The 57141-nt window shown below is 70.1% G+C and carries 48 protein-coding genes (1 of these 48 only partly in view); 18 read left to right on the forward strand and 30 right to left on the reverse strand.

Annotation, left to right across the window (positions count from 1 at the left end; translation table 11 throughout):
* Positions 1 to 253 precede the first annotated feature (253 nt).
* From AC3A57_RS01150 to AC3A57_RS01165, 4 genes are all read right to left on the reverse strand, one after another.
* Entirely contained in the window at positions 254 to 853 is a 600-nt protein-coding gene (locus AC3A57_RS01150) for a M15 family metallopeptidase (protein WP_487577699.1), read from the reverse strand.
* Between the two features lie 124 nt (positions 854 to 977).
* On the reverse strand, positions 978 to 2558 hold the full coding sequence (locus tag AC3A57_RS01155; protein WP_487577186.1) for a serine hydrolase: 1581 nt from the start codon (positions 2556 to 2558) through the stop codon (positions 978 to 980).
* Between the two features lie 63 nt (positions 2559 to 2621).
* Positions 2622 to 5588 (reverse strand): TonB-dependent receptor, encoded by a 2967-nt coding sequence (locus AC3A57_RS01160; RefSeq protein WP_487577187.1) that lies wholly within the window; start codon positions 5586 to 5588, stop codon positions 2622 to 2624.
* A 42-nt stretch (positions 5589 to 5630) separates the two neighbouring features.
* Positions 5631 to 7067 (reverse strand): transglutaminase-like domain-containing protein, encoded by a 1437-nt coding sequence (locus AC3A57_RS01165; RefSeq protein WP_487577700.1) that lies wholly within the window; start codon positions 7065 to 7067, stop codon positions 5631 to 5633.
* Positions 7068 to 7417: 350 nt separating this feature from the next.
* Here AC3A57_RS01165 and AC3A57_RS01170 point away from each other — a divergent pair, with 350 nt between their 5' ends.
* The 4 genes from AC3A57_RS01170 (at position 7418) to AC3A57_RS01185 (ending at position 11929) form a co-directional block, all read left to right on the forward strand.
* Positions 7418 to 8851, forward strand: coding sequence for a C40 family peptidase (locus AC3A57_RS01170; RefSeq protein ID WP_487577188.1), 1434 nt, complete (start codon positions 7418 to 7420; stop codon positions 8849 to 8851).
* A 156-nt stretch (positions 8852 to 9007) separates the two neighbouring features.
* A complete protein-coding gene (locus AC3A57_RS01175; RefSeq protein WP_221670154.1) occupies positions 9008 to 10105 on the forward strand; it encodes a dipeptide epimerase in 1098 nt (365 codons plus the stop codon).
* A 76-nt stretch (positions 10106 to 10181) separates the two neighbouring features.
* Positions 10182 to 11030 (forward strand): MurR/RpiR family transcriptional regulator, encoded by an 849-nt coding sequence (locus tag AC3A57_RS01180; RefSeq protein ID WP_221670155.1) that lies wholly within the window; start codon positions 10182 to 10184, stop codon positions 11028 to 11030.
* Between the two features lie 164 nt (positions 11031 to 11194).
* The gene (locus AC3A57_RS01185; protein ID WP_487577189.1) at positions 11195 to 11929 is read left to right on the forward strand and encodes a L,D-transpeptidase family protein; all 735 of its coding nucleotides are present in this window, start codon (positions 11195 to 11197) and stop codon (positions 11927 to 11929) included.
* A 362-nt stretch (positions 11930 to 12291) separates the two neighbouring features.
* Here AC3A57_RS01185 and AC3A57_RS01190 read toward each other — a convergent pair whose 3' ends face one another.
* The 8 genes from AC3A57_RS01190 to AC3A57_RS01225 all read right to left on the reverse strand — a co-directional run bounded on the left by AC3A57_RS01190 (position 12292) and on the right by AC3A57_RS01225 (position 21583).
* Positions 12292 to 14157, reverse strand: coding sequence for a DUF885 domain-containing protein (locus AC3A57_RS01190; RefSeq protein WP_487577190.1), 1866 nt, complete (start codon positions 14155 to 14157; stop codon positions 12292 to 12294).
* 91 nt (positions 14158 to 14248) lie between these two features.
* On the reverse strand, positions 14249 to 15457 hold the full coding sequence (locus tag AC3A57_RS01195; protein ID WP_487577191.1) for a M24 family metallopeptidase: 1209 nt from the start codon (positions 15455 to 15457) through the stop codon (positions 14249 to 14251).
* Positions 15454 to 17040 carry an aldehyde dehydrogenase family protein gene (locus AC3A57_RS01200; RefSeq protein ID WP_487577192.1) on the reverse strand — a complete coding sequence of 529 codons (1587 nt, stop codon included), beginning with the start codon at positions 17038 to 17040 and terminating at the stop codon, positions 15454 to 15456. The genes AC3A57_RS01195 and AC3A57_RS01200 overlap by 4 nt, the downstream gene beginning before the upstream one ends.
* Complete coding sequence (locus AC3A57_RS01205) at positions 17040 to 17945, reverse strand: dihydrodipicolinate synthase family protein (RefSeq protein ID WP_487577193.1); 906 nt, start codon at positions 17943 to 17945, stop codon at positions 17040 to 17042. The genes AC3A57_RS01200 and AC3A57_RS01205 overlap by 1 nt, the downstream gene beginning before the upstream one ends.
* Positions 17942 to 19306, reverse strand: coding sequence for an FAD-dependent oxidoreductase (locus AC3A57_RS01210; protein WP_487577194.1), 1365 nt, complete (start codon positions 19304 to 19306; stop codon positions 17942 to 17944). Before AC3A57_RS01210 ends, AC3A57_RS01205 begins: the two co-directional genes overlap by 4 nt.
* Positions 19299 to 19544, reverse strand: coding sequence for a 2Fe-2S iron-sulfur cluster-binding protein (locus AC3A57_RS01215; RefSeq protein ID WP_221670162.1), 246 nt, complete (start codon positions 19542 to 19544; stop codon positions 19299 to 19301). The genes AC3A57_RS01210 and AC3A57_RS01215 overlap by 8 nt, the downstream gene beginning before the upstream one ends.
* Positions 19541 to 20641 carry an NAD(P)/FAD-dependent oxidoreductase gene (locus AC3A57_RS01220; protein WP_487577195.1) on the reverse strand — a complete coding sequence of 367 codons (1101 nt, stop codon included), beginning with the start codon at positions 20639 to 20641 and terminating at the stop codon, positions 19541 to 19543. The genes AC3A57_RS01215 and AC3A57_RS01220 overlap by 4 nt, the downstream gene beginning before the upstream one ends.
* A 3-nt stretch (positions 20642 to 20644) precedes the next feature.
* A complete protein-coding gene (locus AC3A57_RS01225; RefSeq protein ID WP_487577196.1) occupies positions 20645 to 21583 on the reverse strand; it encodes a proline racemase family protein in 939 nt (312 codons plus the stop codon).
* A 103-nt stretch (positions 21584 to 21686) separates the two neighbouring features.
* Here AC3A57_RS01225 and AC3A57_RS01230 point away from each other — a divergent pair, with 103 nt between their 5' ends.
* Positions 21687 to 22433, forward strand: coding sequence for an AraC family transcriptional regulator (locus tag AC3A57_RS01230; protein WP_487577197.1), 747 nt, complete (start codon positions 21687 to 21689; stop codon positions 22431 to 22433).
* Positions 22434 to 22464: 31 nt separating this feature from the next.
* Here the strand turns inward: AC3A57_RS01230 and AC3A57_RS01235 are convergent, their stop codons facing one another.
* Positions 22465 to 22881, reverse strand: coding sequence for a RidA family protein (locus AC3A57_RS01235; RefSeq protein WP_487577198.1), 417 nt, complete (start codon positions 22879 to 22881; stop codon positions 22465 to 22467).
* Between the two features lie 971 nt (positions 22882 to 23852).
* Between AC3A57_RS01235 and AC3A57_RS01240 the strand changes: the two genes are divergently transcribed.
* The gene (locus AC3A57_RS01240) at positions 23853 to 25274 is read left to right on the forward strand and encodes a carbohydrate-binding protein (protein WP_487577199.1); all 1422 of its coding nucleotides are present in this window, start codon (positions 23853 to 23855) and stop codon (positions 25272 to 25274) included.
* Positions 25275 to 25452: 178 nt separating this feature from the next.
* Here the strand turns inward: AC3A57_RS01240 and AC3A57_RS01245 are convergent, their stop codons facing one another.
* Complete coding sequence (locus AC3A57_RS01245) at positions 25453 to 26805, reverse strand: Gfo/Idh/MocA family protein (RefSeq protein WP_487577200.1); 1353 nt, start codon at positions 26803 to 26805, stop codon at positions 25453 to 25455.
* Positions 26806 to 26940: 135 nt separating this feature from the next.
* Positions 26941 to 27342, reverse strand: a complete 402-nt coding sequence (locus tag AC3A57_RS01250) for a RidA family protein (protein ID WP_487577201.1) — start codon at positions 27340 to 27342, stop codon at positions 26941 to 26943.
* 253 nt (positions 27343 to 27595) lie between these two features.
* On the opposite strand from AC3A57_RS01250, the gene AC3A57_RS01255 reads away from it, so the two are divergent.
* Genes AC3A57_RS01255 through AC3A57_RS01290 form a run of 8 tightly spaced genes read left to right on the forward strand, consistent with a single transcriptional unit; the run spans position 27596 to position 36751 of the window.
* Complete coding sequence (locus AC3A57_RS01255; protein ID WP_487577202.1) at positions 27596 to 28786, forward strand: hypothetical protein; 1191 nt, start codon at positions 27596 to 27598, stop codon at positions 28784 to 28786.
* Between the two features lie 21 nt (positions 28787 to 28807).
* A complete protein-coding gene (locus AC3A57_RS01260; protein ID WP_487577203.1) occupies positions 28808 to 29587 on the forward strand; it encodes an SDR family oxidoreductase in 780 nt (259 codons plus the stop codon).
* Positions 29587 to 30894 carry an amino acid deaminase gene (locus AC3A57_RS01265; RefSeq protein ID WP_487577204.1) on the forward strand — a complete coding sequence of 436 codons (1308 nt, stop codon included), beginning with the start codon at positions 29587 to 29589 and terminating at the stop codon, positions 30892 to 30894. The genes AC3A57_RS01260 and AC3A57_RS01265 overlap by 1 nt, the downstream gene beginning before the upstream one ends.
* A gap of 28 nt (positions 30895 to 30922) precedes the next feature.
* The gene (locus AC3A57_RS01270) at positions 30923 to 31780 is read left to right on the forward strand and encodes a MurR/RpiR family transcriptional regulator (RefSeq protein ID WP_487577205.1); all 858 of its coding nucleotides are present in this window, start codon (positions 30923 to 30925) and stop codon (positions 31778 to 31780) included.
* On the forward strand, positions 31777 to 33240 hold the full coding sequence (locus AC3A57_RS01275; RefSeq protein WP_487577206.1) for an N-acyl-D-amino-acid deacylase family protein: 1464 nt from the start codon (positions 31777 to 31779) through the stop codon (positions 33238 to 33240). Before AC3A57_RS01270 ends, AC3A57_RS01275 begins: the two co-directional genes overlap by 4 nt.
* The gene (locus AC3A57_RS01280; protein ID WP_487577207.1) at positions 33230 to 34159 is read left to right on the forward strand and encodes a 2-dehydro-3-deoxygalactonokinase; all 930 of its coding nucleotides are present in this window, start codon (positions 33230 to 33232) and stop codon (positions 34157 to 34159) included. Before AC3A57_RS01275 ends, AC3A57_RS01280 begins: the two co-directional genes overlap by 11 nt.
* A complete protein-coding gene (locus tag AC3A57_RS01285; RefSeq protein ID WP_487577208.1) occupies positions 34156 to 34830 on the forward strand; it encodes a 2-dehydro-3-deoxy-6-phosphogalactonate aldolase in 675 nt (224 codons plus the stop codon). The genes AC3A57_RS01280 and AC3A57_RS01285 overlap by 4 nt, the downstream gene beginning before the upstream one ends.
* 43 nt (positions 34831 to 34873) lie before the next feature.
* Entirely contained in the window at positions 34874 to 36751 is a 1878-nt protein-coding gene (locus AC3A57_RS01290) for a glycoside hydrolase family 35 protein (protein ID WP_487577209.1), read from the forward strand.
* 144 nt (positions 36752 to 36895) lie between these two features.
* Here AC3A57_RS01290 and AC3A57_RS01295 read toward each other — a convergent pair whose 3' ends face one another.
* From AC3A57_RS01295 to AC3A57_RS01330, 8 genes are all read right to left on the reverse strand, one after another.
* Positions 36896 to 37414 (reverse strand): hypothetical protein, encoded by a 519-nt coding sequence (locus AC3A57_RS01295; RefSeq protein WP_487577210.1) that lies wholly within the window; start codon positions 37412 to 37414, stop codon positions 36896 to 36898.
* 549 nt (positions 37415 to 37963) lie between these two features.
* Positions 37964 to 38497, reverse strand: a complete 534-nt coding sequence (locus AC3A57_RS01300; RefSeq protein WP_487577211.1) for a nuclear transport factor 2 family protein — start codon at positions 38495 to 38497, stop codon at positions 37964 to 37966.
* Between the two features lie 84 nt (positions 38498 to 38581).
* On the reverse strand, positions 38582 to 38854 hold the full coding sequence (locus AC3A57_RS01305; protein ID WP_487577212.1) for a hypothetical protein: 273 nt from the start codon (positions 38852 to 38854) through the stop codon (positions 38582 to 38584).
* A gap of 112 nt (positions 38855 to 38966) precedes the next feature.
* Complete coding sequence (locus tag AC3A57_RS01310) at positions 38967 to 39269, reverse strand: hypothetical protein (RefSeq protein WP_487577213.1); 303 nt, start codon at positions 39267 to 39269, stop codon at positions 38967 to 38969.
* A gap of 160 nt (positions 39270 to 39429) precedes the next feature.
* Positions 39430 to 40359, reverse strand: coding sequence for an ADP-ribosylglycohydrolase family protein (locus tag AC3A57_RS01315; protein ID WP_487577214.1), 930 nt, complete (start codon positions 40357 to 40359; stop codon positions 39430 to 39432).
* Complete coding sequence (locus AC3A57_RS01320; RefSeq protein WP_221670180.1) at positions 40356 to 40736, reverse strand: cupin domain-containing protein; 381 nt, start codon at positions 40734 to 40736, stop codon at positions 40356 to 40358. Before AC3A57_RS01320 ends, AC3A57_RS01315 begins: the two co-directional genes overlap by 4 nt.
* Before the next feature lie 50 nt (positions 40737 to 40786).
* Positions 40787 to 40993 carry a twin transmembrane helix small protein gene (locus AC3A57_RS01325; protein WP_221670181.1) on the reverse strand — a complete coding sequence of 69 codons (207 nt, stop codon included), beginning with the start codon at positions 40991 to 40993 and terminating at the stop codon, positions 40787 to 40789.
* A complete protein-coding gene (locus tag AC3A57_RS01330; protein WP_487577215.1) occupies positions 40990 to 41352 on the reverse strand; it encodes a hypothetical protein in 363 nt (120 codons plus the stop codon). Before AC3A57_RS01330 ends, AC3A57_RS01325 begins: the two co-directional genes overlap by 4 nt.
* A gap of 261 nt (positions 41353 to 41613) precedes the next feature.
* Between AC3A57_RS01330 and AC3A57_RS01335 the strand changes: the two genes are divergently transcribed.
* Positions 41614 to 43032, forward strand: a complete 1419-nt coding sequence (locus tag AC3A57_RS01335; protein WP_487577216.1) for an aminotransferase-like domain-containing protein — start codon at positions 41614 to 41616, stop codon at positions 43030 to 43032.
* Here the strand turns inward: AC3A57_RS01335 and AC3A57_RS01340 are convergent.
* Positions 42950 to 43414, reverse strand: a complete 465-nt coding sequence (locus AC3A57_RS01340) for an MmcQ/YjbR family DNA-binding protein (RefSeq protein WP_487577217.1) — start codon at positions 43412 to 43414, stop codon at positions 42950 to 42952. The two genes, AC3A57_RS01335 and AC3A57_RS01340, sit on opposite strands and share 83 nt — an antisense overlap.
* Positions 43415 to 43478: 64 nt before the next feature.
* Positions 43479 to 43886 carry a GFA family protein gene (locus AC3A57_RS01345; protein WP_487577218.1) on the reverse strand — a complete coding sequence of 136 codons (408 nt, stop codon included), beginning with the start codon at positions 43884 to 43886 and terminating at the stop codon, positions 43479 to 43481.
* Positions 43887 to 44019: 133 nt separating this feature from the next.
* Here AC3A57_RS01345 and AC3A57_RS01350 point away from each other — a divergent pair, with 133 nt between their 5' ends.
* Complete coding sequence (locus AC3A57_RS01350; protein ID WP_487577219.1) at positions 44020 to 44964, forward strand: helix-turn-helix transcriptional regulator; 945 nt, start codon at positions 44020 to 44022, stop codon at positions 44962 to 44964.
* 97 nt (positions 44965 to 45061) lie between these two features.
* Here AC3A57_RS01350 and AC3A57_RS01355 read toward each other — a convergent pair whose 3' ends face one another.
* The 5 genes from AC3A57_RS01355 to AC3A57_RS01375 all read right to left on the reverse strand — a co-directional run bounded on the left by AC3A57_RS01355 (position 45062) and on the right by AC3A57_RS01375 (position 53288).
* Entirely contained in the window at positions 45062 to 47461 is a 2400-nt protein-coding gene (locus AC3A57_RS01355; protein ID WP_487577220.1) for a S8 family serine peptidase, read from the reverse strand.
* Between the two features lie 513 nt (positions 47462 to 47974).
* The gene (locus AC3A57_RS01360; protein ID WP_487577221.1) at positions 47975 to 50026 is read right to left on the reverse strand and encodes a GMC family oxidoreductase; all 2052 of its coding nucleotides are present in this window, start codon (positions 50024 to 50026) and stop codon (positions 47975 to 47977) included.
* On the reverse strand, positions 50023 to 50514 hold the full coding sequence (locus AC3A57_RS01365; RefSeq protein WP_487577222.1) for a hypothetical protein: 492 nt from the start codon (positions 50512 to 50514) through the stop codon (positions 50023 to 50025). Before AC3A57_RS01365 ends, AC3A57_RS01360 begins: the two co-directional genes overlap by 4 nt.
* Positions 50515 to 50524: 10 nt before the next feature.
* Complete coding sequence (locus AC3A57_RS01370) at positions 50525 to 51880, reverse strand: hypothetical protein (RefSeq protein WP_487577223.1); 1356 nt, start codon at positions 51878 to 51880, stop codon at positions 50525 to 50527.
* Positions 51881 to 52343: 463 nt separating this feature from the next.
* Positions 52344 to 53288: an AraC family transcriptional regulator gene (locus tag AC3A57_RS01375; protein ID WP_221670190.1), complete on the reverse strand. Its 945-nt coding sequence runs from the start codon at positions 53286 to 53288 to the stop codon at positions 52344 to 52346.
* A gap of 545 nt (positions 53289 to 53833) precedes the next feature.
* On the opposite strand from AC3A57_RS01375, the gene AC3A57_RS01380 reads away from it, so the two are divergent.
* Both AC3A57_RS01380 and AC3A57_RS01385 read left to right on the forward strand, forming a co-directional pair.
* A complete protein-coding gene (locus AC3A57_RS01380) occupies positions 53834 to 57034 on the forward strand; it encodes an efflux RND transporter permease subunit (protein ID WP_487577224.1) in 3201 nt (1066 codons plus the stop codon).
* Positions 57031 to 57141 carry the beginning of an efflux RND transporter periplasmic adaptor subunit gene (locus AC3A57_RS01385; protein WP_487577225.1) on the forward strand. It continues 1032 nt past the right edge of the window, so only the first 111 of its 1143 coding nucleotides appear in the window; the start codon lies at positions 57031 to 57033; the stop codon falls past the right edge of the window. Before AC3A57_RS01380 ends, AC3A57_RS01385 begins: the two co-directional genes overlap by 4 nt.

Below are 57141 nucleotides of genomic sequence, written 5' to 3' on the forward strand. Positions count from 1 at the left end.
TCGCGGCTCACGCCGCTCCTACACAAAGCCGCTGCCCCTGTAGGAGCGGCGTGAGCCGCGACAGCCGCAGCGAGGCACGCGAGCGGAGCCGCCGCAGCCCTGATCCGCGAGCGATCGGCAACCAGACAACCGCAAAGCCGGGCTTCGGGAACGTACGTGGTATGGCACCGCTTCGGCGGTCGCGGCTTGTGACCATAGGAAATCCCGTGGGACGCCGCTCCTACAAAGAGCCGCCGCCCCTACCGCCGGTCCGCTACCGCACCGGAAAATCGTACGCGGTCTGCGGGGTCGGTTCGGGCCGGTAGGTGTAGTGCCACCACTCCAGCGGGTAGTTCTCGAAGCCCTCGGCGGCCATGGCCTGGCGCAGGCGCTCCCGATTGGCGCGCTGCGCGGGGCTCGCCTGCGGCGAGTCGGTATTCGCCGCCGGATCGAAGAAGTCGAAGCCGGTGCCCATGTCCAGCGGCGCGTAGCGCCCGCCACGCGGCGCGAGCAGAGTCAGGTCCACGGTCGCGCCGCGGCTGTGGCCGGAGGTCGGCGAGATGTAGGCGCCCAGCAGCTCGCTCTTGTCCAGGTGCGGGTAGTACTCGGATTTGCCGCTTTGGTCGTCGGGATCGCCGGCCCAGGCGACGAAATCGCGCACCGCCCGCACCGGCCGGTAGCAGTCGTAGACGCGCAGGCGCAGCCCTTGCGCGCGCAAGCCGCGCTCGACGCGCGCCAGGGCCTGCGCGGCGCGTTGGTGCAGATAGCAGGCCGGCGCCTCGTAACCGGCGACCGGACGGCCGACGAAGTTGTCGCTGCCGGCGTAGCGGATGTCCAGCGACAGGTCGGGCGCCAGGCGACGGATCTCGACCATGCCGGCCTCGGCCGCGCGCTTCGCCGGCGACACCGTCGGCGCCACGGCCGCATCCGCCGTCCGCTGCGCCTGCGGCGAACGTACCGCGGCGACGCAGCCGATCAGCACCAGCAGGGCGCAGGCCTCAACCGCAATCGCCGATACGCGCGAACGCCAGGTCCTCGTAGTCGTAGCTGAAGTCCGCATCCGGATCGACCTTGCTCATGCCGAGGGTGATGCCGCCGTCGGGCGCGCGGGCGAAATCCAGCCAGGCTTCGGCGTCGACCTCGTCCGCGTCCCAGTCGACCAGCCAACGCCCGCCGACCTGCTGGATCTTACCGCTCAGCAGCGGCGACTTGCCTGCGACGAACCGCACCGTATCGCCCTGCGCGCAGACCGAGGCTTCGCCGAACCAGGGGTCGCGGTAGCGGCCCAGCCAGGGCGCCAGGGCGGCGCTGCGCGCAAGCCGGCGCGCCGGGCCGTCCGGCGCGCGCCGCTTGGTCGGCGCTGCGGCGTCGCGGGCGATCGCCTGCGCGTACCACGACCAGTCGCGCGGCTGCGGCGGCGGCGCGAAGCGCTCGCTCAATACCTGGTCGAACACGCTGCGCGCATCGCCGGCATCGCCGTTGATCAGCACCACGAAGCCGCTGCGCCGCTCCGGCAGCATCGTCGTCAACGAATACATGCCCATCAGGGTGCCGGTGTGGGAGACCTTGAACTGCCCGTGCGCGTCGCTGAGCCGCCAGCCGTAGCCATAGGCGGAGAACCGGGTCTGCGACCAGTCGCGCTGCCGCGCGGACACCGGCATCGGCATCTGCGCCGCCCACACCGCCTGGCGTTGATCGGCCGACAGCCAGGGCCGGCCATCGGCGCCGCGGCGGTCGGGATCCAGCCAGGCCTGCAGCCACAGCGCCATGTCGTCGAGGCTGCAGCGCACTCCGCCGGCCGGGTCCATGGTGCTGGCCGGAATGCTGGCGCCGTCGCGGCGCACCACGAGGTAGTCCTGGCCTCGCCGCGCATGCGGCTGGGCCAACTCGTCCCCGGCTCCCGGCGTCCATGCGCCGACCCGGCAGCCGCGCATGCCCAGCGGCGCGAACACCTCGCGCTGCAGCACGGTTTCGTAGGGCGCGCCGGCCGCGGCCGCGGCGACCTCGCCGGCGACGATGTAGAGCAGGTTGTCGTAGGCGTAGCGCGAACGGAAGCTATGCTGCGGGCGCAGATAGCGCAGGCCGTGCAGGATGTCGGCGCGGGTGTAGGCGTTGGGTTCGGGCCACAGCATCAGGTCGCCGGCGCCGGCGCGCAGGCCGCTGTTGTGGATCAGCAGATCGCGCACCTGGAACTCGCGGGTGACCCAGTCCTCGCTCATCCGGAACCGCGGCAGGTAGCGCGTCACCGGATCGTCCCAGCGCAGCTTGCCGGCGTCGACCAGCCGCGCCAGCGCGGCGGCGGTCATGGCCTTGGTGTTGGAAGCGATCTTGAACAAGGTGCGCGGGCCGACCGCGCCGTCCTCGCCGAGCGCGCGCACGCCGGCGGTGCGCCGGTACGTCACCCGTCCGTTTTCGACCACGGCCACCGCCACGCCGGGCAAGTCGTAGTGCGCGCGGATCCCGTCGACGATGCGGTCCAACTCGGCCTGCGGCGCGGCCGGCGTGGCGGTGGCCGCCAGCGGGGCCGCGAGCAGGGAAACAAAAAGCAGGACCGCCCGCGGGAGTCGTAGTCGTCGCATCGGGCAGTCCTGAACGAAAAGAAAGGGCGGCCCGTTCCTGGGCCGCCAAGGGGGTCCGCGGGATCAGAAGTCCAGGGACACCGTCAATTGCGCGTAACGCGGCGATTGGTAGCCGGTGCCGAAACGGTAGAAGTCGTTGCGCACGCCGATGCCGCTTTCGAATTCGTCGTCGACCTCCAGCACCCGCTGCTGGTTGAACAGGTTGTAGACGGCGAACTTGACCCGCAGATCGGCGGCGGCGAAGGAGCGTTGGTAGGTCACGCTGGCGCCGACGTCGAAGGTCCAGGGCAGGTCGCCGCCGGAACCGCGCCGGCGCAGCTGGTAGACGCGCTGGTCGAAGTCGGCCTGGCAGTTGGAAACGCAGACGTAGAAGCTGTGATAGCTGGTGCCGTCGAACGGGTTGCCCTTGCCGAAGGCGTTGATCGGCCGGCCCGACTGGGCGTTGAGGGTGGCGCCGAGCGACCAGTGGTCGTTGATGGCGTAGGCGCCGCGCAGCTTGATCTGGTGCCGGCGGTCGTTGGGCAGCGGGCCGTCGCCGTTCAAGTTCACGAACGGATCGTCGAAGGACTCGGTGCGGCCGGTGTTGTCGAAACCGAAGTCGGAGTTCGACGGGCCTTCGGCGTTGCCCTCGCTCTTGGACCAGGTGTAGGAGGCGTTGAACGCCCACTTGTCGTCCCAGGCGCGGTCGAGCATGAACTCCAGCGCGCGGTAGGTGCGCTTGGGCTTGACCCAGCCGCGGTCGCCGACGTAGTTGCCGTCGGCGTCGTACAGCGCCCAGCCGGCGCGCGAGGTGTCGATGTTGACGTAGCCGTCGTTGACGCCGTCGCAGTTGGTGTCGGTGTAGACCGTCGCGGTCTTGCCCGGGTTGCCCATGATGTAGCCGATGCTGCCGGGCTCGCCGCCGCAGAGGATCCCGTTCGAGGTCAGGTTCATGTCGTCGATGGCGTTGTGCAGGCGGCGGTAGATGCCGCGCACGCCCCACGACCAGGTCTCGTCGAGCATCGACTGGAAGCCCAGGATCAGCTCGTCCTGGTAGACCGGATCGATGTCGGCGTCGACCTCGCTGCGCAGGTCGCCGACCGTGCCGTCGCCCTGGCTGTTGTCGACCGGGCCGATCTGCGCGCCGAGGATCGGCCGCTGGTAGGTGGCGCCGTTGTACTGGAACGCCTCCAGGCCGTTGAACACGTAGAAGGTTCGCTCGTCGAGGAAGGCGCCGGCCTGCTTGACGTTGATCTGGTTGACGATCGGCAGGAAGTAGCGGCCGACGTTGCCGAACAGCTTGGAGCGGCCGTCGCCGCGGAAGTCCCAGGAGAAGCCCAGGCGCGGCGCCAGCATGTCGTCGATCTTGATGTAGGTGTTGCCTTCGCCGTTCTTGTTGTCGAAGGCCTCCATGCGCAGGCCGGCATTGAGCATCAGGTTCGGCGTGACCTGCCAGTTGTCCTCGATGTAGTAGGCGCTGTTGATCGACTCGAAGCTGCCGCTGACCTCCTGCTGGCGCGCGCGCACGTAGGCGCTGACGCCGGCCGGGACGATGCCGCCGTTCTCCAGCCGGGTGCCCGGCAGGGTCGGGTAGATCTGGTAGTAGCGCCGGGTCGGGCCCGGGTAGAAGCTTTCGTTGTCGGAGGTATTGACCTCGCGGTCCAGGCCGAAGCGCAGCAGGTGGTCGCCGAGCTGCCATTCGAAGTCCAGCCGCGCCGCCTCGCGCTGGTCCTCGCCCTTCTCGATCTGGGCCGAGGACACGCAGCCGATCTGCGGCAGCCCGGCGCGGCGGCGGTCCTGGACCGCATCGCACTGCACGTCGTTGACGCTGGTCTGGATGCGGTCGCGCTTGTTCTCGCCGTACAGCGCCTTGACCGACAGGCTTTCGGTCAGATAGCCGGTATAGGTCAGCGCCCAGTTGACCCCGCCACCCTCGCTGAACTGGGTGTTGGTGCGCGCACCGCGCTGGCCGGCGGCGAAGTCGTAGCGGTAATTGTCGGTGGTGGTCTCGTTCTTGTCGGAGAAGGCCAGGAACTCCAGCAGGTGGCTGTCGTTGATCTGCCAGTCCAGCTTGGTGCCCCAGAAACCCTTGTCCGACTTGCCCTTGAAGAAGGTACTGCCGGCGTCGTTGGTGCTCTCCGGCCGGTAGTCGCGAAACTCGTACATCGCGTAGAAGAACAGCTTGTCCTTCACGATCGGGCCGGACGCGTACAGGTTGAGGTTGGTGCGGTCGTACTGGTCGCGGCTGGCGACCCGGTACGGGTTGCCGTCGGCGTCGTAGTGGTTCTTGCCTTCCGACTGCAGCGAAGACGGCTCCCACACCAGTTCGGTGCCGAACTTGAATTCGTTGGTGCCCGACTGGGTCACCGCGTTGATCACCCCGCCGGTGGTGCGGCCGAACTCGACCGAGTAGCCGCCGGTCTTGACCTGGAATTCCTTGAAGAAACCGAACGGCACCGAGGAGAAGCCGACCCGCTTGTAGAAGTCGGTGACGTTGAGGCCGTTGATGTAGACCGCGTTCTCCGACACCGAGGAGCCGCCGAAGGAGGCGCCGCCGTACTGGCCCTGGATAACGCCCGGCGCCAGCAAGGCCACCGACTGCGCGTCGCGGCCGACCGGCACCCGCTCCAGGTCGGCCTTGGTGACGTTGGTCGCCGATTCGGTCGAGCGCACATCGACCGGCGAGATCACCCGCGAGCCGATCACTTGCACCGCGCCGAGGTTGGTCGCGTCGCCGAGGTTGATGTTGGCCTCGTTGCCGAGGCTGACCACCACCTCAACCGCCTCGCCGACCGGCGCGCCGTCCTTGCTGGCCTGCAGCTTGTAGGTGCCGATCGGCAGGAACGGGAAGCGGTAGTGGCCGTCCGCATCGGCGCGCACGGTGCGGGTGAAGCCGGTCTCGGGATTGTTCACCGTGACTTCGGCGCCGGCGTCCACCCGGCCGGCGAGCGAGCCGTCGGTATTGGCCGCCAGCGCCGGCAACGCCATCGAAGCAAGGCAGATCCCCATCGCCATGCTCAAACCGGTTCTGACCAAGGTCTTGCCTTTCATCACCGCACTTCCTCCCCTCAATGGTTGACGCGGGCCGCGGGCTTACTTCGTTGCGGGCAGCACCTGCGCTTGGTAGTCGTAGTCCCACTGGTCGAAGTAGAGATTTCCCCCTTCCCACTCGACCTCGCCCCGTTGCGAATCCACGGTTTCGGAGCGTTCGTGCGTCTTGGCCGGAACGAATTCGCGGCCGTAATCGTCGTTGTAGGCCACCCGGTACGCGTCCAGGCCGCCGAAGTAGAAGTCGGCCAGTTGCGGATCGGCGCTGTCGAAGCGGCCGGTGGTCACGTCCACCGGCACCCATCCGTACGGCGCCAGGTACATCCAGGCCCAGTCGTGCATGTTGGTGTAGCCGTCGTCGCCGTACACCCAGCCCGACTGCCAGCGCGCGGGAATGCCGTTGAGGCGCAGCAGGGCCATCAGCAGCAGGGTCTGCTGGCCGCAGTCGGCGTGGCCGGCGTGCAGGGCGTAGTCGGAGATGTTGGAGATCGTCGAGTACTCGCGCGCGCCGGCCCAGGGAATGCGGTCGACCGCGGCGTAGAGTTTCTTGGCGATGTAGTAGGGCCGGGTCTCGTCGCCGAGCACCTCGCGCGAGAACTTGCGCAGCGCCTGGGTGTGGGCTTCGTGCGGCAGGCGCTCGCCCAGGTACGGCCGGGTCGTCGCGTCGGCCGGCGCGGCGACCACCTTGTCCGGATCGATCGCGCGGTACTGGCCGTAGACGGTGAGCTCGTAGCTGACTTCGAACCGGGTCGGCCGGCCGGCGCGCGCGGTCTGCTCCAGGTAGACCGTGCGCTGCAGCGCCGACTCCGGAGCGATGCGGTGCTGCGCCGGCGCGCTGGCGAGGAAGCGGATGGCCTCCTGCTGATGGGGAATCGCGCGCGGGTACGGCAGCCAGGCGCGCAGGCGCTGCCCGGCCGGCACCGCGTCGGCGGCGACGCTCAGCGACTGGGTGATGCGCACCCGCCGCGGCGCGCCGTAGCCGCGCGCCAGCGCGGCGTCGCGGACTTCGGCGTGATGCGGGTTGAGCCGCTCCATCGGGCCCTGGCTCAGGGGCTTGGCGTCGGGCCGGCGCCGCGCCAAGGCCTCGCCGCTGAGCCGGAACAGGTTCGACGGCGCGCGCTGGAAGTAACGCTTGTCGCCGTCGATGACTTGGTACTCGAGCAGGCCGGCGGCGTCCCAGGCGGCGAACTCTTCGCCGCGCAGGTCGGGAATCTGGTCGCGCACCTTGGCCTGGGCCTGTTCGCGGTCGAGGCTGAAGTCCAGGCGGATCCGGCGCATGCGCTCGCGTTCGAAAGCGATCGCCCGGCGCAGCTTGGGGCTGAGCCCGGGCAGGCTGAGCGAGCGTTCGATGCGCGCGCCGGCGTCGCGGAAGTCGCCGCCGTCGATCAGGGCGCGGATCGAGGCCAAGGTCTGCTCGGCCTGTTGCGAGGCCGAGGCGGCGGCATCGGCGCCGGCCTCGCTTTGCGCCGCCCAGGCCGGCACGATCAGGTCCAGCACCAGCGCCGCCGGCAGGGCGAACGTCAGGCCGAGCCCGAGCGCGGCGGCGCGGCGGCGCGCGGACAAAGCGATGGCCCTCGCGCGGGGAGCGATAAACAGCAGGTCAGTCACGGGATCCATACCTGGTGTCACCCACGCGGGGGCCATCGGTTCATGGCTGTGTAACATGGGCGATGGGCGCGGTCAATAAATTATTCCATATCAATTCACGCCTGGAAGTATGTATTCTCAGATCGGCCCGGTGCGCACGGTTGGCGTTCCGGGTCGGTGCCGGACGACCGGCATCGGGCCGAGCAGGCGTCCGGACCGATCCGGCGCACCCGGAGCATGCAGCGATGCGTAGCGCTTTCCGCCAGCCACCCGCCGGCCGCCCGCCGGGCGCCCGTCGCCAAGCCGCGTTGTGGGGCGGCACCCTCGCCGTCGCCCTGGCGCTGGGCCTGGCCGCACAAGCGCGGCCGCCGGCGACCGGGGTGATCGGCATCGAGGAGGGGCAATTGAACGCCGACTACTGGATCGGCCAACAGGCCACGCCGGATACCGCGATCCTCGACCGCGCCGCGATCGCCGCGCAGAACCGGCGCCTGCGCGAACTCGATCCCTCGGTGCACGACATCGAACGCTTGCCGGCGCAGTTGCCGCTCGAGCAGGTGCGGGCCTGGATCCAGGCCTTGTCGCAGCCGCGCGAGGAAACCCTGTACGACGAACGCGGCGAGGCGGTGCCGGCGGCGACCTTGCAGGCGCTGGCCGGGGCGCTGGCGCTGGAGGCGATCCCGGCCCGGCAGCCGCGCCGCTACGGCATGGTCGTGCGCCGCGCCGACCTGCGCACCTTCCCGACCCGGCTGCGGGTGTTCAGCAGCCGCGGCGACACCGACATCGACCGGTTCCAGGAAAGCGCGCTGTTCCCCGGCACGCCGGTGGCGATCGCGCACGAAAGCGCCGACGGCCGCTACTGGTTCGTGGTCAGCGAGCTGTACGCGGCCTGGGTCGAGAAAGACCGCATCGCCGAGGGCGATGCGAAGGAGATCTTCGCCTATGTGCGCAAGGCGCCGTACCGCATCGTCACCGGCGCCACCGCCCGCACCGTGCACACGCCCGAGCAACCCGGCGTGTCCGACGTGCAACTGGAGATGGGCGTGCGCGTGCCGTGGCTGGCCGACTGGCCGGCCCAGCGCGAGGTCAACGGCCAACACCATTACGCTTCGTATGTGATCGAGCTTCCGTATCGCGACCGCGACGGACGGCTGAAGTTCTCCCCCGCCCTGCTGCCGCGCACCGCCGACACCGCCGCCGACTACCTGCCGCTGACCCAGTCGAACCTGGTCCGGCAGGGCTTCAAGTTCCTCGGCGAACGCTACGGCTGGGGCCATTCCTACAACACCCGCGACTGCAGCGGCTTCGTCTCCGAGATCTACCGCAGCTTCGGCGTGCAGTTGCCGCGCAACACCCGCGACCAGGCGGTCAGCCCGGCGCTGAACCGCATCGACCTGGCCGACGACCTGAGCCACGACGACCGCCTGGCGCTGCTCAAGACCTTGCAGGTAGGCGACCTGATCTACATCCCCGGCCACGTGATGATGGTGGTCGGCCACCAGGACGGCTGGCCCTACGTGATCCACGACACCACCGGCATCACCTTCCGCGACCGCACCGGCGAGCTGGCCCGGGTGCGCCTCAACGGCGTCTCGGTGACGCCGCTGGTGCCGCTGCTGTTCGACCGCCAACACCCCACCGTGGACCGCATCACCAGCATCCAGCGGATCCGCCCATGAGCCTGCGCCCGCGCTCAGGACGAGCCGCCCCGCACGCCCGCCGCGCCGCCCGCCGGCCCGGCTTCACGCCTTCGTGCGCGCCCGGATAGTGAACTTTCCGCCGCCCGCGCGCCTCTCCTCTTTCCGACCGACGAACCAGTCCAGACCATCGACCACATGAAGATCACCGACATCCGATTCGGCATGCTGCGGGTACCGCTGAAGACGCCGTTCAAGACCGCATTGCGCACCGTCGATACGGTCGAGGACATCGTCGTGACCGTCCATACCGATACCGGCCACATCGGCTACGGCGAGGCGCCGGCCACCGCGGTGATCACCGGCGACACCCACGGCTCGATCGTCGAGGCGATCCGCAAGTTCATCTCGCCGCGCCTGATCGGCCAGGAGATCGCCAACCTCAACCGCATCACCGGCCTGATCCAGGGCGCGATCGAGAAGAACTCCAGCGCCAAGGCCGCGGTCGAGATCGCGGTCTACGACCTGTTCGGCCAGCTCTACGGCGCGCCGCTGTACAAGATGCTCGGCGGCGGCGACCCGGTGATCACCACCGACATCACCATCAGCGTCGACTACATCGAGAAGATGGTCGCCGACTCGATCGCCGCCTGCGACCGCGGCTTCGAGTCGCTGAAGATCAAGGTCGGCAAGGACATCGGCGTCGACATCGAGCGGGTCAAGGCGATCTACGCCGCGGTCGAGGGCCGCGCCCTGCTGCGCCTGGACGCCAACCAGGGCTGGACCGCCAAGCAGGCGGTGTACGCGCTGCAGACCCTGGAGGATGCGGGCGTGCGTCTCGAACTGGTCGAGCAACCGGTCAAGGCCCAGGACCTGGACGGGATGAAGTACGTGACCGACCGGGTGCACACCCCGATCATGGCCGACGAGAGCGTGTTCGGCCCGGCCGAGGTCATCGACCTGATCCGGATGCGCGCGGCGGACATCATCAACATCAAGCTGATGAAGACCGGCGGCCTGTCCAAGGCGATCCAGATCGCCGACATCGCGGCCATGTACGGCGTCGACTGCATGATCGGCTGCATGATCGAGACCAGCATCAGCGTCGCCGCCGCGGTCCACCTGGCGGTGGCCAAGGCCAATGTGATCACCAAGGTCGACCTGGACGGTCCCTCGCTGTGCGCATTCAATCCTGTCGACGGCGGGGTTATCTTCAACGAGTCGGAGATCACCGTCACCGACGCGCCCGGGCTGGGCATCCGCGAGATCCGCGGGTTGGAGCCGCTGCCGGCCTGACCCCGCGGGGCTGGCCGCCGGCCCCCGCTTCGCCCGTACCGCCGAACAGGACCGCTGCACAGGACCGGACCCGCCGATGTCGCCCTTGCTCAAGATCCGCTCCGAACGCGACCAGATGTCGGCGATCGAACGCCGGATCGCCGATTACCTGCTGGAGAACGCGCACCTGCTGCGCGACTACTCCTCGCAGCAGCTGGCCAACGCGCTCGGCATCAGCCAGTCCAGCGTGGTCAAGTTCAGCCAGAAGCTCGGCTTCAAGGGCTATCCGGACCTGAAGTACTCGATCGGCGAGGCGGTCGCGCGCGGCGACGCCCAGGACGAGGGCGCGGTCGCCGAGGCCATCGACTGCGACCCGCACGTGGCCCTGGCCGAACGGCTGTGGCACGCCAAGGCGCGCGCCGAGGAAGAGACCCGGCTGATCAATCCGCCCGAGCGCATCGAGGCGATCGCCGAGGCGGTGCAGAACGCGCGCCGCGTGTTCATCATCGGCCTGGGCGAGGACGGCATCCCGGCGCGCGCGCTGGCGCTGAAGCTGGCGATGATCGGCATCCTCGGCGTGCACCACTTCGACCCGGTGCTGATGACCGCCAGCACCGCCAGCGCCAACGCCCAGGACGTGCTGCTGGTGTTCTCCGAATACGGCAAGCAGACCGCGCTGTGCCACCTGGCGCGCGCCTTCGCCGCGACCGGCGGCAAGGTGATCTCGGCGACCCGGCACACCCCCAACCCGCTGCGCGCCCATGCCGACCACGCCCTGCTGGTGTCGGCCCACGACGAGCGCGCGCACATCGAGCCCTTGCTGTACCAGTCGGCGCTGCAGCAGTTGCTGGACCTGATCTTCATCCTGCTGTGCGAGCACGGCCAGGGCCGGCTCAGCCAGCTCGACAGCAGCGCCGAGCGGATCCAGGACATGCTCGATACCTGATGCGCCGGCGCGATGCGCCCGATTCGAACCGCCCGACGCCCGAGCGACGACCGCCCGATGTTCCGCGAGGACCCGCCATGCCCAAGCTGCCGCTCCTTTGCCGTCCTTGGCGGTGCACGCCCCATTCCTGGCGGCGCGCGCTCGTCCTCGCCGCGGCGACGCTGATGACCGTCGCCTGCGCCACTCGCGGCGACCGCGCCGGCCCCGGCCCGGAGCAGGCGCAGCAATTGGTCCTGGTGGTCACCGCCGACTGGGACGCCAGCGGCGGCCGGCTGCAGCGCTACGCACGCGACGGCGCCGGTTGGCGCGCGGTCGGCGAGGCCGCCGCGGTCACCGTCGGCCGCGCCGGTTCGGCCTGGGGCCGCGGCCTGCACCAGGTGCCGGCCGGCGATGCCGGCCCGGTCAAGCGCGAAGGCGACGGCCGCGCACCGGCCGGCCTGTTCCGCATCGGCACCGCCTTCGGCTACGCCGAGCACGCCGCCACCGCCCTGCCCTACAGCGCGATGACCGTGTCCGACTACTGCATCGACGTCGCCGATTCGCCGCTGTACAACCGCATCGTCGATGCGCGCGAGGTCGGCGCCGCCGCGGTCGCCGGCTCGACCGAACCGATGCGCCGCGACCTGCACGCCGACGGCGACCAGCGCTACCGCCAGGGCTTCGTGATCGAACACAACGCCGACGGCGCGCGCGGCGCCGGCAGCTGCATCTTCGCCCACCTGTGGAAGGCCCCGGGCGAAGCCACCGCCGGCTGCACCGCGATGGACCCCGGCCGAATGAGCGAACTGTTGTCCTGGCTGCGGCCCGAAGCGCACCCGGTGTTCGTCCTGCTGCCGCAGGCCCAGTACGACGCGCTGTGGCGCAACTGGGGCCTGCCGGCGCCGGACGACGCGCGCTGAGTCCGCTTGCGGGGGGTAGGAGCGACGCGAGTCGCGACCCCAGGATACGCAGACCAACCAAGGCCTTGATTGCCGATCGAAGCCGGCTACCTGCGCCTGAACTTCGGCTGCGACGCAAAGATCAAAAGCAAATCCCCCCTGCCCCCCTTTTTCAAAGGGGGGAACAACAACAGCACGGCGACGGCGACGGCAGCGACAGCGACAGCGACAGCAACAACGTAGTCGCCAAACGCGCCAACCTCCTTCCCCCCCTTTGAAAAAGGGGGGCCAGGGGGGATTTGCTGTTGCTGTTGCTGTTGCTGTTGCTGTCGCGCTCGCTATCGCTGCCGCTATCGCAACCCCATCAGCGGCCACGCCGTCGATCAGCGCCTGGCCCCGCTCCCCGCCTTGCCGCTGCCGGCGCCGGCCTTGGCCCGCTTCGCCGCCGCCTTCTCGCGGCTTTCGACGATGAACCGGTCGACCCGTTGCTCCAGCACCGGCAATGGCACCGAGCCCAGGGCCAGGATCGCGTCGTGGAAGGCGCGGATGTCGAAGTCCCGGCCCAGCGCCTGTTCGGCTTTGGCCCGCGAGCGCTCGATGCTCATCTGGCCGAGGTAGTACGACAAGGCCTGCCCCGGCCAGCCGATGTAGCGGTCGACCTCGGTCTGGATCTCGTGCTCGCTGAGCGCGGTGTTGTCGCGCAGGAAGGCCTGGGCGCGCTCGCGGCTCCAGCCCAGGTGGTGCACGCCGGTGTCGACCACCAGCCGGCTGGCGCGCCACATCTGGTAGGTCAGGTAGCCGAAGTAGTCGTAGGGCGTGTCGTACAGGTTCATCTCGATGCCGAGCTTCTCCGAGTACAAGGCCCAACCCTCGCCGTAGGCCGAGATGTAGGTATAGCGGCGGAAATCCGGCAGGCCCTCGTGCTCGGCGGCGAGCGAGGTCTGCAGCGAATGGCCCGGCGCGGACTCGTGCAGGGTCAGCGCCGCCAGGTTGAACAAGGGCCGCGACGGCAGGTCGTAGGTGTTGAGCAGGTACACGTCGCGGCCGCCGCGGCCGGCGGTGTAGAACGGCGCCAGATCCGGCGGTACCGGCTTGATCGCGAAGCGCTGGCGCGGCAACAGGCCGATGAACTCGCCGATCTGGCCGTCGACGCGCTTGGCCAGCCAGGACGCGCGCATCAGCAGTTCGTCGCCGCTCTTGGGGTAGAACTTGGGATCGGTGCGCAGATGGTGCAGGAACTGCGCGAAGCTGCCCTTGAAGCCGGTCTTGGCGATGGTCTGGTCCATCTGCGCGCGGATCTTGGCCACCTCGGCCAGGCCGATCTCGTGGATCCGCGCCGGCTCCAGGTCGAGCGTGGTGTATTCGCGGATCTTGGCCCGGTACAGCGCCTCGCCGTCGGGCATGGCCTCGGCGGCGAGCGTGGTGCGCGCGCGGGTCATGTACTCGTCGCGCATGAACGCCAGCAGCTTGCGGTACGCCGGCAGGACCGCTTCGTCGATCGCGCGCGCGGCCTCGGCGCGCAGCCGCGCCTGTTCGGCCGCCGGCAGGTTGCCCGGCATCTGCTTGAACGGGGTGTAGAACAGGTTGTCCTCGAGCTTGGCGTCCAGCACTTCCTTGATCGACACGTCGCGCCCGCCCAGGGTCGCTCGCGGCACGCTGTAGCCGCGATCCAGGCCGGCGCGCATGTTGGCGATCTGTTCGTCGAAGTAGCGCGGGATGTCGCGCAGCTGGCCGAGGTAACGGCGATAGCCTTCGGCGTCGCGTATCGGCCGTCGCGCGGTGAAGCCGAGGTTGGTCCAGAACGCGCTGTCGCTGTTGAACGGCATTTCCCAGCTGCGCAAGCGCTGGTTGGCGAGCAGGCTCTGGATCTGCTGGCGGAACACCGCGTAGTTGACCGGGTCCTCCCCGCGCAGCTGGGCGGGGTCGATCGCGTCCAGTTCCTCCATCACCTGAGCCCAGTAGCGCTCGCGCGCGGCCTGGGTGGCGGGATCGACCTTGGGCAGCTTGTCCGAAGGCTGGCCTTGCGCGTCCTCGTCGTCGCCGCCGGCGAACTGGGCCTGGCGCCATTTCCATTCGCGGGTGTACAGCGCCTTGAAGCGCGCGCCGGCGGCCTCCTCGCTGCGGTTGCCGGCGGCGGCCGCCGGCGCGGGCTCGGCGGCGAGCGCCGGCAGCGCGCCGAGCGCGAGCGACAGGGCGACGGTCAGCGCGGCGCGCGAGGCGCGCAGGCGGGAGGAGCGGCTCGGGGTCATCGCGGCACTCGGTAGCGGGACACGGAAGCGCCGATGATGCGCCATCGGCGCGCCGCCCGGATGTGCCTGAAGTGTCCGCCGCGCCGCCGGCTCAATCCGCGAACGGCCGGCCGATCGCCGGCGCGGGCTCGGTGAACCAGCGCGCGCCGTCCCCGGTGACGTAGAAGTGATCCTCCAGGCGCACGCCGAAGCGGTTCGGCACCACGATCATCGGCTCGTTGGAGCAGCAGTTGCCGCTCTCCAGCCCCTGCGTGTTGCCGCGCACCAGGTACGGCGCCTCGTGCACGCTCATGCCGCAGCCGTGGCCGGTGCGGTGCGGCAGGCCGGGCAGCCGGTAGTCCGGGCCCAGGCCGGCGCGCTCGAGCACCTCGCGCGCGGCGCGGTCGACCGCCTCGCCGCTGACGCCGGGCCGGACCGCGGCGAAGGCCGCCGCCTGCGCTTCGCGCTCCAGTTCCCAGATCCGGGCCTGGTCGGCATCGGCGCGGCCGCAGATGTAAGTGCGGGTGATGTCGGACTGGTAGCCCTGCACCGCGCAGCCGGTGTCGACCAGCACCAGCTCGCCTTCGCGCAGCGTCTGTTCGCCGGGAATGCCGTGCGGATACGCGGTGGCTTCGCCGAACTGGACGATGCAGAAGGTCGAACCGTTGTCGGCGCCGAGCGCGCGGTGGGCTTCGTCGATGAAACGGCGCAGGGTCGTGGTGGTCGTGCCCTCCTCGGCCAAGCCGGCGGCGAGGCGATGCACCTGCAGGGTCATCGCCATGGCCTGGCGCATCAGCGCCAGTTCGGCCGGCGACTTGCGCGCCCGGCAACCGTCGACGATCGCCGCGGCATCGGCGATGTCCAGGTTCGGCGCCGCCGCGCGCAGGCCGGCGTAGATCGCGAACGCCGCGCCGGGGTCGAGCGCCAGCCGGCCCGCGCCGCGCTCGCGCAGGGTCGCCGCGACCAACGCGTAGGGATCCTCGTGTTCCTCCCACAGCCGCGGCTGCGCGGGAATCTTCAGCACATGCGACAGCGAACCGGCCTCGAAACCGGGCGCGATCAGCACCGGGTCGCCGTCCAGAGTCAGCAGCATCGCCACCAGGCGCTCGTTGGCGCCCCAGGGCACGCCGGCGAAGTAGCGCAGCGAGGCGCCCGCGCCGATCAGCAGCGCGTCGCGGCCCTGCGCGCGCATCAGCGCGCGGGCGCGCTCGATGCGCTGCTGGTGCTCGTCCGCGCCGATCGCCGGCGCGCGCTCGCGCCATGGCGCCAGCTGGGCCCGCGCCTGTTCCAGAGTCAAACCGCCGATCTGGCTGCGGCTCATGCTTGCGCTCCTATCGTGTCGGTGGTCCAGCGTCCGTCGATCTTGCGCATCAATCCGTCCGGCCCGCAATCGCGCAGCTCGGCGGGCAATTGCGCCTCGTCGATGTGGTCGTAGCAATGCAGCGCGGCGAAACGCCGGATCGCCGCCGGCAAGCCGACCGCGGTGAAACCGGGGTGGCCGGTGCTCGGGAACGGTCCGCCGTGGTTCATCGCCGGGCTCACCGCGACCCCGGTCGGCATGCGCCCGCCGATCAGACGCCCGACTTTCGGCCGCAGCGCCGCAGCGACCGCATCGCGCGCCTCGCGGTCGTCGGCATCGGCGTACAGCGTGCCGGTCAGCTGGCCGTCGAGCGCGTGCGCGACCGCCACCGCTTGCGCTGCGTCGGCGACCCGCACGATCAGGCTGGCGGGGCCGAAGGCCTCGGCCTGCAGGCCCGGCGCGGCGAGAAAGGCCGGCGCGTCGATCTCGAACAGCGCCGGGCGCACCCGATAGCCCGGGCCCTCGGCGGGTTCGCCGCCGGCCACGGCGCGCGCGCCGAGCGCGCGCCACTGCGCCAGCGCGCCCAGATAGTGCTCGCGCACGCCATGGGAGAACAGCACCCCGCCCGCGGCGGCGCCGATGCGTTCGGCCGCCGCGGCGACGAAGGCGTCGCCGGCCGCGCCTTGCGGCACCGCCAACAGGCCCGGGTTGGTGCAGAACTGGCCGGCGCCGAGCGTGCACGAGGCGACGAACTCCTGCGCCAGGGCCGCGCCGCGCGAACGCAGCGCGGCCTCGAACAGGAACACCGGGTTGACGCTGGACAGCTCCAGATACGCCGGCACCCCGGCCGCGTCGGCCGCCGCCTTCAGCGCCAGCCCGGCACCGCGGCTGCCGGTGAAGGCGATCGCGCCCAGGCGCGCGTCGCCGGCCAGGCGCAGGCCGTCGGCGTTGCCGAGCTGGTACAGCGCCTGCACCGCCGCCGCCGGCAGGCCGGCGTCGAGCAGGGCGCGATGCGCCAGTTGCGCCAAGCGCCGGCCGGTCGCCGGATGCGAGGGATGCAGCTTGGCGATCACCGGATTGCGCGCCGCGATCGCCGAAGCGAAGTCGCTGCCGGAAATCGCGTTGAAGGCGAGCGGGAAGTTGTTCGGCCCGAACACCAGCACCGGCTTGTGCAACGGCGCCAGATGGGTGCGCAATCCCGCCGAGGTATCGATGGTCGGCTCGGTCCAGGCGTACTCGCGCGCCGCGCGCGCGGCCTGGCGCAGTTGGCCGGTGGTGCGCGGCAGTTCGACCTGGGCCAGGCGCGGCTCGGCCGGCAGGGCGGTCTCGCGGTGCGCCAACGCGACCAGCTGCGCCGCGTCGTCCTCGATCGCCTGCGCATAGCCGTCGAGGAAGGCCGCGATGCGCTGCGGATCGGCCGCCGCCAGTTCGTCGGCGACCGCGCAGGCGGCGGCCAACGCCGCCTGCGCGTCGCCGGCGCCGGACACCGGGAACGCCGGCGCCAGCGCCTCGCCGGAGGCCGGATCGTAACCGCGGAACTCGCCGGCGCCGTCGCGCGACGGCTGCCAGCGGCCTTCCAGCAAAACCTCCGCGCGCGCGTCCATCAGACCGCCGGCCGGGTCGCGCCGGCGCGTTCGATCACCGCCAGCGCGGCGGCGCGCTCGGCGCCTTCAAGGGCCATGCGCGGCGCGCGCACCCGCTCGCTGCCGAGGCCGACCTGTTCCTGCACCAGTTTGATCAGTTGGACGAACTTGGGCACGGTGTCCAGGCGCAGCAGCGGCAGGAACCAGGCGTACAGCTCCTGCGCCGCGCGCGCGCCGCCGTCGCGGGCCAGTTCGAACAGGCGCACCGACTCGTGCGGATAGGCGTTGACCAGGCCGGCGATCCAGCCGGTCGCGCCCATCGCCACGCCCTCGACGATCGCATCGTCCATGCCGACCAGCAATTCCAGGCGTTCGCCGAGCAGGGCGCGGATCGCAGCGAAGCGGCGCACGTCGGCCGAGGATTCCTTGACCGCCTGCAGGTTGGGCAGCTGCGCGGCGAGTTCGGCGATCTGCTCCGGCACGAAGTCGGTCTTGTAGGCGACCGGGTTGTTGTAGAGCATGCACGGCAGCGAGGTGGCGCGGATCACCGCCTCCACGTGCGCCTTCATCTCGCGCCAGTCGGTCGAGTAGACGTAAGGCGGCAGCACCATCAGGGCGGCGCAGCCGATCTTCTCGGCTTCGCGCGCCAGCCGCACCGCCTCGTCGGTGGACAGCGCGGCGATGCCCGGAATCACCGGCGCCCTGCCGTCCAGCGCATCGACCAGGGTGCGCAGGATCGCGCACTTGTCCTCGAAGCTCAGCGTCGCCGCTTCGCCGAGCGAGCCCAGCGGGACGATGCCGACGCAGCCGGCTTCGATCAGGGTCTGCGCATGGCGGGCGAGGAAGGCGTGGTCGATCGAGCCGTCGGCGGCGAAGGGCGTGGTGATGGCGGGGATGACGCCGCGCCAGAACGGGGCATTGCTCATGAAGTCGATCCTTGCGGTGCGATGGAAGAGGATGCAACGGACGCCGACGCGTCGGCGGGAGAAAATCCGGCCAAGGCCAATCCGGCCAGCCGGGTCGGAAACAGCGGCGGACGCATGAGGGATGCGCTGGCAGCCGAGTCCGAAGATGCGGGGAAGACGTCCAGCTCGGCCAGCGCCGCGCCGCAGATGCGGCCCTGGCAGCTGCCCATGCCGCAGCGCGTGGCGAGCTTGGCCGCGCGCGGGTCGGCCCAGCCTTGCAGGCGCGCCAACGGCACGTCCTCGCAGCGGCAGACCAGGGTGTCGGCGGTGGCGCAGGCGCGCACTTCGTCGCGGACCGGGAAGTGCGCCGGCAGCAAGGCGGCGAACGCGCGCGCGCGCCGTCGTCGCGGATACAACGCGCGCGCGGCGTCGTCGGCGCCGGCGGCGTGATGGCCGGCGATCGCGCCTTCCAGGCGGGCGACGTCCACGCCGCCGATGCCGCAGGCCTCGCCGGCCGCGTACACGCCGGCGACGCTGGTCGCCTGGCGCGCGTCGACCCGCACGGCGGCGTGGCGCCCCTGCGGCGTCAGCGCGCAGCCAAGCTGGCGCGCCAGCTCCAGGTTCGGCACCAGGCCGTAACCGACCGCGAGCTGATCGCAGGCGATGCGCTCGACGCCGCGACCGGTTTCGATCTCGGCCTCGCTCACTTGGCCGTCGCCATGGGCCGCCCGCACCCAGGCGCCGCAGCGGTACGGCACGCCGGCCAGGCGCGCGCGCAAGGCCGCGGCCTGGGCCAGCTTGGCCGGCCAACGCCACAGCCGCGCGGCGAATCCGCGCACCGCCGCGGCCGGCGCCTGTTCGCAGATCGCCAGCACCTGCGCGCCGTGCGCGCGCAGGGTCGCCGCTGCGGCGAGCAACAGCGGACCGCTGCCGGCAACCAGCACGCGCTTGCCGGCGATCGGCCAACCCTGCTTGACCAGGGCCTGCAGCGCGCCGGCGCCGCTCGCGCCGGGCAGGGTCCAACCGGGAAACGGCAGCAGCAGTTCGCGCGCGCCGGTCGCCAGGATCAGCTTGCGATAGCGCAGTTCCAACAGGCCTTGGTCCTGCTCGATCAGGATCCGGTCGGCGCCGGCGGCGAAGGCCTGCGCGGCCAGATGCCAGCGCACCGGCGCCACCGTATCCAGCGCCGCCAGCGCGCGGCGCAGTCCGGGCGCGAGGCCGTGGCGCAGGTCCGGCCGCCACACCTGGCCGCCGGCGCGCGCCTGCAGATCGACCAGCGCGACCTGGGCGCCGTGCGAGGCGGCCGCGCGCGCCGCGGCCAGGCCGGCCGGGCCGGCGCCGATCACCAGCACGTCGACGACGGCGTCGTGCGCTTCAGTCATCGCAGCGCACCCGCATGCCGTCGCGGGCGAGCGTCAGGCAGGCGCGCCGATGCGCCACGCCGTCGATCTCGACCCGGCATTCGAAACACACGCCCATGCCGCATAACGGCGCGCGCGGCTGGCCGCCGCAGGAGCGGCGGAAATGCGCGCCGGCGCGCGCCACCGCGGCGGCGACATTGGCCCCGGCCGGCACTTCGACCGCGACCTCGTTGATCCACAACCGCAGCGGCGCGCTCATCGCAGGCTCCGCGCGGGCGAGAACGGCGTCATGTCGATTTGCGGCCGGCGGCCCAGCAACTGATCGACCAGCAAGCGCGCGGTGCCCAGCGCCGTGGTCACGCCCAGGCCCTCGTGGCCGGCGGCGACCCAGGTATGCGCGCGGTCGGCGACCGCGCCGATGTAGGGCCGGCCGTCGGGCGTGGTCGGACGGAACCCGGTCCAGACCCGCAAGGCCTGCAGCTCGCGCAGCATCGGCAGGAATTCGAAAGCGCGCTCGAGCATGCGCTGCAGCATCGGCCACGACACCTCGCGCTCGGCGACGCCGAATTCGCGCGAGGAGCCGATCAGCAACTGTCCGGTCGGACGCGGCTGGACGTTGAAGGCGACGCTGCTGTCGGCGTCGCCGTGGGCGCTGTCGGCATAGCCCAGCTCCAACAGTTGCCGATGGACCCGGCCGGGGTAGCGCTCGGTGATCACCAAGTGGCCCTTGCGCGCGCGCATCGGCAGTTGCGGCAACAGTTCGGGCAGGGCGCAGCCGGTGGCGAGCAGCACCGGGCCGGTCAGTTCGCTGCCGTCGTCCAGGCGCACGCCCTGCGCGCTCAGGGCCTGCGCGCGCCGGCCGAGCCGGCAGTCGGCGCCGCCGGCGCGGGCGCGGTCGAGCAAATGCAGCGCGACCCGCGGCGGATACACCACCGCCTCGTCGGCGACCAACATGCCGCCGCGCAAACCCGGCGCCAGCGCCGGCTCCAACCGGTACAACTCATCGGCTTCGATCCGCCGCGCGCGCACGCCGGCCGCGGCCAGGCGCGCGATCTTGGCGGCGATGCCGTCGTATTCGTGCTCCCCGCGCGCTACCCATAAGGTGCCGCAGCGGCTGAATTCCGCTGCGGCCAGGCCGGCGTAGGCCTCCCACAGCTGCAGCGAATAGCGCGACAGCGCCAGTTCGGCCGGGTCGTCGTCCATCGCCACCAGATGCCCCATCGCCGCCGCGGTCGAGCCGCCGCCGACCGGCCCCGGCTCGATCACCGCCACGCGCAGGCCTTCGGCCGCGGCGCGCTCGGCACAAGCGCTGCCGACAATGCCGGCGCCGACCACGATGAGGTCGTATGCGGCCATGGCTCAGCGCGCCACCACGCCCCAGGCGAAGGCATCGTCCGGGTCGATCAGCAGTTGGGCGCGCGCGGTGACGTAAGCGCTGCCGGTGATGGTCGGCAATACGCCGCGTTCGCCGGCGCGATAGCGGCCTTCGAACACGCTGCCGATCACGCTCTCCTGGCGCCAGGTCTGCTCCGGCGCGAGCTTGCCGTCGGCGGCCAGGCAGGCCAGCTTGGCGCTGGTGCCGGTGCCGCAGGGCGAGCGGTCGTAAGCCAGGCCCGGGCACAGCACGTAGTTGCGCCCGTCCAGGCCCGGGGTGGGCGAGGCGGTTTCCAGTTCGATGTGGTCGATCTCGGTGCCGTCGGCGCCGGTCACGCCGTGCGCGACCAGGGCGCGGCGGATCGCCTCGGCGTAGGCGCGCAGTTCGGGCTCGTGCTGCAGGCCGATCGCGCGCTCGGTACGGACGATGAAGAACCAGTTGCCGCCCCAGGCCACGTCGCCGCGCACGTCCCCGTAGCCGGGCACCTCCAGGCGCACGCCGGCGGCGTGGCGCCAGCTCTCGACGTTGTCGATCGAGACCCGGCCGTCCTCGTGCAGGCGCGCGCCGACCGTGCCGACGGGCGTGTCGATGTAGTGCTGCCCGGGTTCGATCCGGCCCAGGTACTGCAGCGTGCGCACCAGGCCGATGGTGCCGTGGCCGCACATGCCCAGGGTGCCGACGTTGTTGAAGAAGATCGTCGCCGCGCAGGCCTGCGCCGACTGCGGCGGCAGCAGCAGGGCGCCGACCACCGTATCGGAGCCGCGCGGCTCGCACGCCACCGCCCGCCGCCAGTGGTCGAATTCGGCACGGAAGCGGTCGCGTTGCGCGGTCAGCGGGCCGGGGCCGAGATCGGGCAGGCCGGAGACCACGACCCGGGTCGGTTCGCCGCCGGTATGGGAGTCGATGACGTGAACGGTGTGCATGCCGGACATGCTCGCGTCGGGGCCGCGGCCGGTCTAGCGCGGCTTGCCGGCGCTGGATGCGGAATTCGGCATAATCGTATCGACCCCGCCCAGCCCGCCCACGATGCCCGCCCCGCCCGCCGAACCGGTCCGGATCGATGCCGACCTGATGCAGACCCTGTGCGACGCGCTCGCCGACGTGGTGTTCTTCGTCAAGGACGAGGCCGGCCGCTACACCCACGCCAACCTGACCCTGGTGCGCCGGCTCGGGCTGAAGCGACGCGAGGACGTGATCGGCCGCGGCGTCGAGGACGTGTTCCCGGCCCGGCTCGCCGCACGCTATGCGCAACAGGACCGACGCGTGCTCGAAGGCGGCACGATCGAGGACCAGCTCGAAGTGCATCTGTACCCCAACCGCCGCCCCGGCTGGTGTCTCACCGGCAAGCGGCCGCTGCCGCTGGCCGGCGGGCGGCACGGACTGATCGGCCTGTCGCGCGATCTCGGCGCGCCCGACGGCCGCGACCCGACCTTCGAACGCCTGCGCCGGGTGGTGGCGCATATGCAGGCGCACTACGCCGAACCGCTGCGCGTGGCCGCGCTGGCGCGACTGGCCGACCTGTCGGTGGCGCAACTGGAACGGCATTTCCAGCGCGTGTTCCAGCTCAGCCCACAGCAGAGCCTTATCAAGCTGCGGATCGAGGCGGCGATGCGCGAGCTGTGCGGACAGGCGCGCATCGCCGACGTCGGCCTGGCTTGCGGCTTCACCGACCAGAGCGCGTTCGCGCGCCAGTTCAAGGCCACCGTCGGCATGACCCCGCGCGACTACCGCGCCCTGCACCGCGACCCGGGCTGGCGCGGCGCCGCCCGCTGAACCGCAGGCGCTGCGCGCTTGGCGTCCCGGCTCAGGCCAGGGCGATCGCCTCGATCTCGATCCGCCAGCTTTCGTCGTAGATGCCGGTGACGATCACCCCGACCGACGGCCGCACTCGGCCGCCCAGGCGCGCCTGGCGCAACGCGCGTTCGCGGCGGCGGTCGTCGGCGCGGGCCAGGAACACGTTGACCCGGACCAAATGCGCCAGGCCCATGTCGGCCGCGGCCAGTTGCCGCTCGACGCCGTCCCAGGCCAGCGCGCACTGGGCGTCGAAATCCTCCGGCGCGGCGCCGTCGGCGTCGGTCGGCACCTGGCCGCTGACGAACAACAGCCGGCTGCCGGCATGCAGCCGGTGCGCCGGCGTGGCGTCCGCGCCGGCGCTGCGTTCGGGGACGATGCTCAGCGCCGCCCCGCCCAGGCCCGCCAGCAGAAAACCGCGGCGGCGCATCTCAATGCCCTGCGCTGGTTGGGACGATACGGATGCGGGCCATAGCCATAACCTGTAATGACTCAATTGAAGGTTATGCCCGCCTGCTGAAACCTGTCAACGCAGCTTTGATGGTTTCCGACCAATGGGCCTACCCAGCCTCCGGCAGGAGCGACGTAAGCCGCGACCACCGAAGCGAAGCACGAAAGCGTCCTTCCCCAAGCCGAAGCACTCGCAGCGGGGCCGCGCAAACCGACTCCTGCGCATTCGTCCACAGCGCTGTCGACCACCGTTCCGGTTGGGCCGCGGCTTCATGAGCGAACAAACCGTACGGCACGCCGCCCCTGCAGGCGAGCCGATCGCGATCGCCGAGGGCATGGACTCGCCCCACGAAGCACATTTCGTCCGCCGCAGCCGCTGCGTGCGCCGACGTCGATCGCCCTGTTTTCAGCGCACGAGCCGTGCGTGACGGTGGTCTCGTCCCCACCGCCGCCGATTTTCCGCCCAGGGTGCAGCGCAGCAAACCGGCGTCGAAGATCGCCGTCGTTTGCGGCCAATTCGGCGCCATAACGACCGCCATGTCCGATTACTTGACAGCGCTGTCAAATGGCGCAGGCTGCGGATCAAAGCCGGACCGCCCCACCGTCCGATCGGCGGCGGGCGTCGGCGAGGCATCGAGGAGGGACCACCCTCCCGCGCCAGGGCTCGGCCCCTTGAAGAGGGAACCAGGTACCGCTCCTTACGGAGCGGGCCCGCATCTACTTCGCAACGGAGGCAGAAGATCGAGCAAGCCCCGCCCCCCCCTACCGGCCGCCGATACGCGACCGGCGACCAGCCGCGAGGCGGCGACCACGCCGTCAGATCGCCTGCGGCGTAGCGCGCCCGGCGACGCAGCAAACACGTTCGATCCCAGCTCGCACCGGCGACCCCATGTGCGAGCGATACGGCCGCGTGCGCCGCGTCGGCAGGCCCAACCAATGAGAGGACAACACATGAGATCCGCGACCCAATGCATCGCCTTGCTGATGTTTTCCCTGCTTTCCGGCAGCGCCTTCGCCCAGAACTGGCAGCTGGTGTGGAGCGACGAGTTCAACGGATCCATCGGGCCCGACTGGGTGTTCGAAACCGGCAACGGCAGTAACGGCTGGGGCAACAACGAGTTGGAGTACTACCGGCGCGAGAACGCGACGATCGAGGACAACGCCCTGGTGATCACCGCCAGGCGCGAAGACTTCGGCGGTTATCGCTACACCTCGTCGCGGATGAAGACCCAGGACCGCCGGACGTTCAAGTACGGGCGCATCGAGGCGCGGATGAAGCTGCCGTCCTTCAAGGGCGCCTGGCCCGCCTTCTGGATGCTGGGCGCCAACCTTCCGCAGGTCGGATGGCCCGCTTCGGGCGAGATCGACGTGATGGAGCACGTCAACGACGAGAACAAGACCTACGGCACCATCCACTGGAGCGACCACAACGGCACCTACGCGCAGTACGGCGGCAACACCGCCGCGACCGTGCAGGACTGGCACGTCTACGCCGTGGAGTGGGACGCCAACGCCATCCGCTGGTACATCGACGGCAACAAGTTCCACGAAGCCAACATCCAGGGCGGCGTCAACGGCACCGAGGAGTTCCACAAGGACTTCTTCCTGCTGCTGAACTTCGCCATCGGCGGCAACTGGCCGGGCTTCACCGTGGACGAGACGCGCCTGCCGGCGAAGATGTACGTCGATTACGTGCGCGTGTACTCGGCGGGGGGCGCGGCTCCCGGCGTCGCCACGGCCTACCAGCATTGCGACTTCGCCGGCTGGGGCGTGGCCCTGCCCGAAGGCCGCTACACCCTGGCGCAGTTGCAGGCCCGCGGCATCGGCAACGACCAGATCTCTTCGCTGCGGGTCAATCCGGGCTACCAGGTCACGCTGTACCAGGACGACAACTTCGGCGGCGCCAGCGTCACCAAGAGCGCGGACGCGTCCTGCCTGGCGGGCGACGGCTTCAACGACCGCGCCACCTCGCTGGCGGTGGCGCGGTTCTCGCAAGCCTGGTCGCTGACCCTGCAGGCGGAGAACTACAGCGCTCAGCAGGGGGTGCAAACCGAAGCCTGTTCGGAAGGCGGCCAGAACGTCGGCTACATCGACCAGGGCGACTGGATGGCCTACAACGGCATCACGTTCCCCGCCTCCGGCACCTACCGGGTCGAATACCGGGTCGCCAGCTCCGCCGGCGGCGCGCTGTCGCTCGACCTCAATGCGGGCGGCATCGTGCTCGGAACGGTGCAGATTCCCGCGACCGGCGGCTGGCAGAACTGGACCACCGTCTCGCACACCGTGAACGTCGGCGCCGGCACCTACAACCTCGGCGTGTATGCGGCGCAGGGCGGCTGGAACATCAACTGGCTGCGGATCACCCGCCTCTAGCCTGCGACCGCTTTGGCGTCGCCCGCTCCGGGCCATTGCCGCGGAGCGCTGCCTGCCCTCGGGCAGCGCTCCGGATTTTCCCCGAGAGCGGGCTGACGGCCGGAGCACATCCCGTGGCACGCCGCTCCGCGCGGGGGCGGCGTAGGCCGCGACCGCCGCATCGCTCCAGGCGCGGGACTCAGTAACGGTCGTCGAAAGCGAAGATCGGCTTGCGGCTCTTCCACTTGCCTTCGGTGAAGTCGGGGAACTCCAGGGTCATGTGCTCGGCGATCGATTGCTCCGACAGCGGCGTGATCGCGCTCCAGGCGACCGCGTCGTAGATGTCGATCGGCATCGGCGCGCCGGCCTTGAGCGCTTCGACGAATGCGTGGATCACGAAGTAGTCCATGCCGCCATGGCCGGCGCCGGCGGCGGCATCGCCGTAGCGCTTCCACAGCGGGTGGTCGTACTTCTGCAGCCAAACCTCGGCCGGGTCCCATTCGTGCGGCTTGCTCTTGCCCTCGATGTGGATCGAGTCGTTGACGTCCATCCACAGCCCGTCGGTGCCCTGCACCCGGAACCCCAGCGAGTAGGGGCGCGGCAGCGAGGTGTCGTGCTGGAGCAGGATGGTCTCGCCGTTCTCGCACTCGATCTGGGTGGTGACCAGGTCGCCGAGCTTGAACTTGACCTTGGCGTTGGGATGGTCCCGGCCGCCCTTCTTGACGATGTAGTCGTGCAGCCCGCGCGCTTTGCTGGCGAAGGCGCTGAGGTAGGTGAAGCGGTTGCCGCGGTGGATGTTGGCGACCATCGCGCAAGGACCGATGCCGTGGCTAGGGTACAGCTCGCCGTTGCGCTCGACCGAATGCTCGGTGCGCCAGCGCGCTTCCGACCAGGCCTTGGGGCCGAACTCCAGGCCGCTGCCGTAGGGCTGGTCGGGGTTGCCGTTGTTGAACTTCACCGCGCGCAGGTCGTGCTGGTAGCCGCCCTGCAGGTGCACGATCTCGCCGAACAGGCCCTGGCGGACCATGTTCAGCACCGCCAGCACATCGCGGCGGTAGCAGACGTTCTCCAGCAGCATGTACGGCGTGCCGGTCTTCTGCTGGGTGCGCAGCACCTGCCAATGGTCGTCCAGGGTGATGCCGGCGACCACTTCGCAGGCGACCGCGATCCGCGCCTGCATCGCCGCGATCGCCATCGGCGCGTGGAACTCCCACGGCGTGGCGATGATCACGCCGTCCAGGCCGCCCTTGTCGAGCATCGCCCGGTACGCGTCCTGGCCTTGCTTGCCGTAGGTGGCCGGCTTCGGCTTGCCCGCCTGGTCGATCATCTTCAAGGCGCGCTCGAGCATGATCGGCTCGATATCGCACAGCGCCACCACCTCGACGTCGTCGCGCCGCACCAGTTCGCGCAGCAGCACCTGGCCGCGCATGCCGGTGCCGATCATGCCCAAGCGCAGCTTGGAGCGGGTGCGCGCGAACGCCGGGGCGAACGCGCTGCTGGCCAGCAACGTGCCCGCGGTGGCGGAAGTGGCGAGGAAGTCGCGTCGGTTCATTAGGGGGTCTCGGTAGAGGAAGAGGAGGGGGAAAAGCAGCAAAGAGTGAAGAGAAGCGAGGAGCGAGAGGGGCGCTGGCGGACAACGCTGCACTCGTTACTCGCTACTCGTCACTCGTTTCTCTTCACTGGTTTCTCAGCCCTGCGGGCTGTAGGCGATGGCTTCGATCTCGATCTTGCAGTCGACCATCATCTGCGCGCGCACGCAGGACCGCGCCGGCGGCCGGTCGCCGAAGTACTCGCGGTAGACGCGATTGAAGCTCCAGAAGTCGCGGGTGTCGTCGAGCCAGGCGGTGACCTTGACCACCTGCGACAGATCGCAACCCGCCAGAGCCAGCGCCTTGACCACGTTCTGCATCGTGCGCCGGGTCTGCGCCTCGATCCCGCCGGGCTCGATCTCGCCATGCTCATTCATCGCCACCTGGCCGGAGATGTAGACGAAATCGCCGGCGCGCACCGCCGGCGAGAACGGCAGGATCTGGCCGCCGGCCCCACTGGGCTCCAGGCCGTAACGGATGATCGGATCGCTGTCGCTCATGCGCACCTCTGGCAGGAAAAGGACGAAGCGGGCCGGCCGCGCCGGGCGCCGCACGGCTGCGCGGCGCGCCCGGGCGGCAAGACTCGACTGTGCTTCGAGGGCCACTAGCCGGGACTGCCCGCAGCCCTACATGAAATTATCCTACATGTGATGTAATTACATTTTGCAGCGCACAATGCTTTATTTATCCGCCTATTGCTAACATCCTGACCAGCCGCCAAGGCATTTTGTCAGAAATTTACAGGAAACTCAGATGAGCGCGGTGGCGTCGCCGGTCCGGTCGCTGTATGCCTACCCCTGGGACGTGGCGGCGCGCGGTGCGCGCGAATTCGCCTCGCAGGTGCGCGAGTTCGGCCTGGACGGCGTGACCCTGGCGCTGAGCTACCACGCCGGCAAGTTCGTCAGCCCCCACCACCCGGGCCGGCGCGTGGTCTTTCCCGAGGACGGCGCCACCTACTTCGCCCCCGACCCGCGCGGCTACGGCGAGATCGCGCCGTTCGCCCACTCCGACCCGGCCCTGCTGCGGATCGCCGCCGACCTCGCCGAGGACGGCCGCATCGCGGTGCGCGCCTGGACCGTGCTGCTGCACAACAGCCGGCTCGGCGAGCGCCACCCGCGCCATGTCGCCCGCAATGCCTGGGGCGACCCGTACGTCTACAGCCTGTGCCCGTCTTCGCCGGCGGTGTTCGACTATGCGGTCGCGCTGTCGGCCGACGTCGCCCGGCAACCGGTGCGCGGTCTGGTGCTGGAAACGCCGAACTGGCTACCGTACGCACACGGCTATCACCATGAGTTCGCCCAGGTGCGCGGCAACCTGTGGCTGGATACCTTGCTCGGGCTGTGCTTCTGCGCCGATTGCCGGCGCCTGGCGATCGCCGCCGACCTCGACGCCGACGCGCTGGCCGCGCGCGTGCGCCTGCGCGTCGACGCCTATCTCGGCGCGCCGATCGACGCCAGCCCCGACCAGGCGGCCAGTTGGCTGATGGCCGACCTGCTCGACATGCCGCAACTGGCGGCCTACCTGAAACTGCGTCAGCGCCGGGTCGCCGAGCTGGTCGCGGCGATCCGCGCCGAGGTGCCGCGCGATCGCGAAGTCGTGGTCATTCCGACCGTGCAACGGCCGACTGCCTCCGCCTGGCTGGAAGGCAGCCAACTGGCCGCGTTGGCCCAGGCCGCCGACGCGATCGAAGTGCCGCTGTACGAACCCAACGCCGCGCGCGTGGCCGCCGACGCCTTCGACACCGTGCAACGGGTCGGTGCGGCCGGACGCGTGCGCGCGATCCTGCGCCCCGGCCCGCCCGACCTCGGCGACGGCCACGAACTGGAGGCCGCGCTGCACGCGGTGAAGGCCGCCGGCATCGCCGATATATCCTTCTACAACTACGGCCTGCTGCGCCCCGACCGCCTGCGCGCGCCGGGCCGAACGTTGCGGCGGTGCGACTGAGAACACAGGAATCGAACGCGCATGAGCCACCGTCCCCGCCTGACCCTGATCACCGGTGCCGCCGGCGGCATCGGCCAGTCCCTGGTGGAGCGCTTCGTCGCCGGCGGCGATCGGGTGCTCGCGCACGACCGCGACGGCGCCGCGCTGGCCGCGCTGGCCGCGCGCTTCGAACCCGAGCAGGTGCTGACCGCCGCGTCGGAGCTGTCCGACCTGGACGCCTTGCGCGCCGCACTGGCGCCGGCCCTGCGGGCGCAGGGCCCGATCGGCGCGGTGATCGCCAACGCCGGCAGCGCCGAAAGCCTGAGCCTGGCCGATACCAGCGCCGATTCGTGGCGGCGCGACGTCGAGTACAACCTGCACGCCGGCTACAGCACGGTCGCCGCCGCGCTGGAAGGGCTCAAGGCCAGCCGCGGCAACGTGGTGTTCATCGGCTCAGTCAACGGCCTGGCCGCGCTCGGCCATCCCGCCTACAGCGCGGCCAAGGCGGCGCTGATCAGCTACGCGCGCTCGATCGCGATCGAGTACGGCCGCTTCGGCGTGCGCGCCAACGTGGTCTGCCCCGGCACGGTCAAGACGCCGGCCTGGCAGGCGCGCGCCGACAAGCATCCGCAAGTGTTCGAAGACCTGCGCAAGTGGTACCCGCTGGGCGATTTCGCGACCCCGGAGGATGTCGCCGAGGCGGCCTGGTTCCTGGCCTCGGCACAGGCGCGGATGATCAGCGGCGCGGTGTTGCCGGTGGACGGCGGCCTGATGGCCGGCAACCGGCTGATGGCGGCGGAACTGACCCTCGAGCCCTACTGATGAGCGACATCGCAGCGATGAACGACGCATTGCGCGGCCTGGACGAACAATGGCTGCTGCCCGGCACCAAAGGCCTGGCGTTGCAGGCGCCGCTGCGCCAGAGCGCGCTGGCCGGACGCGGCCTCAACGTGCTCGACGGACGCCTGTCCTACCCGGTCGCGGTGCTGCGCGACTCGACCGTCGCGCACAACATCGCCTGGATGCGCGAGTTCGTCGAACGCGCCGGCGCGCTGCTCGCGCCGCATGGCAAGACCACCATGAGCCCGCAGTTGTTCCGGGCCCAACTCGACGCCGGCGCCTGGGCGATCACCCTGGCCACCGTGCCGCAGTTGCAGATCGCTTACCGCTTCGGGGTGCGCCGGGTGCTGCTGGCCAACCAGCCGGTGGCGAGCGCCGATATCGAAAGCCTGGCCGCGCTGCTGCGCGACGACCCCGGTTTCGAGGCCTGGGTGCTGGTCGATTCGTCCGCCGGCGCGCAGCGCCTGCAACAAACCATGCAGTCGATCGCGCCGCTGCGCCGCCTGCCGGTGCTGGTCGAACTCGGCGCGGCGCAGGGCCGCACCGGCGTGCGCGGCGTCGACGCGGCGCTGGCGCTGGCGCGCGAAGTCGCCGCCGCGCCGCGACTGCGCCTGGCCGGCGTCGAAGGCTACGAAGGCCTGTGGGTCGGCGCCGACCGCGAGGCCGACCTGCGGCGCGTCGACGCGCTGCTCGCGCAACTGGTCGAACTGACCCGACGCTGCGACGCGGAGCGATTGTTCGACGGCGAAGAGATCCTGCTCAGCGCCGGCGGTTCGGCGTATTTCGACCGCGTCGCCGCGGCCTTCGCCGAGTTGCGCGACAGTTCGCGGCCGTTGCGGCGGGTGCTGCGCTCGGGCTGCTACCTGACCTCCGACCATGGCTTCTATCACGGCCTGCAGCGGGAGATGCGCACCCGCCACGACGCCGGTTTCCGCCACGGCCTGCAGCCGGCGCTGGAGGTGTGGGCGATGGTCCAGTCGCGGCCGGAGCCGGAACTGGCCCTGCTGACCCTGGGCAAGCGCGACGCCTCCTACGACATCGACCTGCCCAGGCCGCTGTGCTGGCACCGTCCCGGCGGCGGAGCACCGCAACCGCTGCGCGAGGCGCGCATCGTCAAGATGAACGACCAGCACGCCTATCTGGAACTGCCTTCCGGCCACCCGCTGCAGGTCGGCGATCTGGTCGCCGCCGGCATTTCGCATCCCTGCACCACCTTCGACAAATGGTCGGTCCTGCTGACCGTCGACGACGGCTATCGCGTCACCGGCGCGATCAACACCTTCTTCTGATCGACAACTTCTTCTGAGGAGCGCGCGCGTGTCCGACAACCTGATTCCGGCGATCCGCGACGCGCTCGGCCAACTGCGTCCGGCCGAACGCAAGGTCGGCGAGGTGGTGCTGGCCGACCTGGACTTCGCCATCCACGCCAGCATCGGCGCGCTGGCCGCGCGCGCGGGCGTGTCCGAGCCCAGCGTGACCCGCTTCTGCCGCGCGGTCGGCTGCGACGGTCTGCGCCATTTCAAGGTCCGCCTGGCCCACAGCCTGGCCGCCGGCGTGCCCTACCAGGCGGTGACCATCGACAAGGACGACGACGCCGCGACCCTGGTGCACAAGGTCTGCGACAGCATCTCCGCGGCGCTGCAGGACGTGCGCGAACGCACCGACCCGGCCGCGCTCGACGCCGCCGCGGCGCTGATCGCCGGCGCGCGTCGGGTCTGTTGCATCGGCGTGGGCTCGGGTTCGGGGGTGGTCGCGCAGGACGCCTTCCTGCGCTTCGTGCGCCTGGACATCGCCGCCAGCGCGCACAGCGACGGCCACTTGCAGCGACTGGCCGCGGGCATGCTCGATCCCGGCGACGTGCTGTTCGCGATCTCGCTGTCCGGACGCAGCGCCGAGATCAACGACAGCGTGCGCATCGCCAAGGAGCATGGCGCCCAGGTCATCGCCCTGACCCAGACCGGCACCCCGCTGGGTTGGGACGCGCACGTGCCCTTACTGCTGCCGCCGTCGAGCGCGGCCACCCAGTATTCGCCCGGCGTGTCGCGGCTGATGCAGTTGGCGGTGGTCGACATGCTGGCGATCGCGGTCGCTCTGCGCCAGCAACCGGCGGTGCTGGAGAAGGCGCGCCGGGCCAAGGCCGAGCTGGAACGCCTGCAGGCGCAAAGCCGGGCATGAACCAGGCGCGCGAATACGAGCTGGTCGTCGCCGACGCCCGGATCTACGACGGCAGCGGCGGTCCGGCCTGGCGCGGCGACGTCGCCGTCGACGGCGGGACCATCGCCGCGATCGGCGCGCCGCGCACGTTGCGCGGGCGACAGATCGAGGATGCCCGAGGGCTGGCGTTGGCGCCGGGCTTCATCGACGTGCACACCCACGACGACCGCGCCGCGCTCGACGACCCGGGCCTGTTCAACAAGCTCAGCCAGGGCGTGACCACGGTGATCGCCGGCAACTGCGGCATCAGCCTGGCGCCGTGGCGGGCCGAGCGCGAACCGCCGGCGCCGCTGTCGCTGATCGGTACGCGCAAGGATTTCCGTTTCGAACGCTTCGCCGACTACCTCGATGCGGTCGACGCGGCGCGGCCGGCGGTCAATGTCGCGGCCCTGGTCGGCCACACCACCCTGCGCGTCGCCGAGGTCGCCGACCTGTCGCGGCCGGCCGATGCCGACGAGATCGAGCGCATGCGCGCGCGCCTGGGCGAGGCGCTCGATGCCGGCGCGATAGGGTTTTCCAGCGGTCTGTTCTACAAGCCCAGCCAGGCCGCGCCGAACAGCGAGGTGATCGCGCTCGTCGCGCAAAGCGGCGCGCGCGGCGGCATCTACGCGTCCCACATCCGCGACGAATACGACGGCGTGCTCGACGCGCTCGACGAAGCCATCGACGCCGGCGTCGCGGCGCGCACGCCGGTGGTGCTGTCGCACCACAAATGCGCCGGGCCGGCCAATTGGGGCCGCAGCGTCGAGACCCTGGCGCGGATCGATCGGCGCCGGCGCTCGCATTGGGTCGGGCTCGACGCCTATCCCTATACGGCCGGATCGACCGTGCTCGACCCGGACTACGTCGACGGCGTCATCCGGATCCTGGTCAGCTGGTCGCAGCCGCATCCCGAACAGGCCGGGCGCGATCTGGCCGACATCGCCGCCGATTGGTGCGTGGATCAGAAAGAGGCCGCACGCCGGCTGCATCCGGCCGGCGCGGTGTACTTCCAGATGCGCGAGGACGACGTGCGCCGGGTGCTCGGCCACGACCGCACCATGATCGGCTCCGACGGCTTGCCGCACGACGCGCATCCGCATCCGCGCCTGTGGGGCGCGTTCCCGCGCGTGCTCGGCCACTACTGCCGCGACGAGGGGCTGTTCACTCTCGCCGAAGCGGTGCGGCGCATGACCTCGTTGTCGGCCGACAGCTTCGGCCTCAAACGCCGCGGCCGGATCGCGCCGGGGCTGGCCGCCGACTTGGTCCTGTTCGATCCGGCCACCATCGCCGACCGCGCCAGCTATGCCGAGCCGCGGCAGCCGGCCGCCGGCATTCGTGCGGTCTGGGTCGCCGGCGCTTGCGCGCTGCGCGACGCCCGAGCCACCGGCGAACGGCGCGGCCGCGCATTGCGTCGCGAGGAGGAAAGACATGGCCGCTGATCCCACCGCCATTTCGCCCGGCGCGGTCGCCCTGGTCGGGGTCGACTGGGGTTCGACCCACCTGCGCGTGCACGCCTTCGACGAACTCGGCGGGGTGATCGCCACCCGCTCCAGCGCGCACGGCATGGCCGGCCTCGGTTCGCCGGACGCCTTCGCCGCGGCGCTGGAGGAGTTGCTCGGCGCCGATCTCGACGACGGCACCGCGCCGATCCTGCTGGCCGGCATGGTCGGTGCGCGCAACGGCTGGCAGGAGGCGCCCTACGCGGCGCTTCCGGCCGATGCGCCGACCCTGGCCGCGGGCTTGCAGCCGCTGGCGTTCCGCGGCCGGCGCGCGGCGATCGTGCCGGGGGTCAGCGGCGACAGCGACGGCTTCGCCGATGTGATGCGCGGGGAAGAGACCCAGGCGCTCGGCGTGCCGCCCGGAACCCGCCGCGTGGTCGCCCCGGGCACCCATAGCAAGTGGGTCGGCCTCGACCGCGGCGCGGTGACCGATTTCGCCACTTACCCGACCGGCGAGCTCTACGCACTGCTGTTGAACCAGAGCCTGATCGGCCGCGGCCTGCCCGCGCAAGCCTGGTCGGAACGCGGGTTCGTCAGAGGCCTGGACACGGCGCGCGAGCGTCCGGACTGGCTGCATCAGCTGTTCGGCGTGCGTGCGCGCCATGTCCGCGACGCGACCCCGGCGGACGAATTGCCGGCGTTCCTGTCCGGCCTGCTGATCGGCTACGAATGCCTGGCCGCGAGCGCCGGCCGCGATGCCGACGCCGACGGCGAGATCGCGGTGATCGGCGGCGCGCGCCTGGCCGCCGCCTATGCCCTGGCGCTGCGCCGCTACGGCCGGGCGCACTACATCATCGAAGGCGACACCGCGTTTTGCCACGGCCTATGGCGCATCGCGAAGGCGGCGCGAATCGTATGAACCTCGACCTGCTAACCTCATCGCTGCCGCCTCTGCGCACCTGGCTGGAGCACTCGCCGTTCGTGGCGATCCTGCGCGGCATCACGCCCGATGAGGCGCTCGATGTCGGCGCCGCGCTGGTCGGCGCCGGCTGGCGCCTGATCGAAGTACCGTTGAACTCGCCCGGCGCCTTCGACAGCATCGCCCGGCTGCAACGCCGCTACGGCGACGAGATCCTGCTCGGCGCCGGCACCGTGCGTCGTACGCAGGAGGTCGACGAGCTGGCGCGCGTCGGCGCGCGGCTGATGGTGTGCCCGCACACCGATCCGGCGCTGATCCGCTACGCCAAGCGCCTGGGCCTGCTGGCCTTGCCGGGCGCGGCCACGCCCAGCGAATGCCTGACGGCGCTCGACGCCGGCGCCGACGCGCTCAAGCTGTTCCCGGCCGACGCGCTGGGCCCGGCCATGCTCGCCGCATCGCGCGCGGTGCTGCCGGCCGACACCGCGGTGCTGCCGGTCGGCGGCATCCACATCGACTTGCTCGCGATCTGGCGCAAGGCCGGCGCGACCGGTTTCGGCATCGGCGGCACCTTGTACCGGCCCGGCCGCAGCGCCGCCCAGGTCGCCCAGATCGCATCCGGCTTCAACCGGGCCTGGCGCGAGACCGAAGCCGCGCGGCGCGCGCCGCGCTGACCTCATCCCCACCGATACACCGGAGCCTGCACGCATGCCGTCGATGTCCGTTTCGCGCTCCCTCGCCACGGCCCTGCTCGGGCTGGCCCTCGCCTTGCCGGCCCAGGCCGCGGCCGCACCGCGCTTCGCCATCGACGGCGACCGTTTCCTGCTCGACGGCAAGCCGCACCTGATCCGCTCCGGCGAACTGCACTATCCGCGCATCCCGCGCGCGTTCTGGCGCGAGCGCCTGCGCCAGGCCAAGGCGATGGGCCTGAATACCGTCACCACCTACGTGTTCTGGAACCTGCACGAACCCGAGCCCGGCCGGTTCGCCTTCGACGGCAACCTGGACATCGCCGCGTTCGTGCGCACCGCCGCCGAAGAAGGCCTGGACGTGATCGTCCGCCCCGGCCCCTATATCTGCACCGAGCTCGACTTCGGCGGCTATCCGGCCTGGCTGCTGCGCACTCCCGGACTGCGCGTGCGCAGCATGGACCCGCGCTACCTCGCCGCGGGCGAACACTATCTGCGCCGCGTGCACCAGGAACTCGGCCCGCTGCTGAGCACCCGCGGCGGCCCGATCCTGATGATGCAGGTCGAGAACGAATACGGCTCCTACGGCCGCGACCGCGACTACATGGCCACCGCCAAGCGGCAGATGATCGAGGCCGGGTTCGACCTGCCGCTGTTCACCTCCGACGGCGCCGGCCCGCACTACTTCGAGGGCGGCCCGCTGCCCGGGGTCACCGCGGTGATCAACTTCGACGGCGACGTCGCCGATGCCGAAGCCTCGTTCGCCCATCTCAAGGCCTTCCGTCCCGGCGGCCCGCGCATGGTCGGCGAGTATTGGGCCGGCTGGTTCGACCACTGGGGCGAGCAGCACCACACCACGCCGCCGGAACGCGCCGCGCGCACCGTCGACTGGTTCCTCGAGCGCGGCATCTCCTTCAACCTGTACATGTTCCACGGCGGCACCAGCTTCGGCTGGATGGCCGGCGCGAACTACAGCCGCGACATGCCCTACCAGCCCGACACCACCAGCTACGACTACGACGCGCCGGTCGACGAGGCGGGCCGGCCGACGCCTAAGTACCACGCCCTGCGCGAAGTCATCGGCCGCCATCTGCCGGCCGGCGAAGCCCTGCCGCCGCTGCCGGCGCCGGCCGCGACGACCGTCGCTGTGCCGCGTTTCGCCCTGACCGAATCGGTGTCGCTGTGGGACGCGTTGCCGGCGCTGAGCCGGCCGGTATCGGCGCAGCTGCCGCGCACGATGGAAGACCTGCAGCAGAACTACGGCTTCGTGCTCTACCGCAACACCGTGCCGGCCGGCGCGCAGGGCAAGCTCAGCGTCGACGAGGTGCGCGACTATGCCAACGTGTTCGCCGACGGCAAGCCCGTGGGCACGCTGGACCGGCGTTTCGGCGAACGCGAGCTGGAGGCCGGCCTGAAGCCGCAGCAGCGGCTCGATCTGTTGGTCGAGAACATGGGCCGGATCAACTTCGGCGCCCGCCTGGACGAGGAGCGCAAGGGCATCACCCGTTCGGTCTCGGTCGGCGGCCGCGCGCTGTACGACTGGAACCACTACCCGCTGCCGCTCAGCGACCTGTCCGGCCTGCGCTACGCCAAGACCGGCGCCGGCGCGCCGGCCGGGCCACGCTTCTGGCGCGGCGGCTTCCAGCTCGAGCGCGTCGGCAGCACCTTCCTCGACACCCGCGGCTGGGGCAAGGGTCACGTCTGGGTCAACGGCCATCATCTCGGCCGCTACTGGAAGATCGGCCCGCAACAGACCTTGTTCGTGCCCGCGCCGTGGCTGCGCCCGGGCCGCAACGAGGTGGTGGTGTTCGAAGTCGAAGGCGGCGCCGGCGCGCGCAGCCTGCAGGGGCTGACCGATCCGGTGTACGCGACCGATCCGGATGGGTTGAAGCCGGTCAGGCGTTGAGGACTTTCGCGGCGTTCTCTAGGGGAAATCAGTGCCGCAATACCGCCGCCAGGAGCGAATCCTCGCAGGTCCAGCCGACTTGCTTGAAGTCGGCTTGGATCAGGCCCGCCGCATAGCTACGCCGGCCCGAATGAATTCTTAGGGCTAGGCCAACGTGCGCCAGAAAACGCCAGCGCTCACCAACAGCGAAAAAGCTGCCGCCAGCAGTGGTGCATAACGGAAAGGCGACTGGCCGGATGCCAGTGAGGGGAATGCCCGCTGCAGCAGCAGAAACGGATATCCAAGGACGATCGCGAAGAGGATGGGATTCCATGCGAACTTGGTGGCCGCGGGCGCGCCGCACACCACGATCCCAAGGCCGAAAACCAGCATGTAGGCCGCGAACACGCTAAACAGGACGGCATGGACCTTGAGGGCGGCCCCGGTTTTCTCTTTGCGAACGAATGCAACGAACGACGACGCCAAGGCTACAAGCGCTGCCGGAACCGAAAAATAGGCAACGACGACATCCTGCGCTATTTCGGGCGCTTTTCCGAGTTTCACCGCCAACAGCGCACCGCCATGAGCGAGCAGAACAAAGGCGCAGAGAATCGAACTGATGCCTAGCAGCCTGGAGGGGGTGAGCCTATCCAGCTTGCCCATCAGTTTTTCGAGCACTTTCATCTATCACCCGCCCCAAGATCAAACCGCGCCGGAAGACGCATCCGTTCGAACGAATTATCAGCCCATGGGCGGCGCCAAGGCCAGCTCGACTGCTGAAGCCGACCGAACCAGATCGATTCGCTCGACGCATCCATGCCCTCGACGACATAGCGGCCCGGCTGACCGAAGCTCCTCAGCTGTCCAGGAACGCTCCTGGCTTCCCACTTGCGGCGGCGCCTTGCCTGGACAGCGACGCCGCCAGCCTGAGCCCATGTCTTCGGCCCGCCGACGATGCCGGTTTCGTCGCGACTGCGCAGCCAAGAGCAAATCCCCCCTGCCCCCCTTTTCCAAAGGGGGGAACTGCGGTTGCGAGGCGAGCGCGAAACATCGCAGAACGCACGCGGTTGCTCGGCTTTCCAGGCAAATTCTCCACCACCCCTCGCCTTGCCTATCCCCCCTTTGAAAAAGGGGGGTAAGGGGGATTTGCTGTTGACGTTGCTGTTGCTGTCGCCACCGCCACCGCAATGAACCATCGCCGGCCAGGCCGCGCAGCCGCACTCCGCGATACGCCTACTCCGACGGCGACGAAGGCCGATGATCGAAGCTCAGCACCCTCGCCAGCCGCCAGGCGCCGTGCTCCTGCTTCCACAGATGCACGAACTTGGCCACTTCCGAGCCCGGCTCGCCCTTGCGGGCGAAGACATGGCGCCCGATCTGGATCGCGCCGTAGTCCTTCATCGGATAGACCTCGAGGCTTCCGGGCACCAGGCTGCGGGTGACGCCGTTGTCGCGAGGGCACGACTTCAACGTCCGAACGGCCTCGCCGACCTCGGCTCCGGTCCGGTCGTGATAGAACTCCGCGTCGGCGGTGAAGATCGCCCGGAACCTGTCCGCGTCGCAGGTCACGAAGGCGGCGTCGAACAGCTCCGCATCCATCCGGGCAAGCTCATCGAACAGTTGGCCCGACCGGGTCGTGTCCTGCGCCGAGCCCAGCGAAGCCCATCCGATCAACAGCGCTCCGAGGATTCGAGCGTGCCGGCGGGCGTTACCGGAAGCGGAACCGGAACCGGAACCGGAACATTCCAGCGTGGCGAGTTCGCGCATGGCAGTCCTTGTCGGCGTTTGACGAATGAATTGGCTGAGGCGCACAGCGGCGCCGGCTCGATCGGTCTGTTGTGCGTGTATCGGCTAGCGAGCGACTGACCATGCTCCAGACTCGCGCATGAAAATCACCACCGCTTCTCGTTCCGTGTCGTCGACGTGGCGATATCCAACCATGAACGTCTGTGCCGCCACCTCGTCCTCGTCCAAGCGCGCCACAACCCCGATGCAAGAAGCATTGCAATGCTTCTGAAAGAATTCGGCGGCATCCGCTTCGGTCCTGGACCGCTGCGAACATCCCTGCATCCCCGAGACGGTCAGCGCAAATAGCAGGGCAAGTACGTGGAGTTGCAACTGCATCGGTAAGCGGCCCCAAACCTGAACTCAGCTGCGCCGGGAATGCGTCCAATTTGATCGAACCGTTCCGCGTCCGCCTGATCTGGTTTGCGCACGGACGACGGCTGGAGTTTCATCAGTCGTCGCCCCCATCCCACCCGTCCCTGAGGCCGCGCGATCCTATTTCCGCGAGCCGGACGCCGTCATCCGCCGCGTCGAGCCTGCTCCAGTTCCGCAACTGGACCGCGACTACTGCGCACAGCAGGCCGGCTCCCAGCGCCAGCCAGAAAATCCATCTCGGCACGGAACCTGCGACCGGGTGCGCGAGGATCGCAAGCAGGCTGCCGATCAGGACGAGCGCTCCCACGCCGAAAACGGCCGCCCACCACTGGCGGTGCGGGGCGGCCTCCTTGCTGGCCTTTGCTGGACGAGCATCCACTCATCTCTCCTTGCCGCGTGAGATCCATCCACCCCGGCATCGGGACCTTGCGCGGAGTGTAGGGCAGAATTTTGCGCGCTTCCAACCGGCGCATCGAGACGATGAGCAGCCCGCCCCAGGGGCCGCGCTCCTGCCAGCCGGGCATCCCCACACCGCTAACTCAACCTGCCGCCGGCGCCTGCGCCAACGCCAGCAACCCCAAGGCCATCGCCTCGATCTCTTCCCGCATCGCCAGCCGCTCGCGCCAGGCAGGCGGTATCGCCTCCACGCCGTAATAGGCGCCGGCCAGTTGGCCGCAGATCGCCGCGGTGGTGTCGGCGTCGTCGCCGAGGTTGGCCGCGCGCAGCACCGCCGAGGCGTAGTCGTCGGTGTGCAGGAAACACCACAGCGCCGCCTCCAGCGAATGCACGCTGTAGCCGGTGCCGGCGATCTCGTCTTCGCGCTTGCCAGCGTAGTCGCGCGCGTGCAGCGCGGCGATCGACGGACTCTGCGGCGCGGCCATCGCCGGGGTCAGTACCGCCTCCTTGCCGGCGCCGAGCAGGGCCGCGCGCAACTGCATCGCGAACAGGCGCGAGGCGTCCAGCGCCTCGGCCGCGCCGTGGGTGGTGCGGGTCGATTCGACGGCGTAATGCAGGCAGGCCTGAGCGTCGGCGCGATAGGCCATCGGCACCGGCGCCAGCCGCATCAGCGCGCCGTTGCCGGCCGCGCGCGGCCCCGGATCGCCGGCATAGGGATCGCCTTCGCGCAGATAGCGGTCCAGCGCCGCGCCGACGGTCATGCCGATATCGAAGCAGTCGCCGGTGCTGCTGAGGTAGCCGTGCGCGCGCCAGTTGCAATAGCGGTTCATCTGGTCGCGCGCATCGAAGCCGCGGCAGTGGATCAGGCTGGCGCCCAGGCACAACGCCATCGAGGTGTCGTCGGTCCACTGCCCGGCCTGCAGCCGGAACGGACCGCCGCCGATCATGTCGCGCAGCGGCGCGAAGCCGCCGCGCGGGCTGAACTCGACCGTGGTGCCGACCGCGTCGCCGCAGGCCAGGCCGAGCAGGCAGCCCAGGTAGCGTTCGCGCGTATCCGCACGCTGCGCGCTCATGCGGCCTCCGGATCGAGGTCTTGGTAGCACTCGGGCGCGAAACGCGGGGTGCAGATCGCCGCGAACAGCAGATCCTCGTCGCCGATGTTGGCGATGCGCTGCGCGACGCCGGGCGGAATCACCACCACGTCGCCGGCGCCGACCTCGACCGGCGCCAGATCGCCGATCTCGGCACGGCCGCGGCCGGCCAGGATCAGGTAGCGCTCGGTGGTGCCGAGCAGGCGGTGCAGGCGGGTGGTCGTGCCCGGCTCGACCCGGGCGCGCGCGATCGACGCCTGCGCGTCGTCGGGATGGTTCCACCACTCCAGAATGTGGCAGCGCTCCTGGAAGTAATACTCGGCGTGTTCGTCCTGGCGGACGATGCGGGCGTCGGTCATCGCGGGGCTTCGGCGCGGGCGGGCCGACAGCTTAGCCCGCGCCGCGCGGCTCAGGCGCCGACGCCGTGCGGCTGGACCACGCCGGTGGCGATGCCGACCACGACCAGGGCGATCAGCGCGATCGAAAAGCCGATCCGCCGGGTCAGCGCATTGACCGTGCGCTTGCTGCTGCCCTTGTCGACCAGCATGTAGTACAGGCCGGCGCCGAGGTTGTAGAGGATCACCGCCATGAACGCGGCGACGAACAGGGTTTTCATGATTCGACCTTGCCCGCGAGCGGGCGCGAGGAGAAAGGGACGGCCGCCGCCGCGCGACGGCGCAGCCAGCGCCAGCGCAGGGCCAGCGCCGCGGTCATGACCGCGAGGAACAGGCCGTAGGCGACCGAGGTCGCGAGCACCTGCTTCCAGATCGCGCCGGCGTGCGGATCGGCGTTGTAGAAACCCCAGTGCATGCCCCAGCCGGCGGCCAGCGTGGCCAGGACCAGGCTGGCGCTGTCGAAGACGGTGCGGGCGCGCCCGCGCGGCTGGCGCGGGTAGGCCCAGAACAGCCAGGCCAGGATCGAGAACCAGGGAATGAACAGGATCAACGCCAGGTTGAGTTCGACTTGCGGGTTCATGGCGGAAGGGCAGTTCGCACAGCTTTTGCTGCGGGAGCCACTATCCGTCAGCCGGATCAGATGGCGTAGACTCAGTTTTCCAACAAAAACCCATATCAGTCGCAGAATTTTTAGAGACGATGTGATTTGGGCTGGGACTCGGGACTCGGGACTCGGGACTCGTAAAGCAGAGCACAAGCTTTGGCTCTCCCGAGCACCGAATCCCGAATCCCGAATCCCGAATCCCGAATCCCGAGTCCCGAGTCCCGAGTCCCGAGTCCCGTGAAACGCTACCAAGCCCTCGCCAATGACATCGCCCGGTCGATCCGGCAGGGGCTGCTGCGGCCGGGGCAGCGGCTGCCGTCGGTGCGCCAGACCAGCGCGGCGCGCGGGCTCAGTCCGGCGACGGTGTTCCAGGCGTATTACCTGCTCGAAGCCCAGGGGCTGGTGCAGTCGCGGCCGCGTTCGGGCTATTACGTGCGCGCGGCGGCGCGGCCGCTGCCGCCGGAACCGGACGCGGCCTCGGCCCCGGACGGTGAGTCGCGGCCGGTCGATGTCAGCGCGTTGGTGTTCGAGGTGCTGGAATCGGCGATGGCGCGCGAGATCGTGCCGCTGGGCTCGGCCTTCCTGAGCCCGGCGCTGTTTCCGCTGGCCCGGCTCGGCCGGGCGATGGCGCACGAGGCGGTGCACCTGGACCCGCGCAGCACCGTCGACGACCTGACCCCCGGCAAGCACGAACTGCGCCGGCACATCGCCCTGCGCTACCAGGTCGAAGGCATCGGCCTGGGCGCGGGCGACCTGGTGATCTGCAACGGCGCGATCGAGGCGCTGAACCTGTGCATCGCCGCGACCACCCGTCCCGGCGACGCGGTGCTGGTCGAATCGCCCTGCTTCTACGCCGCCCTGCAGACGCTGGAACGGCACGGCCTGCGCGCGGTGGAAGTGCCGACCCATCCGCGCGAGGGCATCGATCTGGGCGCGCTGGACGCGGCGATCCGCCGCCACGCGCCCAAGGCCTGCTGGCTGATGACCCGTTTCCAGAATCCGCTCGGCGCCAGCCTGCCCGAGGCCAAGACCCGCGAGCTGGTCGAATTGCTGGCGCGGCATGAGCTGCCGCTGATCGAGGACGACGTCTACGGCGAACTGCACTACGGCGCGCAGCGTCCGCGCCCGGCCAAGGCCTTCGACAGCCGCGGCCTGGTGCTGCACTGCTCGTCGTTCTCCAAGACCCTGGCGCCGGGCTACCGGATCGGCTGGACCGCGCCGGGACGCTATGCGCAGCAGGTGGCGCGGCTCAAGCTGACCAACACCCTGGCCACCTGCGTGCCGGCGCAATTGGCGATCGCCCGCTATCTGCAGCGCGGCGGCTACGAGCGCCATCTGCGCGCGCTGCGCAAGACCCTGGCCCAGCAGCAGGCCGCGTACCTGGAAGCGGTGGCGCGCCAGTTCCCTGCCGGCACCCGGGTCACCCGCCCGGACGGGGGTTACTTTCTGTGGATCGAACTGCCGCCGGACCGCGACGCGCTATGGATCCAGCGCCAGGCCGCGCAGCGTGGGGTCAGCATCGCGCCCGGACCGATCTTCTCCGCCTACCGCGGTTACCGGCATTGCTTGCGGCTCAACTACGGCCACCCGCTCGACGACCGGGCGGAGGCAGGCTTACGAGTCTTGGCCGAGCTTTCGGCGGCGCGACCGGGCTGAGCCGCTCGCGCTGCGCTTCGTCGGCATCGGCCAGCGCCTCGGCCTGGCGCTTGCGGCTGAGGTTGCCGAGCGCGCGCCGGTACGACCAGTCGACCAGTTCGGCCAGATACTCGTCCGGCAGCCGGCGCACGTCGACGATGGTGACCCAGTGGTGGCGGCCCATGAACCGCGCCGGCTTGGCGCCGGGCATGTCGGTGAGCTCGACGAAGCGTTCCGGAGTGACCTTGATGCTGAAACGCCAGCGCTCGGGCTCGCTGGTCTTGAAGTAGGCGAAGAACTTGCCGCCGACGCTGTAGACCAGGATGTTCGACGGCGCCGCGTGCAGGGTCTCGACCGCGCCCGGATAGGCGCGGCACCGGCGTTTGAGGGCTTCGGTATCCATCGGCGAAAGGCGGCGGCGGGCGCGCCAGACTCGCACGCGCGGCGATGCGCGGCGAGCCCGGCGGTCACATATGCGCGGTGACCGCGGGCGTTTCGAACCAGTTGTTGTGCAGCCCGTCCATGAAGCGCACCGGCGCCGCCGCCAGCACCGCATGGTCGACGTCCAGGCAGGCGACGTTGACCGCGTAGTACTTGCCGCCGAGCACGTCGAGCTCGCCGCTGCCGAAGGCATGGATGCCGCAGTGCTTGCAGAACTGGTGATGGCCGCTGAAGGTGCCGAACTGGTAGTCGCCCATGTCTTCCGGCTTGCCGGCGAGCAGGCGGAAGGCCTCCGGCTTGGCCAGCGCCGTCCACTTGCGCAGCTTGGTGCAGATCGAGCAGTTGCAGCGCGAGGTGCCGGCGTCGAGGTCGAGGTCGACTTCGTAACGGATCGCGCCGCAGTGGCAGCTGCCTTGATAGGTCTGGACGGTCATGGCTTGGCTCCGGGATTCGGGATTCGGGATTCGGGATTCGGGAAGGAAAAGCCTGGGGGCGCGTTTCCGGGTGAGTGCAGAATAGCCCCTATCGAGGACAGGATATGTCCTCAATCGTCGTTAGACTGGGCCTATGCTCAAGACCTCCGCCCGCCTCCTGCGTCTGCTCTCGCTGTTGCAGCAGCGCCGCCACTGGACCGGCAACGAACTGTGCGAACGGCTCGAAGTCGACGGCCGCACCGTGCGCCGCGACGTCGACCGCCTGCGCGAACTGGGCTACCCGATCCAGGCCTCGGCCGGGGTCGGCGGCGGCTATCAGCTCGGCGCCGGCGCCTCGATGCCGCCGCTGCTGCTCGACGACGACGAAGCGGTGGCGATGGCGGTGGCCTTGCGCAGCGCCACCGCCAGCGTGGCCCGGATCGAACAGACCGCGCTCGGCCTGCTCGGCAAGCTCGACCAGCTGATGCCGGCGCGGTTGCGGCGGCGGATCAGCGCGCTGTATTCGGTGACCGTGTCGCTGGCCCAGGACGAGCCAGGCCCGGACGTCGACACCCTGACCGAGCTGGCCGGCGCCTGCCGCGACCGCCAGACCATCGAACTGGAGTACCAGGACCGCGGCGGTCGCGCCAGCCGGCGCACGATCGAGCCGCTGCGCCTGGTCAGCAGCGGCCGGCGCTGGTACTTGCTGGCCTGGGACCGCAGCCGCGAGGACTGGCGCCTGTTCCGCGCCGACCGCATCCAGAGCCTGCGCTGCGGCGCCGGCTTCGCCCCACGCGAGTTTCCCGAGGACGTCGCCGGCTACGTCCAGCGCAGCCTCAGCCAGGGCATGACCGGCGACGTGCTGCGCGCGCGCCTGCACGGCTCGGCCGAAGCGTTGGCGCCGGGCCTGCCGCCGTGGTGCGGCGTGCTCGAACACATCGACGAGCACAGTTGCCTGCTGCACGTGCGCGGCGAGACGGCGGAGGATTTCATCGCCCTGCTGGCCTTGACCGGGGTCGAGTTCGAGCTGCTCGGCGCCGAAGAACGCCTGCCGCAGTTGCGCGCCGTGGCCGAGCGCCTGGCGCGCGCCCTGGCCTGAAGCCGGCCCATCCGCGGCGCCGATGCGCTGCAAAAACGATGCCCGCCTTGCGGGCGGGCATCGTCCGGACCGGCACGCGGACCCGCCGAACGCGGGCTTATTGCGCAGCGGCGTTGGAGCAGGCCGCGTCGTTCTCCTCGTGCAGCACGTCGTAGCTCTTCTGTCCCGCCGGCAACGGATTGGCCTGCGCCGGCAGCAGACCGCGATAGGTCGGGTCGTACAGCGCGGTCAGGAAGCAGGCCTGCGACTGGGCATGGAACTTCAGCCGGCCGGTGCCGTAGCTGCTGTCGAAACCGGCCGCGCCCAGGTCGTTGCCGCCGGTGCCGGCCACATAGGCCAACGAGTCGTACACCGAGCCGGTCAGGCTGACGTTGCGTTGCCGCACCGCCGCAGCGTGAGCGGCGCGCTGGGCGTCGGTCGGATTGGCCGGCAGCACCGGCACGGTGGCGTTGGTCAGCTGGCGCTGATGCTGCAGGCCGAGCAGGGCCAGCGCGGCCACGTGCGGGGTCGCCGAGGAAGTGCCGTTGAACTCGTTGTCGCCGTAGGAGACCGTATCGACGTTGGCGAAGTTGGCCATGTCGGGCTTGGCGTTGCCGGCCGCCTGTCCGTTCGGACGCGCGCCGCCGGCGGCCAGCACCGGCCCGCGCGAGCTGTAGGCCTCCAGGTTCGAGGTCGCCGCGTCCAGCGCCGCCACCGTGATCACGCTGGCCGAGTCGGCCGGATGGATCAGCGAGCGCTCGGCCTGGGCGTACTGCGGGGTGTAGTAGCCGCCGACCATCAGGCGCAGGAAATTGTTCGCGGCGGCGGTCTTGCGGACGATGCGCAGGCCGAACTTGCCTCCGCCGGCGAAGCGGTTGGCGTTGAACAGGTTGTCGCACTCGGCGGTGCGGGTCGCCGCCGACGCAACGAAGGAGATGCCTTCCAGCGGCGCCTGGCCGGCGCCGCCGTTCTGGGCCGCATCCGATTGCGTCGCCACGACCCAGCCGGCCGGGGTGACCACCCGGCCCCTGCGCACGACCGCATCGGCCCAGCGCACCAGCTCCAGCCGGTAATCGGCGTCGGTGAGGTTGTTGGCGTTGGTCCAATCGTTCCAGCCCAGGGTCGCGCTGATCTCGAAGCTGTCCTGGTCGGCCGCGCTGAAGGCGCCGACCGGGATGCAGCCGCCGAAGTCGGCGCCCAGATTCAAGCGGTTGACGTTGTCGACGCCGGCCGCGCTGAGGTCGAAGTCCTGGCGCACGTTGGCGACCGCGCCGGCGGTGCTGTTGCCGTCCCAGTGCACCTGGGCCTCGTTGCCGGCGGCGTTGAGGACCAGCACGCCGTTGCGCGTGGCCGCCTCGATCGCCTCGTACAGGCCGCGCAGGGCGCTGCCGGTACCGGTGCCGTCGCCGGGGCCGTACAGGTCGAAGCCGAGCGAGGCGGTGATGACCTGCGCGCGCGGCTCGCCCTGGGCGACGTTCTGGGCGTTGAGGTTGGCCGCGTCCTGGACCGCGCTGACCCAATCGGCCGCGCCGGAGCTGTCGTAAACGCGGAACGAGGCGGCCGGCGCGATGTCGTAGACGATCTCGGTCACCGCATTGCCGTGCGCGGCGCCGCGATGGCCGAAGGCCTGTCCCTGCAGCGGGCGCAGGGTGATCTTGTTCGGTTCGGCGGCGCTGTTGCTCGGCCACTCGCCGGCCGCCTGCAAGGCCGCGACCTCGCCGTTGAGATTGCCGAAATGATCGATGATGGCGATGCTCAGGCCTTCGCCGCGCAGGTCCCGACGCAGGTTCTCGGCGACGCCGGCGTACTGGCCGAGCGCGCGCAGGCGGTCGACCTCGCTGGCGGTGGCGCCGTCGCTGAACACCGCCGTCTGCGACATCTTCATCAACGACACCTGGGCCACCGATTTCAATCCGGCGACCCATTCCAGCTTCGCCAGCGGCACCAGCGCCTCGAGCGACGGCGAACCGTTGACCGCCGTCGCCTGCAGGCCGGCGGCGAGCAGGGTATCGCGCAGCGCCGAGGTGGCGCGCGCGAGCAGGTCGGGGTTCTGCACATCCTCGTAGCTCAGGGCCAGGTCGAGGCTGACCTTGAGCTTCTCGCCTTCGCGGAAGCGTTGCGGAATGCCGGCGCGATCGAGCGCGGCGATCTGCGCCGCGGCGCTGATCGCCTGCCGGGCCGGACGGCCGGCGTCGCCGGCGCCGGCCGGCGCGCCGTTCGCCGGCGTCACGCTGTTGGCGCTGCCGGCCGTCTGGGTCTGCGCCAGCCATTGCACGGCTTCCAGCAACTGGCCGCCGCCGAGCTTGGCTTGCGCGTCGTTGCGCGGCGTCGGTGCGGTGTAGGCGACGCTGCGCAGGCCGGCGCCGGGCAGGGAACCGGAGGCCGCGGCAGCGGCGAACGCATCGCCGGGCGCGCCGAGCGCAGCCGGGCCGGCGTCGCGTTGCGAGCCGAGCAACACCGCCGCGCAGGCCGCGGCCAGACCGAGCACGGCGAATGTCTTCTTGGAAGAGTTTTTCATTGCTTTGGATGTCCTATGCTTTGACTGCCGGCACGAAACGACGCCGCCGACGGATCGCCGCGGCAGATCTGTTCCGGCTGTGGGAACCTCGAAGGGAGCGGTCCGGCGCGAGGCGTTTCGAACCGGCTCATCGAATCAAACGTGAGCCGCGATCCACTCCCCTACCGCGACTTCGGATCTTGCATAGAACCAATCGCAATGACGGCGCGCATGGGGAGATGCCGCGAACCTGCGTTGGCCGCGAACGGACGATCCGGATAACGCGGCGCGCGGACGGCCATCGCGACGCCGTTGCGCGGCGTCGCGATGGCGTCGAAATGCGAATTCGTGGCGGCGCGCGCAAGCGGCGGGCGAAGCCGACACGGCGCATCGCCTTCATCCGGCCGTCCGCCGGACGCAGCGGCAAAACGCCGATGCGGGCGCATGCGCCCGCATATAGGCGCACCGTCGCGAGCGCGCGCGCGACCGGCGCGACGCGCGTCGCCGGCCGCGCCGGCGACGCCGTCTTATCGACTACGAGGGCCGATCCGGGGCGAAGGCCGTCGCGGCTGCGTCGGCGATGCCGGGGTGATAGGAAACGTCCTCGCTCTGCGCGGACGCGAGGTCTTGCAGGATGTTGTCGGCCGCCTGCAGCGCCAGCGCGGCGATGGTCAGGGTCGGGTTGGCGGTGGCGGTGGTCGGGAACACGCCGCTGCCGACCATGTACAGGTTGGGATGGTCCCAGGACTGCTGGCGCGGGTTGAGCACCGAGTCGCGCGGCGTGGCGCCCATGCGGTAGGTGCCTATGATGTGGCCGGCGCCGTAGAAGGTGAAGCGGTCGCCCTTGTACTCGAAGGTGCTGGGGGTGACGTTGAAGCCGTGCATCTTCACCGGTCCCGGAAGTTGGGTGTACTCCTTGGCGCCGAGCGCGTCGAAGATCTGGGTCGACACTTTCTTGGCCGAGACGAAGGCCTCGCGCACGTAGTTGTCGCGGATGCGGTAGGTCACCGACGGCCGCGGCAGGCCGAGATGGTCGCGCAGGCTCGACAATTGCACGCGATTGTCCGGGTCGGGCAGTTGCTCGATCAGATAGCCCAGGCGCAGCTGGCGCACGTAGATCGCATTGAGGGTCTGCACCAGTTGGGTGCCGAACAGCTTGCTGAATGCCGGCAAGGTTGGATTGAAGCGCAGCGGCTGGTTCTGCTGGTTGACCGAATCGCCGTTCAACTGGGTGTTGTTCTGGCCGAAGACGAAATCGGCCAGGGTGGTATTGGGATCGTTGGTCGCCCAGTTCCAGCCCTCGTTGCCGATCTCGATCCGGTAAGCCGCGCGCTGGCTGCGGAACGCGCCGTCGCGCAGCGCCTCGATGCCCGCGGTCGACAGCGGGCCGCGGAAGGCGTAGATCGGGTCCTTGGACAGGCCCCAGGCCAGGTACATCACATGGTCCATCAGGTTGCGGCCGACCTGGTCGGAGCTGTTGGCGACGCCGCGGTTCCAGCCCGGGTTGCGGTTGGACATCAACAGCAGCTTGGGCGTCTCGATCGCGTGCGCGGCCAGCACATAGCGCTTGGCGGTCGCGGTGCCGGTGCCGGTCGCCGGTCCGGTCTGGGTGTCGTAGGTGATGTAGTCGATGCCGCTGACCTTGTCGCCGTCCAGACGGATGTTGCTGGCCACCGACCGGTACTGGATCTGCACGTTGCCGGTCTGCAGGGCCTGGGCCAGGGTCACGGTGCCGTCGTACTTGGCCTGGATCGGGCAGATCGGGATGCAGTTGGTGTTGCCGGCGCACTGGCGGCGGTTGCCGGGACGCGAATTGCGCCCCTGCGGCGTCGGGGTGACGAACAGCGGAATATTGTCGACCTTCAGCGCGCCGACCTTCTGCGCGTACAGCGCGTCGTTCATCGATTCGATGATGCCCGGCATCGGGTAGTCGTAGTTGTCGCCGTAGACGCCGTCGGATTCGACGCCGAACGTCTTGTACAGATCGACCATCGCCTGCTTGTCGGCGGACACCCCGATCACGTCCGCCGCCTTGCGGTAGTACGGCAGCAGCCGGCGGAAGAACTGCGAACCGCCCGGCCAGTCGACGCCCTGGCCGTACCGGCTCTTGAGCCGGAAGTCGTTGGGCAGGTTCATCAGCGACGTGCCCAGCCAGTGCCAGGTGGTGCCGCCGGCGACGCGCTCGTAGGAGCTGCCGAAGGCGAAGGTCAGCTCCGGGCTGTCGGGCGTGATGTTGTTGGGCTGGCTGAAGTAGGTGAAATAGCTGATGCTCGGGTCCTGCCAGGAATTGATCTGCAGCACCGTGTAGCGCGGCGTGTTGAGCGTGGACGGATCGGGCTGGCCGAGCGCGTTGTTGGCGCCCGCCGCGCCCTGGGTGACCGGCGGATACGGCGACTCGGGCGTCTTGGCGTTGGCCATGTAGAAGGTCTGCATGTAGTCCTCGCGGCTCTTGGGCACCGGCGGCCCGCCTTCGAGGATCAACACCTTCTTGCCCTGCTTGCCGAGCTGGTAGGCGACGATCGAACCGGCGATGCCGGAACCGACGATCACCGCGTCGAAGCCGCCGGGAGGCGTGACGATGCTCATACCGGGTTCTCCAGGTAGGCGCTCAGCGGCGCAGGCGGCTGCGCCCAGTAGCCGTAGTGGTAGGTCGACCGGCCCATCGGATGCGACTGCATCACCCGCCAGACCAGGCCCTGGGTGTAGCTGTCGGCCGAGATCACCTCGCTGAAGGTCTGCCCGTGAGTGGCCGCGGGGGTATCGGTCACCGTCGGCCAGGCGCCGGCGTACCACAGGAACAGCAGCTGCCGGCACGGGAACTCCTGCTCGGGCGTCTCGGCGAACAGGATCCGCACCACCACCTCTTCGCGATTGGCCGGATTGCCGGAGATGTGGCCGTCGATGATCCGGTAGTGGGTCAGGATGGTGGTGACCAGGCCGGCGCCGACGCGCTGGCGGAAGGTATCCAGGTACAGGGTCTTGATGTCGTGGGTGTCGTCGGAAGGCGCGAGCGCCCCGCGCTTGAATCCGGTCAGGCCGATGCTGAGCCGGATGAAGTATTCCATCTCGTCCATCGCGGTCTCCTTATTGCGCGCGCTGCAGCAGGTAGGTGAAGTCCGCCGCCAGGCCGTTGGTCATGGTGGCGTCGTTGTGGCAGTCCATGCAGCTCGACGAGACCCGCGGCGTCTGGCCCTGGATGTAGGTTTCCAGGGTGGCGTTGGCCAGGAAGTTCGGCGCCGGGTTGCCGGTCGGGTCGATCGGGTTGTTCCGCTTGGTCGGCCACTGGGTGCTGATCAGCTCGTAGTTGGCCCACACCGAATTGGCGTTGGCGCTGCGCAACAGCGCCTGGTATTGGGCGTTGAGTTTCTTGGTCGAGTCGGTCAGCGGGATTTCGCGCACCACCTGGGTCGGCGGGGTGCCGGTCGCGTTCGGGTTCCACGGCCGCGGCGGCGGCTGGTTGGGCGGGCAGTTGGTGCAGGTCTTGTCGTAGAAGTTGTAGTGCGGCTTGGACGGCGTATCGCCCTTGCTCGGCGCGTTGTCGACGTGCTCGAACGTCGACCACACCCACTGCGGCGCGTTGGCGGTCTTGTGCACGATGTGCAGGCCGACCAGGCCGACCGTCTGCAGCTTGCACGCGGCGCTCACGCCTTCGTGTTCGTTCGGGTTGGTGTAGACCAGCGCCTTGATGGTGTGGAAGCGGCTGGCGTCGTCGTTGGCGCCCATCACCTTCCACGAGGACTTGATCATGATCGCGCCGACATGGGCATTGGTCTGCGGCTGGGCGAAATCGGCGGGCTTGTTGAAAGCCTCCTGCCCCGCCTTGCTGTACAGCCGGTCGCGCACGATGCGGTCGAACATGTCCCGGTTGGTCATGATCGCGAAACGCACGTACTGGCCGTTCTGGTCGATCAGCGGACCGGTCTCGAACGGCTCGGCGCTTTCGTCGAGCACGTCTGGGGTCTTGCCGACCTGGGTCAGGTTGAGCGTGCCGTCGCCGAGCCCGGCGCAGACCGCGGGCGGCGGCGTATCCTGCCCCCACGGCAGCGGCGCGGCGCCGCCGGGCAGGAAGATCTCGCGGCTCTCCTTCCAGTTCTCCCACACCGTCGGCAGGTTGGCGCCGATGGTCGCGCCGGTATCGGGGTTGCCGTTGGCGTCGGCCGGCCAGTTCACCGCGACGAAGGTCTGCCACGACAGCAGGTCGAAGTCGTCCTGCAGGTCCTGCAGGCTGGGCTTGGTCTGCGGCACGTTGACGTCGAGCGGAATCTGCCAGCTCAGCGGCGGCAGGCTGGCGTCGGCATGGGCGCGGATGTCCGCGCCGCTCAGCCGGTCGTGCGGCTCGGACTTGACGCCGCCGTCGGCGCACCCGCCCAGGGCGAGCGCCAGCGGCGCGACGGCGGCGAACGCCGCCAATGACGATCTGCGACGGTATCGTTGGGTCATAGCGCTTCCTGCTCCTCGGTCGAGCGAAGCGAAGGCGTTCGCTTCGTCGCGGTGCAGGCAGCGTTCCGTGCCGATGCCCGTCGGCCGCTCTGCAGCGGCCGATGCGGACGATGCAATGCGATCGACTGTGCCGACGACCTCGGCTTGGCTGGCGATCGCAATCGCTGGCTCCACTCGCGTCGAGCGCAGACGCTACCGATGCCCACGCGGCAAAAACGCGACATGCGCGGCAAAAGAAAAATATCTTCGCGCGGTTCGCAGAACGCGCGTTCGCGCTGTCCTGCAACGCGGATCGTTTACGTAGTCGAATGCAGCGCACACGCCGCGCGCTAGCGAACGTGGCGTCGGCGTGATCGAAGGTGAGTGCGCATCGCCGGCGCATATGGCAGCCCGCTCAGGCCGAGCGGATGCCCGTGCGCGCCGCGCCGCGCCGCGCATCCGCGTCCGTCGCGCGGCGCCGGACTCAGCTCTGCGGCGCGCTTCGCGCCTGCACCACTTCCGCGCGCGGCGGCGCGCCGAACAGGCGCTTGTACTCGCGCGAGAACTGCGACGGGCTTTCGTAGCCGACCCGGTGCGCGGCGGTCACCGCCTCCATGCCGTTGACCATCATCAGCCGGCGCGCCTCGTGCAGGCGCAGCTGCTTCTGGAACTGCAGCGGCGACATCGTGGTCACCGCCTTGAACTGGTGGTGCAGCGAGGAGGTGCTCATGTGCACCTGCTCGGCCAGTTCCTCGATGCTCAACGGCTGCAGGTAGCAGCGGCGCAGCACCGCCACCGCCTTGGCGATGCGGCTGGAGCGGCTGTCGGTGACCGCGATCGCGCGCAGACGATGGCCGAGGTCGCCCATCAGCACCCGGTAGAAGATCTCGCGCAGCGCCAGCGGCGCCAGCACCGGCAGGTCCTGCGGCGTGTCGAGCAGGCGCATCAGCCGCAGCACCGCTTCCATCAAGATCGGATTGACCCGCGCCGCGTACAGGCCGAGGTCGGCGGAACGGTCGGCGCCGCGCTCCAGCGGCGCCTGGCCGGCGTCGACCAGCAGGCGCGCGATCTCTTCCGGATCGACGTCGATGCGCAGGCACAGGTAGGGTTTGTCCGGCGTCGCTTCGACCACCTGGCCGATCATCGGCAGGGTCACCGACACCACCAGGTAGTTCAGCGGGTCGTAGTGATAGGTGCGGTCGGACAGGGTCACCACCTTGCGGCCCTGCGCGACCACGCACAGGCGCGGCTCGTAGACGCTGGGCGAGCATTCGGTGGGGCTGCTGATGCGGATCAGCTGCAAGGCCTTGACCGCGGTCGGATGCAGTCCGTCGCCTTGCGTCAATCGGGCAATCCGGTCGACCAGTTCGGCCTGCGCGGCGCAACTGCCGCGCTGGGCGATGGTTTCGGCGGAAGTGTTGGCGTTCATGGCTTCCCGCATTGGTTCCGGGTACGGCGATTATCGTGAGGAATCTGTCGTGTGACTGTGCCGGGTCGGCCAAATTGCAGAAATAGGCAACGATGCGACAGTAATGAACTAACGCCCCCGCGATTCAGGGAACTAATTTACCCCCACTCCCCCTGCGCACCCGCATCCTCGGGCCGGCGGGCGACGACCGGCACCGGGCCTCCGCCCGGCGGCGGCCGTTTCTGCCGGCGGGCCTGCGTTTCGCGCCGGCGGGAGGCCGCTTCCCCGTCGCCAGCGAGGGCCCAACCCGCCGTCCAGCCACGCCCCGGATCCCGTCGCCGCGCCGATGCGTCCGCCTGACGGTTTTGTCAGGTACGCGTCAGTTCCGCGTCCGCATCGCGCGTCTACCCTGAGCGCGAGGTCTGCCGCGCCGCCTGCGCGGACTGTCCGGCGGACGCGTGCGGCGTCGCCCCAGCCACTCCCACCGTTCGATGCCGCGACGCTGCGCGAGCCGCGCGGCGTGCGGACACTGCGCCCCCATCCCCCGACGCCGGAATGCCTACGCGATGTGGATAGTCCAATACGCCCTCAGCCGTCGCTACACGATCGGCGTGCTGGCGATCCTGATCCTGCTGTTCGGCGTGCTGTCGGCGCGCAAGATGCCGACCGACATCCTGCCGGAAGTCGGCATCCCCTCGGTCAACCTGGTGTGGACCTATAGCGGCCTGCCCGCAGCCGACGTCGCCGCCAAGATGACCTCGTTCTCCGAGGCGGCGATCCTCAATACCGTCGACGATCTCAAGGAAGTGCGCTCGGAAACGATCAACGGCGCCAGCATCGTGCGCATCGAGTTCCAGCCCACGGTCAGCCTGGACCGCGCGCTGGTGCAGATCACCGCGGTCTCGCAGACCATCCTGCGGCGCATGCCGCCGGGCACCTCGCCTCCGCTGGTGGTGCGCAACAACGTCTCCTCCACCCCCGTGCTGCAACTGGTGCTGTCGTCCGACTCGCTGACCGAGGCGCAGCTGTACGACTACGCGCGCCTGCAGCTGCGCTCGCAGATCCAGACCATCCCCGGCATCCGCATGACCCTGCCCTACGGCGGCGCGCCGAGGCAGATCATGGTCGACCTGGACCCGGCCAAGCTGCAGACCTACGGCCTGACCCCGGCCGAGGTCACCGGCGCGCTCGAACGCGGCAGCCCGACCCTGCCCTCCGGGGCTATCCGCGAAGGCCGCCGCGAGATGCAGATCTCGATCGACACCAGTCCTGCGACCGCGGCCGAGTTCCTCGACATCCCGGTGGCGATGCGCGCCGGCACCGTGGTCTACGTGCGCGACGTCGCCTCGGTGCGCGACGGCGGCGCGCTGCAGACCAACGTCGCGCGCATGGACGGTTCCAGCGCGGTGTCGGTGGCGCTGATCAAGCTCGGCGGCGCCTCGGCGGTGGAGATCGTGCGCGCGGTGCGCGAGCGCCTGCCCGAGATCGAGGCCTCGGCGCCCCCGGGCACGCGGATCCACGCGATCTTCGACCAGTCGGTGTTCGTCGACAACGCGATCGGCTCGATCCAGCACGAGGCGATCCTGGTCGGCCTGCTGGTCGCGCTGGTGGTGCTGGTGTTCATCGGCTCCTGGCGCTCCAGCCTGATCGTGCTGTCGGCGATCCCGCTGGCGCTGCTGGCCTCGGTGGCGATGCTGCACCTGCTCGGCTACACCTTCAACGTCATGACCCTGGGCGGACTGGCGCTGGCGATCGGCATCCTGGTCGACAACGCGGTGGTCGACGTGGAGAACACCAACCGCAACATCGCCCTGGGCAAGGACGTGCGCACCGCGATCCTCGACAGCGCGCGCGAAGTGGTGTTCCCGGAGATGGTCTCGACCATTTCGATCTGCATCGTGCTTACGCCCATCCTGCTGATGACCGGCCTGTCGGCCTGGGTGTTCGCCCCGCTGGCGCTGGCGGTGATCTTCGCCATGCTGGCCTCGTTCCTGCTCTCGCGCACCCTGATTCCGGTGCTGTGCTACCTGCTGCTGCCGGCGGATATCCAAAGCCGCGCCAATCCGCGCTGGGCGCCGGAGAAGCTGCTGCTGGGCATCAACCACAAGGTCGAGCACGCGCTCGACGCCTTGCGCGACCGGCACCATGCCCTGCTGGTCCGGCTCGGCCACCACGGCGGCCTGCTCGCCGCTGCGGCGCTGCTGGTGTTCGCGCTCGGCGCCGGCGCGGCGATGTCGCTGGGACGCGAGTACTTTCCCCAGGTCGACGCCGGCCAGCTGCGCCTGCAGGTGCGCCTGCCGACCGGCACCCGGCTGGAGGAAACCGCGGCCAAGCTCAGCCAGATCCAGCGCGAGATCCGCAGCATCATTCCGGCCGATGAGCTGCAGACCGTGTACGAGCAGATCGGCGTGCCCGACGCGATCAACCTGTCGCTGGTCGACAGCACCGTGGTCGGATCGTTCGAGGCCGAGATCATGCTGCAGCTGCGCTCGCCGCACGCCAACAGCCACGACTACCTGGTCAAGATCCGCCAGCGCATCGCCGAGCGCTTCCCCGAGGTCAAGCTGTTCGAGCGTCCGCCGGACGCGACCAGCCGGACGCTGGCCGGCTCGGCCGCGGCCGCGTTCGAAGTGCGCCTGATCGGCCGCGATGTGCCCGGCAACATGGCCCTGGCGCGCGATATCGAGCAGCGCCTGCACCGGGTCCCCGGCGCGGTCGACATCTCGCTGCGCCAGGTGCTGGACCTGCCCGAGTACCAGGTGCGGATCGACCGCACCCGCGCCGCCCAGCTCGGCCTGGACCCGCAGCAGGCCGCGCGCGCGGTGCTGGCGGTGCTCGGCTCGGCCGGCACGGTGTCGCCGGTGTACTGGACCGACACCGTCAACGCGATCGCCTACACCGTGCAGGTGCAGGCGCCGATCAACGACCTGCGCGACATCGACGCGCTGCTGAACTCGCCGTTGCGGATCGGCCCGAACGGCGAGGCGGTGCTGTTGCGCAACATCGCCACGGTGGTCCCGCGCCAGGTGCCGGCCAGCATCGCCCGCACCACCCTGGCGCCGACCGTCAGCGTGATCGCCAACGTGCAGGGCACCGACCTGGGTTCGGTCTACGACCGGCTCAGCGCGATCACCGGCGAACTCGAGGGCAAGCTCAAGCCCGGCAACCGGATCGAAATCGTCGGCCAGGCCGGCGAGATGCAGAGCGCCTACGGCGAGCTCGCCGCCGGGCTGCTGATGTCGGCGGTGCTGGTGTTCCTGGTGCTGGTGGTCAACTTCCAGTCCTGGATCCAGCCGGCGGTGGCCATGTCCGGCCTGCCGATCGCGATCGCCGGCGCCGCCATCGGCCTGTTCGTCACCGGCACGCCGCTGAGCGTGCCGGCGCTGATGGGCGTGATGATGGTGATCGGCGTATCGACCGCGAACTCGGTGCTGGTCACCAGCTTCGCCCGCAGCCTGATCGCCGACGGCCACGACCCCGAACTGGCCGCTTACGAATCCGCTGCGGTGCGCCTGCGCCCGGTGCTGATGACCGCCAGCGCGATGGTGCTCGGCATCGTGCCGATGGCGATCGGCCTGGGCGACGGCGGCGAACAGAACGCGCCGCTCGGCCGCGCGGTGATCGGCGGCCTGCTGTTCGGCACGCCCGCCACCCTGATCCTGGTTCCTTCCATCCTGGCCGTGCTCGGCCGCCGCCGCAAACCGGCCGCGCCGGTCGCGTCCGACGACATCGCCGTGCCCGCCGCCCCCGCAGGAGTCGCCCCATGAACCGCACTGTCTCCCCCGGTCCCGTGTTGCGCCTGACCGTCGCCGCCGCCGTGTCGGCGGCCTTGTTCGGCGCGCTCGCCGGCTGCAACCGCAGCACCGCCGCGACC

This window comes from Lysobacter sp. Soil_C_15 (assembly GCF_057657315.1).

Coding starts and splice junctions, on each gene's coding strand:
- AC3A57_RS01160 (WP_487577187.1), bottom strand. CDS start 5,588: ATGAAAGGCAAGACCTTGGTCAGAACCGGTTTGAGCATGGCGATGGGG.
- AC3A57_RS01200 (WP_487577192.1), bottom strand. CDS start 17,040: ATGGACGCGCGCGCGGAGGTTTTGCTGGAAGGCCGCTGGCAGCCGTCG.
- AC3A57_RS01185 (WP_487577189.1), top strand. CDS start 11,195: ATGACCGTCGCCTGCGCCACTCGCGGCGACCGCGCCGGCCCCGGCCCG.
- AC3A57_RS01175 (WP_221670154.1), top strand. CDS start 9,008: ATGAAGATCACCGACATCCGATTCGGCATGCTGCGGGTACCGCTGAAG.
- AC3A57_RS01190 (WP_487577190.1), bottom strand. CDS start 14,157: ATGACCCCGAGCCGCTCCTCCCGCCTGCGCGCCTCGCGCGCCGCGCTG.
- AC3A57_RS01150 (WP_487577699.1), bottom strand. CDS start 853: ATGGTCGAGATCCGTCGCCTGGCGCCCGACCTGTCGCTGGACATCCGC.
- AC3A57_RS01220 (WP_487577195.1), bottom strand. CDS start 20,641: ATGGCCGCATACGACCTCATCGTGGTCGGCGCCGGCATTGTCGGCAGC.
- AC3A57_RS01205 (WP_487577193.1), bottom strand. CDS start 17,945: ATGAGCAATGCCCCGTTCTGGCGCGGCGTCATCCCCGCCATCACCACG.
- AC3A57_RS01180 (WP_221670155.1), top strand. CDS start 10,182: ATGTCGCCCTTGCTCAAGATCCGCTCCGAACGCGACCAGATGTCGGCG.
- AC3A57_RS01290 (WP_487577209.1), top strand. CDS start 34,874: ATGTCCGTTTCGCGCTCCCTCGCCACGGCCCTGCTCGGGCTGGCCCTC.
- AC3A57_RS01305 (WP_487577212.1), bottom strand. CDS start 38,854: ATGCAGTTGCAACTCCACGTACTTGCCCTGCTATTTGCGCTGACCGTC.
- AC3A57_RS01320 (WP_221670180.1), bottom strand. CDS start 40,736: ATGACCGACGCCCGCATCGTCCGCCAGGACGAACACGCCGAGTATTAC.
- AC3A57_RS01225 (WP_487577196.1), bottom strand. CDS start 21,583: ATGCACACCGTTCACGTCATCGACTCCCATACCGGCGGCGAACCGACC.
- AC3A57_RS01275 (WP_487577206.1), top strand. CDS start 31,777: ATGAACCAGGCGCGCGAATACGAGCTGGTCGTCGCCGACGCCCGGATC.
- AC3A57_RS01315 (WP_487577214.1), bottom strand. CDS start 40,359: ATGAGCGCGCAGCGTGCGGATACGCGCGAACGCTACCTGGGCTGCCTG.
- AC3A57_RS01195 (WP_487577191.1), bottom strand. CDS start 15,457: ATGAGCCGCAGCCAGATCGGCGGTTTGACTCTGGAACAGGCGCGGGCC.
- AC3A57_RS01295 (WP_487577210.1), bottom strand. CDS start 37,414: ATGAAAGTGCTCGAAAAACTGATGGGCAAGCTGGATAGGCTCACCCCC.
- AC3A57_RS01280 (WP_487577207.1), top strand. CDS start 33,230: ATGGCCGCTGATCCCACCGCCATTTCGCCCGGCGCGGTCGCCCTGGTC.
- AC3A57_RS01210 (WP_487577194.1), bottom strand. CDS start 19,306: ATGACTGAAGCGCACGACGCCGTCGTCGACGTGCTGGTGATCGGCGCC.
- AC3A57_RS01380 (WP_487577224.1), top strand. CDS start 53,834: ATGTGGATAGTCCAATACGCCCTCAGCCGTCGCTACACGATCGGCGTG.
- AC3A57_RS01240 (WP_487577199.1), top strand. CDS start 23,853: ATGAGATCCGCGACCCAATGCATCGCCTTGCTGATGTTTTCCCTGCTT.
- AC3A57_RS01355 (WP_487577220.1), bottom strand. CDS start 47,461: ATGAAAAACTCTTCCAAGAAGACATTCGCCGTGCTCGGTCTGGCCGCG.
- AC3A57_RS01230 (WP_487577197.1), top strand. CDS start 21,687: ATGCCCGCCCCGCCCGCCGAACCGGTCCGGATCGATGCCGACCTGATG.
- AC3A57_RS01260 (WP_487577203.1), top strand. CDS start 28,808: ATGAGCCACCGTCCCCGCCTGACCCTGATCACCGGTGCCGCCGGCGGC.
- AC3A57_RS01375 (WP_221670190.1), bottom strand. CDS start 53,288: ATGAACGCCAACACTTCCGCCGAAACCATCGCCCAGCGCGGCAGTTGC.
- AC3A57_RS01250 (WP_487577201.1), bottom strand. CDS start 27,342: ATGAGCGACAGCGATCCGATCATCCGTTACGGCCTGGAGCCCAGTGGG.
- AC3A57_RS01215 (WP_221670162.1), bottom strand. CDS start 19,544: ATGAGCGCGCCGCTGCGGTTGTGGATCAACGAGGTCGCGGTCGAAGTG.
- AC3A57_RS01170 (WP_487577188.1), top strand. CDS start 7,418: ATGCGTAGCGCTTTCCGCCAGCCACCCGCCGGCCGCCCGCCGGGCGCC.
- AC3A57_RS01370 (WP_487577223.1), bottom strand. CDS start 51,880: ATGACCCAACGATACCGTCGCAGATCGTCATTGGCGGCGTTCGCCGCC.
- AC3A57_RS01365 (WP_487577222.1), bottom strand. CDS start 50,514: ATGGACGAGATGGAATACTTCATCCGGCTCAGCATCGGCCTGACCGGA.
- AC3A57_RS01235 (WP_487577198.1), bottom strand. CDS start 22,881: ATGCGCCGCCGCGGTTTTCTGCTGGCGGGCCTGGGCGGGGCGGCGCTG.
- AC3A57_RS01330 (WP_487577215.1), bottom strand. CDS start 41,352: ATGAACCCGCAAGTCGAACTCAACCTGGCGTTGATCCTGTTCATTCCC.
- AC3A57_RS01265 (WP_487577204.1), top strand. CDS start 29,587: ATGAGCGACATCGCAGCGATGAACGACGCATTGCGCGGCCTGGACGAA.
- AC3A57_RS01345 (WP_487577218.1), bottom strand. CDS start 43,886: ATGACCGTCCAGACCTATCAAGGCAGCTGCCACTGCGGCGCGATCCGT.
- AC3A57_RS01300 (WP_487577211.1), bottom strand. CDS start 38,497: ATGCGCGAACTCGCCACGCTGGAATGTTCCGGTTCCGGTTCCGGTTCC.
- AC3A57_RS01360 (WP_487577221.1), bottom strand. CDS start 50,026: ATGAGCATCGTCACGCCTCCCGGCGGCTTCGACGCGGTGATCGTCGGT.
- AC3A57_RS01285 (WP_487577208.1), top strand. CDS start 34,156: ATGAACCTCGACCTGCTAACCTCATCGCTGCCGCCTCTGCGCACCTGG.
- AC3A57_RS01155 (WP_487577186.1), bottom strand. CDS start 2,558: ATGCGACGACTACGACTCCCGCGGGCGGTCCTGCTTTTTGTTTCCCTG.
- AC3A57_RS01350 (WP_487577219.1), top strand. CDS start 44,020: ATGCTCAAGACCTCCGCCCGCCTCCTGCGTCTGCTCTCGCTGTTGCAG.
- AC3A57_RS01255 (WP_487577202.1), top strand. CDS start 27,596: ATGAGCGCGGTGGCGTCGCCGGTCCGGTCGCTGTATGCCTACCCCTGG.
- AC3A57_RS01245 (WP_487577200.1), bottom strand. CDS start 26,805: ATGAACCGACGCGACTTCCTCGCCACTTCCGCCACCGCGGGCACGTTG.
- AC3A57_RS01325 (WP_221670181.1), bottom strand. CDS start 40,993: ATGAAAACCCTGTTCGTCGCCGCGTTCATGGCGGTGATCCTCTACAAC.
- AC3A57_RS01340 (WP_487577217.1), bottom strand. CDS start 43,414: ATGGATACCGAAGCCCTCAAACGCCGGTGCCGCGCCTATCCGGGCGCG.